The 48,217-nt window shown below is 70.4% G+C and carries 45 protein-coding genes and 1 tRNA gene; 35 read left to right on the plus strand and 11 right to left on the minus strand.

Annotated elements, in window-relative coordinates; translation table 11 throughout:
* Nucleotides 1-190: 190 nt before the first annotated feature.
* From ABDW61_RS23235 to hutU, 3 genes are read right to left on the minus strand one after another with little or no spacing between them, the layout of a single operon-like run.
* Nucleotides 191-1,576 (minus strand): alpha/beta hydrolase-fold protein, encoded by a 1,386-nt coding sequence (locus tag ABDW61_RS23235; RefSeq protein ID WP_343642159.1) that lies wholly within the window; start codon nucleotides 1,574-1,576, stop codon nucleotides 191-193.
* A gap of 49 nt (nucleotides 1,577-1,625) precedes the next feature.
* Nucleotides 1,626-3,185 carry a histidine ammonia-lyase gene (hutH, locus tag ABDW61_RS23240; protein ID WP_343642161.1) on the minus strand — a complete coding sequence of 520 codons (1,560 nt, stop codon included), beginning with the start codon at nucleotides 3,183-3,185 and terminating at the stop codon, nucleotides 1,626-1,628.
* Between the two features lie 56 nt (nucleotides 3,186-3,241).
* Nucleotides 3,242-4,927, minus strand: a complete 1,686-nt coding sequence (gene hutU, locus ABDW61_RS23245) for a urocanate hydratase (RefSeq protein ID WP_343642163.1) — start codon at nucleotides 4,925-4,927, stop codon at nucleotides 3,242-3,244.
* 80 nt (nucleotides 4,928-5,007) lie between these two features.
* On the opposite strand from hutU, the gene hutC reads away from it, so the two are divergent.
* The 7 genes from hutC to ABDW61_RS23280 all read left to right on the plus strand — a co-directional run bounded on the left by hutC (nucleotide 5,008) and on the right by ABDW61_RS23280 (nucleotide 12,372).
* Nucleotides 5,008-5,763: a histidine utilization repressor gene (gene hutC, locus ABDW61_RS23250; RefSeq protein ID WP_343642165.1), complete on the plus strand. Its 756-nt coding sequence runs from the start codon at nucleotides 5,008-5,010 to the stop codon at nucleotides 5,761-5,763.
* A gap of 88 nt (nucleotides 5,764-5,851) precedes the next feature.
* Entirely contained in the window at nucleotides 5,852-6,406 is a 555-nt protein-coding gene (locus ABDW61_RS23255) for a HutD family protein (protein ID WP_343642168.1), read from the plus strand.
* The gene (hutI, locus tag ABDW61_RS23260) at nucleotides 6,403-7,641 is read left to right on the plus strand and encodes an imidazolonepropionase (RefSeq protein WP_343642169.1); all 1,239 of its coding nucleotides are present in this window, start codon (nucleotides 6,403-6,405) and stop codon (nucleotides 7,639-7,641) included. The genes ABDW61_RS23255 and hutI overlap by 4 nt, the downstream gene beginning before the upstream one ends.
* Before the next feature lie 36 nt (nucleotides 7,642-7,677).
* Nucleotides 7,678-8,502 (plus strand): N-formylglutamate deformylase, encoded by an 825-nt coding sequence (gene hutG / locus ABDW61_RS23265; protein ID WP_343642170.1) that lies wholly within the window; start codon nucleotides 7,678-7,680, stop codon nucleotides 8,500-8,502.
* Complete coding sequence (hutF, locus tag ABDW61_RS23270; RefSeq protein WP_343642171.1) at nucleotides 8,499-9,863, plus strand: formimidoylglutamate deiminase; 1,365 nt, start codon at nucleotides 8,499-8,501, stop codon at nucleotides 9,861-9,863. Before hutG ends, hutF begins: the two co-directional genes overlap by 4 nt.
* Before the next feature lie 65 nt (nucleotides 9,864-9,928).
* Nucleotides 9,929-11,485: a methyl-accepting chemotaxis protein gene (locus tag ABDW61_RS23275; protein WP_343642172.1), complete on the plus strand. Its 1,557-nt coding sequence runs from the start codon at nucleotides 9,929-9,931 to the stop codon at nucleotides 11,483-11,485.
* 194 nt (nucleotides 11,486-11,679) lie between these two features.
* Nucleotides 11,680-12,372, plus strand: coding sequence for an SH3 domain-containing protein (locus ABDW61_RS23280; RefSeq protein WP_343642173.1), 693 nt, complete (start codon nucleotides 11,680-11,682; stop codon nucleotides 12,370-12,372).
* 22 nt (nucleotides 12,373-12,394) lie between these two features.
* Here the strand turns inward: ABDW61_RS23280 and ABDW61_RS23285 are convergent, their stop codons facing one another.
* On the minus strand, nucleotides 12,395-14,080 hold the full coding sequence (locus ABDW61_RS23285) for a diguanylate cyclase (RefSeq protein WP_343642174.1): 1,686 nt from the start codon (nucleotides 14,078-14,080) through the stop codon (nucleotides 12,395-12,397).
* A gap of 234 nt (nucleotides 14,081-14,314) precedes the next feature.
* Between ABDW61_RS23285 and ABDW61_RS23290 the strand changes: the two genes are divergently transcribed.
* The 17 genes from ABDW61_RS23290 to ABDW61_RS23370 all read left to right on the plus strand — a co-directional run bounded on the left by ABDW61_RS23290 (nucleotide 14,315) and on the right by ABDW61_RS23370 (nucleotide 31,289).
* Nucleotides 14,315-16,966, plus strand: coding sequence for a winged helix-turn-helix domain-containing protein (locus ABDW61_RS23290; protein ID WP_343642175.1), 2,652 nt, complete (start codon nucleotides 14,315-14,317; stop codon nucleotides 16,964-16,966).
* Nucleotides 16,967-17,190: 224 nt separating this feature from the next.
* Nucleotides 17,191-17,613, plus strand: a complete 423-nt coding sequence (gspG, locus tag ABDW61_RS23295; protein ID WP_343642177.1) for a type II secretion system major pseudopilin GspG — start codon at nucleotides 17,191-17,193, stop codon at nucleotides 17,611-17,613.
* A 71-nt stretch (nucleotides 17,614-17,684) separates the two neighbouring features.
* Complete coding sequence (locus ABDW61_RS23300; RefSeq protein ID WP_343642179.1) at nucleotides 17,685-18,266, plus strand: hypothetical protein; 582 nt, start codon at nucleotides 17,685-17,687, stop codon at nucleotides 18,264-18,266.
* Nucleotides 18,267-18,391: 125 nt separating this feature from the next.
* Nucleotides 18,392-19,048, plus strand: coding sequence for a hypothetical protein (locus tag ABDW61_RS23305; RefSeq protein WP_343642180.1), 657 nt, complete (start codon nucleotides 18,392-18,394; stop codon nucleotides 19,046-19,048).
* A gap of 28 nt (nucleotides 19,049-19,076) precedes the next feature.
* On the plus strand, nucleotides 19,077-19,673 hold the full coding sequence (locus ABDW61_RS23310) for a type II secretion system protein N (protein WP_343642182.1): 597 nt from the start codon (nucleotides 19,077-19,079) through the stop codon (nucleotides 19,671-19,673).
* Nucleotides 19,674-19,751: 78 nt separating this feature from the next.
* On the plus strand, nucleotides 19,752-21,836 hold the full coding sequence (gene gspD, locus ABDW61_RS23315) for a type II secretion system secretin GspD (RefSeq protein ID WP_343642183.1): 2,085 nt from the start codon (nucleotides 19,752-19,754) through the stop codon (nucleotides 21,834-21,836).
* Entirely contained in the window at nucleotides 21,833-23,359 is a 1,527-nt protein-coding gene (gene gspE / locus ABDW61_RS23320; protein ID WP_343642184.1) for a type II secretion system ATPase GspE, read from the plus strand. Before gspD ends, gspE begins: the two co-directional genes overlap by 4 nt.
* Complete coding sequence (gene gspF / locus ABDW61_RS23325; protein WP_343642186.1) at nucleotides 23,356-24,558, plus strand: type II secretion system inner membrane protein GspF; 1,203 nt, start codon at nucleotides 23,356-23,358, stop codon at nucleotides 24,556-24,558. Before gspE ends, gspF begins: the two co-directional genes overlap by 4 nt.
* Before the next feature lie 14 nt (nucleotides 24,559-24,572).
* On the plus strand, nucleotides 24,573-25,067 hold the full coding sequence (locus ABDW61_RS23330) for a prepilin-type N-terminal cleavage/methylation domain-containing protein (RefSeq protein ID WP_343642188.1): 495 nt from the start codon (nucleotides 24,573-24,575) through the stop codon (nucleotides 25,065-25,067).
* A complete protein-coding gene (gspI, locus tag ABDW61_RS23335; protein ID WP_343642189.1) occupies nucleotides 25,057-25,464 on the plus strand; it encodes a type II secretion system minor pseudopilin GspI in 408 nt (135 codons plus the stop codon). The genes ABDW61_RS23330 and gspI overlap by 11 nt, the downstream gene beginning before the upstream one ends.
* Nucleotides 25,461-26,006 (plus strand): type II secretion system protein GspJ, encoded by a 546-nt coding sequence (locus tag ABDW61_RS23340; RefSeq protein WP_343642191.1) that lies wholly within the window; start codon nucleotides 25,461-25,463, stop codon nucleotides 26,004-26,006. The genes gspI and ABDW61_RS23340 overlap by 4 nt, the downstream gene beginning before the upstream one ends.
* A gap of 32 nt (nucleotides 26,007-26,038) precedes the next feature.
* Nucleotides 26,039-26,881 carry a type II secretion system minor pseudopilin GspK gene (gspK, locus tag ABDW61_RS23345; protein ID WP_343642193.1) on the plus strand — a complete coding sequence of 281 codons (843 nt, stop codon included), beginning with the start codon at nucleotides 26,039-26,041 and terminating at the stop codon, nucleotides 26,879-26,881.
* Entirely contained in the window at nucleotides 26,878-28,050 is a 1,173-nt protein-coding gene (locus ABDW61_RS23350; protein ID WP_343642194.1) for a hypothetical protein, read from the plus strand. Before gspK ends, ABDW61_RS23350 begins: the two co-directional genes overlap by 4 nt.
* The gene (gene gspM, locus ABDW61_RS23355) at nucleotides 28,047-28,550 is read left to right on the plus strand and encodes a type II secretion system protein GspM (protein ID WP_343642196.1); all 504 of its coding nucleotides are present in this window, start codon (nucleotides 28,047-28,049) and stop codon (nucleotides 28,548-28,550) included. The genes ABDW61_RS23350 and gspM overlap by 4 nt, the downstream gene beginning before the upstream one ends.
* A complete protein-coding gene (gspN, locus tag ABDW61_RS23360; protein WP_343642198.1) occupies nucleotides 28,547-29,296 on the plus strand; it encodes a type II secretion system protein N in 750 nt (249 codons plus the stop codon). The genes gspM and gspN overlap by 4 nt, the downstream gene beginning before the upstream one ends.
* A 203-nt stretch (nucleotides 29,297-29,499) precedes the next feature.
* Complete coding sequence (locus ABDW61_RS23365) at nucleotides 29,500-30,324, plus strand: DUF429 domain-containing protein (RefSeq protein WP_343642200.1); 825 nt, start codon at nucleotides 29,500-29,502, stop codon at nucleotides 30,322-30,324.
* Between the two features lie 74 nt (nucleotides 30,325-30,398).
* Nucleotides 30,399-31,289: a 2-dehydropantoate 2-reductase gene (locus ABDW61_RS23370; protein ID WP_343642230.1), complete on the plus strand. Its 891-nt coding sequence runs from the start codon at nucleotides 30,399-30,401 to the stop codon at nucleotides 31,287-31,289.
* Between the two features lie 42 nt (nucleotides 31,290-31,331).
* Here the strand turns inward: ABDW61_RS23370 and rocF are convergent, their stop codons facing one another.
* The 4 genes from rocF to ABDW61_RS23390 form a co-directional block, all read right to left on the minus strand.
* Nucleotides 31,332-32,252: an arginase gene (rocF, locus tag ABDW61_RS23375; protein WP_343642201.1), complete on the minus strand. Its 921-nt coding sequence runs from the start codon at nucleotides 32,250-32,252 to the stop codon at nucleotides 31,332-31,334.
* A 46-nt stretch (nucleotides 32,253-32,298) separates the two neighbouring features.
* Nucleotides 32,299-33,201 carry an LOG family protein gene (locus tag ABDW61_RS23380; RefSeq protein WP_343642203.1) on the minus strand — a complete coding sequence of 301 codons (903 nt, stop codon included), beginning with the start codon at nucleotides 33,199-33,201 and terminating at the stop codon, nucleotides 32,299-32,301.
* 132 nt (nucleotides 33,202-33,333) lie between these two features.
* Entirely contained in the window at nucleotides 33,334-34,083 is a 750-nt protein-coding gene (locus tag ABDW61_RS23385; RefSeq protein WP_343642205.1) for a HesA/MoeB/ThiF family protein, read from the minus strand.
* 3 nt (nucleotides 34,084-34,086) lie between these two features.
* The gene (locus ABDW61_RS23390) at nucleotides 34,087-35,247 is read right to left on the minus strand and encodes a trypsin-like peptidase domain-containing protein (RefSeq protein ID WP_343642207.1); all 1,161 of its coding nucleotides are present in this window, start codon (nucleotides 35,245-35,247) and stop codon (nucleotides 34,087-34,089) included.
* 13 nt (nucleotides 35,248-35,260) lie between these two features.
* On the opposite strand from ABDW61_RS23390, the gene ABDW61_RS23395 reads away from it, so the two are divergent.
* The 3 genes from ABDW61_RS23395 to ABDW61_RS23405 are packed head-to-tail and all read left to right on the plus strand — an operon-like array spanning nucleotide 35,261 to nucleotide 37,758.
* On the plus strand, nucleotides 35,261-36,013 hold the full coding sequence (locus ABDW61_RS23395) for a Nif3-like dinuclear metal center hexameric protein (protein WP_343642209.1): 753 nt from the start codon (nucleotides 35,261-35,263) through the stop codon (nucleotides 36,011-36,013).
* Nucleotides 36,010-37,053 (plus strand): 4-hydroxythreonine-4-phosphate dehydrogenase PdxA, encoded by a 1,044-nt coding sequence (gene pdxA, locus ABDW61_RS23400; RefSeq protein ID WP_343642211.1) that lies wholly within the window; start codon nucleotides 36,010-36,012, stop codon nucleotides 37,051-37,053. Before ABDW61_RS23395 ends, pdxA begins: the two co-directional genes overlap by 4 nt.
* A 48-nt stretch (nucleotides 37,054-37,101) precedes the next feature.
* The gene (locus tag ABDW61_RS23405; protein WP_343642213.1) at nucleotides 37,102-37,758 is read left to right on the plus strand and encodes an energy transducer TonB; all 657 of its coding nucleotides are present in this window, start codon (nucleotides 37,102-37,104) and stop codon (nucleotides 37,756-37,758) included.
* 72 nt (nucleotides 37,759-37,830) lie between these two features.
* On the opposite strand, the gene ABDW61_RS23410 is transcribed toward ABDW61_RS23405, so the two are convergent.
* On the minus strand, nucleotides 37,831-40,254 hold the full coding sequence (locus tag ABDW61_RS23410; RefSeq protein ID WP_343642215.1) for a DUF1631 family protein: 2,424 nt from the start codon (nucleotides 40,252-40,254) through the stop codon (nucleotides 37,831-37,833).
* Between the two features lie 117 nt (nucleotides 40,255-40,371).
* Nucleotides 40,372-40,815, minus strand: coding sequence for a large conductance mechanosensitive channel protein MscL (gene mscL, locus ABDW61_RS23415; RefSeq protein WP_343642216.1), 444 nt, complete (start codon nucleotides 40,813-40,815; stop codon nucleotides 40,372-40,374).
* Nucleotides 40,816-41,036: 221 nt separating this feature from the next.
* On the opposite strand from mscL, the gene petA reads away from it, so the two are divergent.
* The 7 genes from petA (at nucleotide 41,037) to ABDW61_RS23450 (ending at nucleotide 46,377) form a co-directional block, all read left to right on the plus strand.
* On the plus strand, nucleotides 41,037-41,633 hold the full coding sequence (gene petA / locus ABDW61_RS23420; RefSeq protein WP_343642217.1) for a ubiquinol-cytochrome c reductase iron-sulfur subunit: 597 nt from the start codon (nucleotides 41,037-41,039) through the stop codon (nucleotides 41,631-41,633).
* A gap of 20 nt (nucleotides 41,634-41,653) precedes the next feature.
* The gene (locus ABDW61_RS23425; protein WP_343642219.1) at nucleotides 41,654-43,054 is read left to right on the plus strand and encodes a cytochrome bc complex cytochrome b subunit; all 1,401 of its coding nucleotides are present in this window, start codon (nucleotides 41,654-41,656) and stop codon (nucleotides 43,052-43,054) included.
* A gap of 26 nt (nucleotides 43,055-43,080) precedes the next feature.
* Nucleotides 43,081-43,863, plus strand: a complete 783-nt coding sequence (locus ABDW61_RS23430; RefSeq protein ID WP_343642221.1) for a cytochrome c1 — start codon at nucleotides 43,081-43,083, stop codon at nucleotides 43,861-43,863.
* A 166-nt stretch (nucleotides 43,864-44,029) separates the two neighbouring features.
* Nucleotides 44,030-44,647, plus strand: a complete 618-nt coding sequence (locus ABDW61_RS23435) for a glutathione S-transferase N-terminal domain-containing protein (RefSeq protein ID WP_343642223.1) — start codon at nucleotides 44,030-44,032, stop codon at nucleotides 44,645-44,647.
* 14 nt (nucleotides 44,648-44,661) lie between these two features.
* Nucleotides 44,662-45,219 carry a ClpXP protease specificity-enhancing factor gene (locus ABDW61_RS23440; RefSeq protein ID WP_343642225.1) on the plus strand — a complete coding sequence of 186 codons (558 nt, stop codon included), beginning with the start codon at nucleotides 44,662-44,664 and terminating at the stop codon, nucleotides 45,217-45,219.
* 119 nt (nucleotides 45,220-45,338) lie between these two features.
* Nucleotides 45,339-45,414, plus strand: a tRNA-Thr gene (locus ABDW61_RS23445).
* Nucleotides 45,415-45,696: 282 nt separating this feature from the next.
* The gene (locus tag ABDW61_RS23450) at nucleotides 45,697-46,377 is read left to right on the plus strand and encodes a DVUA0089 family protein (protein WP_343642226.1); all 681 of its coding nucleotides are present in this window, start codon (nucleotides 45,697-45,699) and stop codon (nucleotides 46,375-46,377) included.
* Nucleotides 46,378-46,495: 118 nt separating this feature from the next.
* Here ABDW61_RS23450 and ABDW61_RS23455 read toward each other — a convergent pair whose 3' ends face one another.
* A complete protein-coding gene (locus ABDW61_RS23455; protein ID WP_343642227.1) occupies nucleotides 46,496-46,831 on the minus strand; it encodes a hypothetical protein in 336 nt (111 codons plus the stop codon).
* Nucleotides 46,832-47,082: 251 nt separating this feature from the next.
* On the opposite strand from ABDW61_RS23455, the gene ABDW61_RS23460 reads away from it, so the two are divergent.
* Nucleotides 47,083-48,217: DEAD/DEAH box helicase (locus ABDW61_RS23460; protein ID WP_343642229.1), on the plus strand; the 1,135-nt coding region annotated here is incomplete at its 3' end.

A 48,217-nucleotide genomic window follows, 5' to 3' on the forward strand; every position in this document is an offset into this window, starting at 1 on the left:
CGAATTCCTCTCGTTGGTCCTTCACGGTGACTGGGCTCCAGGGCAACTTCGTCCTCCCGCTGACTAGGCGGGAAAAGTGTTACCCATGTCCTGGCACACCTGTTACCTATGTCCTCGGTCCATACACTCCCCCGCCGGGGGCGAGGGGGAAATACCACGGGAGAGTGCGAGGGCCAGCGGCCTCACGCCGTCATTTGTCGTAGGTGCCCGGACCCGGAGGCATTGAAGGCCGCACCTCGCTCGGGAACGGATCCCGCTGTTGACGATTCCCGTCGCGCGGCTTGGCGTTGAACTGCCGGTCGACGAAACGCAGCATCGGCTCCACACGCGCCGCCCAACTCGCTTCATCGTGCGTCGCGCCCTCCGCCTCGAGGTAGGCGATGTCTCCGCTGGCCCATCCGCGCGCGTACAGCACGCCACGCAACTTGCGCAATTGCCGGATCGCCTCGGCCCCTTCGCCGGTCCCCATGTCCAGCCACAGCTTCGGACGCGGCACCGACATCGGCAGCGGCGTCTTCTGCGCATCGCGGATCGGGAATTCGTTGTCCCACCACAGCGACGGCGACACCACCAGCGCGGTGCCGAACACGTCGCCGTGATGCACCGCCAGCCACAGGCTCATGATCCCGCCCAGCGATGACCCGCCCACCGCCGTGTGCGCCACGTCCGGCAGCGTGCGATAGCGCGCATCGATCGCCGGCTTGAGCTGCTCGATCAGATAGCGCGCATACGCCGCGCCCTGGCCGCCCTGCGTGTGGCCGTCGCGGCTCATCGCCGTCGCGGTGTACTCGTCGACGCGGCGCGCGGTGTTGTTCACCGCCACGATGATCAGCGGCTGGATCTGCCCATCGACGACCAGGCGCTGCGCCGTTTCGTCGACCTGCCACTCCGCGCCGGCCGCCGCCGCGTCGAAGACGTTCTGCCCGTCATGCAGATACAGCACCGGATAGCGCCGCTGCGTGTCGCGTTCATAGTTCGGCGGCAGCCAGACCTGCACCGGGCGTTCACCGACCCAGGTGCCGGGCAGCGGGTCCAGCCGCTCGATGGTGCCGGCGCGGCTCAGCGATACCGGCGCGCCCGGCGCATTGAACGCGCGCGTCACGCGCACCTCGTCGGCGACGAGCTCGATGGCGCGGTTGCCGCCGGCCTCCCAGCCCTCGTCGCCCTCGCCCTGTCCCGGACGCTCGATGCGGAACTTGTAGGGCACGGTGCCGCCAGGCGGAATGCGCTCGAACAGCGCGGTGGCGCGATACCAGCCCTCCTTGCCGAGCCCCGCGGCCGGCGCGATCAGCGAGCGCGTCCAGCTCAGCGGCGCCGCGCCGCCGCGCACGCCGACCATGTCCCTGGCCGGATCGAAGCGGCCGGCGGCGATCTCCTCGCGCAGGTCGATGTCGAACACCACCCGCGTCGCCGCGAACGCGCGCGGCGCGACGGCCATCGCCGCGATCAGCAGCAACAGCGCCGCCATGAAGCGGACAAACAGGGGCGAGGAGCGTTCCGGCGCGCCGCGGACCGAGGCGCTGATGGATGCGAAAACGGCGCGCTCCGGGCGCGCCGTCGAGGCGGAAGAGGTCATGCGGGACTCGCGGCGAGGGGGCGGGCCGCGCCCGCCGAGGTCCCGGATATTAGTCCAGCACGGCCATCTCGGTGCACCGGCGCAGCAGCGCCGCGGGGCCGTGCGGGCCGTCGTCGTTGACCATCGCGAAGGCACGCTCGATGTCCGGCGCCAGGTAGTGGTCGCTGGGCATGGCCGGGCAGCGCGCGCGCAGCAGCGCATGCATGTCCTCCAGCGGCGCCGAGCTGCGCAGCGGCCGCAGGAACTCGATGCCCTGTCCCGCGGCCAGCAGCTCGATGGCGACGATGTGGGCGGTGTTGTCCAGCATCGCGCCCAGGCGGCGCGCGCCGAAGGTGGCCATCGAGACGTGGTCCTCCTGGTTGGCCGAGGTCGGCAGGCTGTCGACGCTGGCCGGATGCGCGAGCGACTTGTTCTCGCTGGCCAGCGCCGCGGCGGTGACGTGCGCGATCATGAAGCCGGAGTTGAGTCCCGCGTTCTCGGTGAGGAAGGGTGGCAGCCGCGAGACGCCGGTGTCGATCAGCATGGCGATGCGGCGCTCGGCGATGGCGCCGACCTCCGCGATCGAGCAGGCCAGCGCATCGGCCGCCAGCGCGACCGGCTCGGCGTGGAAGTTGCCGCCCGAGATCATCGCGGCCGGGCCCTGCTCCGGCGCGAAGACCAGCGGGTTGTCGGTGACCGCGTTGGCCTCGCGCAGCAGCACGTCGCGGACGTAGCGCGACTGATCCAGGCAGGCGCCCATCACCTGCGGCTGGCAGCGCAGGCAGTAGGGGTCCTGGACGCGATCGTCGCCATCGCGATGCGACTGGCGGATCGCGCTGCCCGCGAGCAGCGCGCGATACGCGGCCGCCGCCTCGATCTGGCCGGGCTGACCGCGCACCTCATGGATGCGCGGATCGAAGGGGCCGTCGCTGCCGCGCGCGGCGTCCAGGCTCAGCGCGCCGCTGACGACGGCCGCCGCGTAGACGGTCTCGAAGCGCAGCAGCGCGTCCAGCGCCAGCGCGGTCGAGGTCTGCGTGCCGTTGATCAGCGCCAGGCCTTCCTTGGCCTCGAGCACCAGCGGCTTGAGGCCCGCTTTCTCTAGCTCGGCGAGCGCCGGCCGGCGCTGGCCGTCGACCAGCATCTCGCCTTCGCCCATCAGCGCCAGCGTCATGTGGGAGAGCGGCGCCAGGTCGCCCGAGGCGCCGACCGAGCCCTGCGCCGGCACGTAAGGGACGAGGCCGGCGTTGAACGCATCGAGGATGCTCTGCACGACGGACTCGCGCACGCCCGAGAAGCCGCGCGCCAGCGAGGCCGCCTTGGTCGCCAGCATCAGCCGCACGACCGGGGGTGCCAGCGGCGCGCCGACGCCGACGCAATGCGAGCGGATCAGGTTGCGCTGCAGCGCGGCCAGCTCGTCCTTGCCGATGCGCTTGGAGGCCAGCTTGCCGAAGCCGGTGTTGACGCCGTAGACCGGGTCGTCGCCAGCCGCCGCGGCCTGCACGACGGCGGCGCCGCGTCGGATCGCCGGCCACGCGCCGGCATGCAGCGCCAGCGTCACGCCGCCGGCGCGGATGCGGCGCAGCTGGTCCAGCGTCAGGCCGCCAGGGGTGAGTTCGAGGGAAGTCGTCATGGGAGCTCGTGTCGGAATCAGGGTCGAGGTCGGGATCGAATGCGCAGCCAGGGCGCTCAGCGGCCCAGCATCGGCATCTTCAGGCCGCGTTCCTGCGCGGTCTTGCGCGCGATGTCGTAGCCCGCGTCGGCGTGGCGCATGACGCCGGTGCCGGGGTCGTTCCACAGCACGCGCGACAGGCGCTTGTCCGCCGCCTCGCTGCCATCGCACACGATGACGACGCCGCTGTGCTGCGAATAGCCCATGCCCACGCCGCCGCCGTGGTGCAGCGAGACCCAGGTCGCGCCGCCCGCCGTGTTGAGCATCGCGTTGAGCAGCGGCCAGTCGGAGACGGCATCGGAGCCGTCCATCATCGATTCGGTCTCGCGGTTCGGGCTCGCCACCGAGCCGGAGTCGAGGTGGTCGCGGCCGATGACGATGGGCGCCTTCAGCTCGCCGGTGCGGACCATCTCGTTGAAGGCCAGGCCGGCCTGGTGGCGCTCGCCCAGGCCCAGCCAGCAGATGCGCGCCGGCAGGCCCTGGAAGGCGATGCGCTCGCGCGCCATGTCCAGCCAGCGGTGCACGCCGGCGTGGTGGGGGAAGAGCGCCTTGATCTTGGCGTCGGTCTTGTAGATGTCCTCCGGATCGCCGGACAGCGCGACCCAGCGGAACGGGCCGCGGCCTTCGCAGAACTGCGGGCGCACGTAGGCCGGGACGAAGCCGGGGAAGTCGAAGGCGTTCTTCACGCCCTGGTCGAACGCGACCTGGCGGATGTTGTTGCCGTAGTCGACGGTGGGGATGCCCATCGCCTGGAAGTCCAGCATCGCCTGCACATGCACCGCGCAGCCGCGCGCGGCGGCGGCCTTCAGGTCGGCGTGCCTGGAGGCGTCGCCCGCGGCCGCCTTCCACTGCTCGACGGTCCAGCCCACCGGCAGGTAGCCGTTGATCAGGTCATGCGCCGAGGTCTGGTCCGTGACCAGGTCCGGCTTGATCGCGCTGCCGGCCTTCACGCGCGCGACCAGCGCCGGCAGCACCTCCGCCGCGTTGCCCAGCAGCGCGATGGAGACGGCCTTCTTCTCGGCCGTGTACCTGGCGATGCGCGCCAGCGCGTCATCCAGGTCGGCGGCCTGCTCGTCGACGTAGCGGGTCTTGAGGCGGAAGTCGATGCGCGACTGCTGGCACTCGATGGTCAGCGAGCAGGCGCCGGCGAAGGTCGCCGCCAGCGGCTGCGCGCCGCCCATGCCGCCCAGGCCCGCGGTCAACACCCAGCGGCCCGCCATGTCGCCGCCGAAGTGCTGGCGGCCGGCCTCGGCGAAGGTCTCGTAGGTGCCCTGCACGATGCCCTGCGAGCCGATGTAGATCCACGAGCCGGCCGTCATCTGGCCGTACATCATCAGGCCCTTGCGGTCGAGCTCGTTGAAGTGCTCCCAGTTGGCCCAGGCCGGCACCAGGTTGGAGTTGGCCAGCAGCACGCGCGGCGCGTCGACATGCGAGGGGAAGACGCCCACCGGCTTGCCCGATTGGATCAGCAGGGTCTCGTCCTCGTTGAGGTTCTTCAGCGACGTCAGGATCTGCTCGAAGCAGTCCCAGTTGCGCGCCGCCTTGCCGATGCCGCCGTAGACCACGAGCGCATCGGGGTTCTCGGCCACTGCGGGGTCCAGGTTGTTCTGGATCATCCGGTAGGCGGCCTCGATCAGCCAGTTCTTGCAGCTGAGCTGCGTGCCGACGGGGGCGCGGACGGGACGGGGTTGGGCATGGCTCATGACGGCTCCTGATGTGGGGTGGCGCGATGCTGGCGGACTCTAGTTGTCTATACAAGTACAGTCAAGTAGGATGCGACCCCATGGCGACGAAGACCCCGAGCATCCTTTCGGCCACCGCTGCTGGCGCCGCGGGCGGGCCCGCGCCGCAATACCTCAAGGTGAAGAACCACCTGCGCGAAGGCATCGCGAGCGGCCGCTGGCGGCCGGGCGAGCGGCTGCCGTCGGAGTCCGAGTTGACCGAGACCTTCGGCGTGAGCCGCATGACGGTCAATCGCGCGCTGCGCGAGCTGCATCAGGAGGGCATGGTCGACCGGGTGCAGGGCGTGGGCAGCTTCGTCGCGCAACTGCACCGGATCGCGTCGACGCTGACGGTGCGTGACGTGCATGAGGAGATCGCCGCGCGCGGCCATCGCCACGAGGCCAGGGTGCATGTGCTGGAGACGCTCAAGGCCAGCGCCGAACAGGCCGCGCTGCTGGGCGTGCGCACCGGCGCGACGCTGTTCCACAGCGTCATCGTGCATCGCGAGAACGGCGTGGCGATCCAGTGCGAGGACCGGCTCGTGAATCCGGCCTGCGCGCCGGCCTACATGGAGCAGGACTTCGCGCGCGTCACGCCCACCCATTACCTGCTGGAAGTGGCGCCGCTGTCGGAAGCGCGCTACACCATCGAGGCCGCCATGCCCGGCCCGCTCGAGGCCCGATTGCTGGGCATGCCGCGCGGCGAACCCTGCCTGGTCGTGAAACGTGTCACATCCAGTCAGGGCCGCGCGGTGACGTCGGTGCGATTGGTGCATCCGGCGAGCCGCTACCTGCTGGAGGGGAGCTTCCAGGCGTGACCCCCGGGTTGACGTTTGGTGACGTGTCCACATGAGTGACTCTTCGAGAATCCCGCCCTTCAGCAATAGCCCTGTGCAGTTGGACGACATGAGCTGGATGAGGATCACCGCCGACGAGGTTTCCCCGACCCCGTGGCGCAATGGGGGAGGCCGGACGCGCGAGCTGCTCGCGTGGCCGCACGTTTCGGACTGGAAGGTGCGCGTCAGCGTCGCGGACATCGACCGCGACGGGCCGTTCTCGGCCTATCCCGGCGTCGACCGCTGGTTCGGCGTGCTGTCGGGGGAGGGTGTGATCATGCGCGGCCGCGCGCTCAAGCCCAACGAGGGCCTCGTGCGCTTCCCCGGCGAGGACGCGCCCGACTGCGCGCTGATCGACGGACCGACCCAGGACTTCAACGTGATGCACCGGCGCGATGCCGGCGTGTTCCGGCTGCAGCCGGCGGACCGGCCGCTGATCCCGCATGGCGCGCGCTGGCTGGGCCTGTTCACGCAGGAGGGCGGGTTGCTGATCCACGGCCACCGCTCGGTGCCGCTGGCGCCTCACACGCTGGCCTGGTGCGAATCGCCGGCCGCGCACAGCTGCGTCTTCGACGATGGCGATCAACATGGGCCGGCCTGGTGGCTGGTCTGGAGCGACACATGACGATGACCTCGACCGGCGCGCCGCGCCGCATCCTATGGACCAACGCGACGCTGGCGACCTTCGCCGGGGAGCGCGACTGGGGACTGGTGAACGATGGCGCGCTGCTGGTCGAGGGAGAACAACTGCGCTGGGTCGGCCCCGCGGCCGAGCTGCCAGCCGGGCTGCGCGAAGGCGTGGTCGAGATGCGCGACCTCGGCGGCATGCTGGTCACGCCCGGCCTGATCGATGCCCACACGCATCTGGTCTATGGCGGCGAGCGCTCGGCCGAATTCGAGCTGCGCCTGCAGGGCGCGACCTACGAGGAGATCGCCCGCGCCGGCGGTGGCATCCGCTCGACGGTGAACGCGACGCGGATGGCCACGGAGCACGAGCTGCACGTGCTCGCCGTGCAACGGGCGCGCGCGCTGATGGCGGAGGGGTTGACGACGATCGAGGTGAAGTCGGGCTATGGCCTGTCGCTCGCGGCGGAGACCAAATGCCTGCGCGTCGCGCGCAAGCTGGCCGAGCTGGGCCTGACCGTGCGCACGACCTATCTGGGCGCGCACGCGCTGCCGCCCGAATTCGACGGCCGCCAGGACGAGTACGTCGACGCCGTCTGCGCCTGGCTGCCCGAACTCAAGCGCCAGGGCCTGGTGGACGCGGTCGACGCGTTCTGCGAGCGCATCGCCTTCACGCCGGCGCAGACCCGCCGGGTGTTCGAGGCGGCCAAGGCGCTGGGGCTGCCGGTGAAGCTGCATGCCGAGCAGCTCAGCGACCAGGGCGGCGCGGCGCTGGCGGCGGAGTTCAACGCGCTGTCCTGCGACCACCTGGAGTGGCTGAGCGGGGACGGCATCGCGGCGATGGCGCGCGCGGGCACCGTCGCGATGCTGCTGCCCGGCGCGTTCTACTTCCTGCGCGAGACGAAGCTGCCGCCGGTCCAGGCGCTGCGCGACGCCGGCGTGCCCATCGCGCTGGCGACCGATCACAACCCGGGCAGCTCGCCGGGGCTGTCGCTGCTGCTGATGCTGAACATGGCCTGCACCTTCTTCCGCATGACGCCGGAAGAGGCGCTGCGCGGGCTGACGGTGAACGCAGCGCGGGCGCTCGGCTTGCCCGATCGCGGACGGCTGGCCGCGGGCCTGCGCGCCGACTTCTGCATCTGGGATGCCGCGCATCCGCGCGAGCTGGCCTATTGGTTCGGGCGCAATCCGCTGCGGCAGACCGTGGTGGCCGGCCGGCCGCGGCGCGACGACTGACCCCCGGCGCGCGAGTGGAGACAAAAGGAATCAGCGATGAAGCACGACGTCTTTGAACTGCGGCGCGGCCGCACCCCGCTGCTGATCAGCATGCCGCACGTGGGCCGGGAGATTCCGGCCGACCAGCATCATCGCTACGTCGAACGCGCGCTCGGCAGCGAGGACACCGACTGGCACCTGGAGCCGCTGTACGCGCCGATCGCCGAGCAGTTGGGCGCGGGGATGCTGGTGCCGCGCTTCTCGCGCTACCTGATCGACCTGAACCGCCCGCCCGAGGACACGCCGATGTACCCCGGCGCCTCCAACACCGAGCTGTGCCCGACGCGCTTCTTCACCGGCGAGCCGCTCTACCAGGACGGCCAGGCGCCCGACGCCGCCGAGAAGCAGCGCCGCATCGAGCAGTACTGGGCGCCGTACCACCAGGCGCTGCAGGGCGAGCTGCAGCGCCTGCGCCAGGAACACGGCTTCGCGTTGCTGTTCGAGGCCCACAGCATCCGCTCGGAGCTGCCCTGGCTCTTCGAGGGGCAACTGCCCGACCTCAACATCGGCACCGTCGAAGGGCGGTCCTGCAAGCAGGTCACGCGCGACGCGATGGAGATCGTGCTGAAGGCGCAGGACCAGTTCTCGTGGGTGGTCGACGGCCGCTTCAAGGGCGGCTACATCACGCGCCAGTACGGCCGTCCGGAACTGGGCCAGCAGGCGGTGCAGCTGGAGATGTGCTACCGCTGCTACATGCTGGAGAGCGAGATGGGCTTCACCGGCTACGAGCTCGATGCCGGCTGCGTCGAGCGCATCCGGCCGGTGCTGTCGATGCTGCTGCAGGCCTACCTGATGGCCAATCCGGCGCGGGGCGCGGCATGAGCGCGGCGCACGGGACGAGCTTCCACGCGCCGCTGGCCTGGCTCGAGGGACGCTGGCAGCAGGACGTGCTGATGCAGGCGGGGGCCGATGGACACTGGACCTCGCTGACTGCGGGCCAGACGCCGCCGCCGCGGGCGGTGAGGCTGGACGGTCCGGTGCTGCCCACGCTGGTCGATGCGCACAGCCACGCGTTCCAGCGCGCCTTCGCCGGGCTGGCCGAGCAGCGCGACAGCGACAGCGACGACTTCTGGTCCTGGCGCGACCGCATGTACGGCGTGGCGCTGCGCGTGACGCCGGCGCAGCTGAAGGCGATCGCGGCGCAGCTCTACACCGAGCTGCTGGCCGGCGGCTACACGCAGGTCTGCGAGTTCCACTACCTGCACCACCGCGAAGACGGTACGCCGTATGACGACGAGCACGCGATGGCGATGGCGCTGGCCGAGGCGGCGCAGGAAGCGGGCATCGGGCTGACGCTGCTGCCGGTGTTGTACGCGCACGCCGGCTTCGCGCACCGGGGGCTGCGCGAGACGCAGCGCCGTTTCCGCACCGATGCGGCCTGGGTGTGGCGCGCCTGCGAGCGCATCAACGCGGCGAAGCTGCCGCTGGTGCGGGCCGGCGTGGCGGTGCATTCGCTGCGCGCGGCGCATCCGGACGACGTGCGGGCGCTGCAGGCGCTGATCGGCGACTCGGACATTCCCATTCATGTGCATGTCGCCGAGCAGATGCAGGAGGTCCATGACTGCCTCGCGGCGACCGGCAAGCGGCCGATCGACTTCCTGGCCGACCACGGTCTGGATCCGCGCTGGCAGCTGGTGCATGCAACCCACAGCACGCGCGAGGAGATCGCGCGCATCGCCGCCAGCGGCGCGGCGGTGGTGATCTGCCCGGGCACCGAGGCCAATCTCGGCGACGGGCAGGCGGACCTGCAGGGCTGGCTGTCGGCCGGCGTGGCGATGACGGTGGGCTCGGACAGCCAGGCGACGCGGGGCTGGGTGGAGGAGCTGCGCTGGCTCGAATATGGCCAGCGCCTGGGCCTGCAGCGGCGCAACGTCGCCGCGCAGCCGGGCCGGCAGCCGTCGACGGCGGCGCGCCTGTTCGATGCCTGCGTGGCCGGCAGCGCCCGCGCCGCCGGACTGCCCGCCTGGGGCCTTCGCGCCGGCGCCCGTGCCGACTTCCTGGTGCTGGACACCACCGCGAGCGGCCTGGCCGGACTGCCGGACGCTTCGCTGCTGGACGGACTGGTCTTCGCCAGCCAGGGCCAGGCCTGGCGCGAGGTCTATGTCGCCGGCCAGCGCCGCGCCCTCGACGACGCGGGCCGGCGCGACCGATTTGTCACGGCGATGTCGGCGCTGTGGCGCTGAGACGCTAGCCGGAGCGCCGCCCCGGCTGCTAGGCTCCCCGCTTCGACCTCCCCCGTTGAAGCACCATGCAGTCCTTGCGCAATTTCACGATCCGGGCCCGTTTGCTGGGCCTCGGATTCCTGTCCGTCTTCGCCTTGCTGCTGATTGGCGCCGCCGGCCTCTGGGCCATGGGCGGCACCCGCTCGGACTTCGAGCAGTACGTGGGCCAGGACGTGGGCTCGCTGGCCCAACTGTCCGAGGTGCGCGCCGGCATCGGCAACCTGCGCCGCTATGAGAAGGACATGCTCATCAACATCGGGGACGACGGCACCGTCAAACAGGCGCAGGCCGACTGGCGCAAGACCTACGCCAGCGTGATCAGCAGCCTCGACGCGATGGCGGCCCTCGAGGCGCGCGAGGACATCCGGGCGATGCCACCGCGGCTCAAGCAGTCGCTCGAGGCCTACAAGGCCGGCGTGGACGACATCGCCAAGCGCATCCTGAACGCGGACTTCGTGGATGCGGCCGAGGCCAACCGCTCGACCGAAGCGATCAAGGCGCCGGTGGTGGCGATGGATCGCGGCGTGGCCGAGATGACGCAGGCCATCACGCAGCACGGTCAGGACGAGGTGCAGCGCCTGGGCGGCCGCGAATCGCGTGTGCGGGCCGCGCTGGTCGGCGTGATGGTGATCGGCGCGGCATTGATCGCCGTGCTGACGGTGCTGATCATCCGCTCGCTGCTGGCGCCGCTGACGCAGGCGGTGGCCACGACCGAACGCATCGCGCGCAAGGACCTGAGCCAGCCCATCGAAGCCGAAGGCCGCGACGAAACGGCCGCAATGGTGCGCGGCGTGCAAGGCATGCAGGCGTCGCTCCGCGAGGTCGTCAGCGGCGTGCGCAGCGCCACCGACAGCATCGCGACGGCCTCGCGCGAGGTCGCGGCCGGCGCCCACGACCTGAGCGTGCGCACCGAACAGGCCGCGTCCAACCTGCAGGCGACAGCCTCGGCGATGGACCACCTGACGGGAAGCGTGCAGCACAACGCGGAGTCGGCGCGCCAGGCCAACCAGCTCGCCGAAGAAGCCGCCGGCGCCGCCGGCCGCGGCGTGCACGTGGTCGGCGAAGTCGTCGAGACCATGGGCCGCATCAGCGCCTCCTCGGCCCGCATCGGCGACATCATCGGCACCATCGATGGCATCGCGTTCCAGACCAACATCCTGGCCCTCAACGCCGCCGTGGAAGCGGCGCGCGCCGGCGAGCAAGGCCGCGGGTTCGCCGTGGTCGCCGGGGAAGTCCGCACCCTCGCGCAACGCAGCGCGGAAGCCGCCAAGGAAATCAAGCGGCTCATCACCACCAGCGGCGAAAGCGTCGCGAGCGGCGCGGCACTCGTGGAACGCGCCGGGCAAACCATGAACGAAATCTCGGATTCGATCTCGCGCGTGTCACGCATCGTGGCCGAGATCAGCCACGCCACCAGCGAACAGAGCGGCGGCATCAACCAGATCGGATCCGCCATCTCGCAGCTCGATCAGATGACACAGCAGAATGCAGCGCTGGTCGAAGAATCAGCGGCGGCGGCGCAGAGCCTCCAGCACCAGGCCGACGCGCTGTCGCAGTCGGTGGCGGTGTTCAAGCTCAGTTGAGGGTTTGGGGCATTGCCCCTGATACGACCTTCATTGCGTCGAGTTCGCCGTTCTGAGGCGCGTGATCGTTTCTTGCAGTACTGCGCCAGTTGTCAACACCTGGTCCGCCGGCTGCCAGACGATCCCCAAGAGCCATTACGGCAGTTTCCTTTCGGCTGTCGGCCGCAACCCTTCCTTCTTCTACGTGCTGATCGATGCTGAATGAGCGGACCCTGTCGTTGCTGCCGGCCCGAGTGCTGGTGCTGGTGATCGGCGCTGGAATCGGCGGAGCGGCCGTCGCCTCCAGCGGCCCGCCGGAACCTGCCAGCTGCAACTTCGTCGCTTTCGTCGAGGAAACCGATCCTGCCGGGCTCAACGTACGTGATGCACCCTCAGCCACTGCGCCGGTGCTGGGCACACTTCCACCCATTTGGACCGATGACTCCGGCATGCGTGCACGCGTGTCGGTGAGGGTCACTGCCGCCGCCAATGGCTGGTTCCGTATTCGCGAGGCCTTCGAGGACGAAGCCCTCACCGGTCAGCCCGCACGGCCGGTCTACCAAGGCGAGGGCTGGGTCAGTGGACGCAAGCTCATCGTGAAGTCGCAGACCGATACGGGACGCATCCGCCCCGATCGCAAGGCCCCTGTGGCCGTCAGGCTCAAGGACGGGCTGGCCTTCGACGGAAGCAGCACGATGGCGGCCGGTCGCCTCGTCGATTGCCGAGGCGGCTGGGTGCAGGTGGAGTACGACGAATCCCGCTTCTCTGTCGAGATCCGGCCTTACCTGCAGATATCGGCCGTCGCGCGCGTGGGGCAGGCCAAGGGTCGCTTCCGCGCCTGGGTGGATCAGATCTGCGGCATTCAGGAGACGGCCTGCGACGGGCCGTCGTCGCTCGACACGAAGTGATGGTGCGGCCGCGATGGCGTGACTACTCGGCCGCCTTGAACTGGATGCGGTTGCGGCCGTCGTTCTTGGCGGCGTAGAGCGCTTGGTCGGCGGGCTCGACGAGCAGGGACGGCTTGGACGGCGGCTCGCCGGCGCACAGGCCGATGGACACGGTGACGCGCAAACCCCGCATCACCTCGCCCCAGCTGTGATTGGCAATGGCGGCACGCAGCCGCTCGCAGATGTCCTGCGCACGCGCCGGCTCGACACCGACGAAAACCAGCATGAACTCCTCGCCGCCCACGCGCGCGAGCAGGTCCGCGCTGCGCAGTTGCCGTCTCAGGATCTGCGCCACCTTCTGCAGCACCTGATCCCCGATGCCATGGCCGAAGGCATCGTTGACCTGCTTGAAGTGATCGATGTCGAGCAGACCCAGCGCGATCGGCCTGCGCTCCTGACGTGAGCGCTCCAGCAGCAGCGGGAGCGCGAACTCGGCGTGACGGCGGTTGTTCAGACCCGTCAACGCATCCTCATGCGCCATGCGGCCGAGCTCCGCGGCCTCCCGCCGCAAGCGCTGCTGCTCCTGTTCCGCGAGATCGGCGCGCTCGCGCTCGCGCTGCGCATCCTGCAGCGCATGCGCCGCACGCGCCTGTGCCTGCTCGAACTCCTGCCGGATCAGCATCGCTTCGGTCTGCAGCGCCATGGCATTGCGCGCGGACTGGCGCTCGAGCGCCGACAGCTGTTCATGCGCCTCCAGCGCCTTGGCCGGATCGCCGCGCAGCTTGTAGCCGCGATAGATCGCCAGCGTGAGCTGACGTCGCAGGCGCACCGGCAACTGGTGCGGCGCCTGCTGCCGGGTCAGGGTCTGCAGCGTCTCCAGCGCGTGCAGCGCGCCCTGCGCGCCGGCGGCGTCATCGCGCTTGAGCTGCAGCAGGCCGCGCTGCGCCCGCGCCTGCAGCACCATGCCGGCGTAGCCGTGGCGATGCGCCAGGCGCTCGTACTCCTCGGCGATGACCAGCGCGTCGTCGATGGCGCCGGTCCCCAGCTGCCATTCGACGAGGTTGGACAGCGAGACCACGATCAGGAAGGGATTGCCTTCCTCCCGCACCAGCTCGGCCGCCCGCACCGCGTAGGGCTCGGCCTGCGCGAGGGCTTCGGCGGCGGCGGCGCGGTCCTCGTCGCGGATGGCCTCGGCATGGGCCTGCAGCCAGAAGTGGGCCAGGTTGTTGAGGCAGGACAGCACCAGCTCGCGCTCGCCGGCCGCCTGCTCCTGCGCGATCTCGAGCGCCTGCAGCGTGTGCTGGCAGGCCTGCTCGACCTGGTCGGAGACGGAGAAGGAGACGGCGAGCCGGTTCAGCGCCCAGGCCTCGCGCGCGGGATCGGCCGCGCGCCGCGCCGCGCGGAGCGCCTGCAGCCCCGCCTGCGCGGCGTCGCGCCCCATCTGGAACTGCGCGTAGATGTAGCAGAGCTCGGTGAGCGCGTCCGCGGTCCAGGCGTCCTGGTCGGGGCCGTCGATGAGGCGCACCAGCGCCGCCGCCTCGCTGGCGCGCCGCAGCGCCGCCTGGAGGTCACCCTGCCGCGGCAGGTTGTGGGCGATGAGGATGAGCGCCCGCGCGCGATCCCGCACCGTGTCGGCCGCGACGAGCGAGAGTTCGAGCGCGTCGGTGGCGTCGCGATAGGCGCCGCGGCGGCTCAGGTGCAGGGCTCGGGCCAGTTCGCGCTGGAACAAGGCGGGCTCTCCTGTGTCGATGGGGTCGAGCTCGAATGCACAGCATTGGCCGGCCGCCCCCACACGTCAATCGCGGCTGGCCCCAATACCACACGAGGTCTGTGGCTCGGCGTGCCAAAAGTCTCGAAGGGCGCGCCGCGTGCCGTCCAGCGCCCGCCAGCGGGTCCGCCGCCCGATACGCTTGCGGGCTCAGGGAGTCAATCGCCTGCCTTTGCGCAGGCGCTGGACGATGTCATGACGAAGTCTTTCGAGTACCACTTCGCCAATTGCCGCCTCAACGTCGCCACGCGCGAGCTGTGGCTGCACCGCTGCCGGCAGCAGGTCGAGCCGCGCGTGCTGGATTTCCTGATCTGCCTGATCGAGCGCCGCGGCCGCGTGGTGCGCAAGGATGAACTGATCGCCCAGGTCTGGGGCGGCGAAATCCTCACCGACAGCGTGCTGGGCCGCGCCGCGAGCAAGGCCCGGCGAGCCATCGGCGACCTGGCGGATGCCCCGTTCCTGGTCCGGACGGTGCATGGCATCGGCTACCAATTCATCGGCGAGGTGGAGGCCATCGAGACCTCGCGCAAGCCGCGGGCCGCGGCCGGCAAGGACCTGCCGGCGGCCAAGCCCGGTTCGTTGGCGCCGGGATCGCTTCCGCCGGGACCGCTGACCGCGCCGCCGGCGTGGCCGGAGGCGGCGAGCGCTGGCGTGCGCGGCGCCATGGCCGTCTGGCCGCGTGACGTGAGGCCGCTCGAGTTTTTCGCGCTGGATGAGGAAGTCGCCGCCTGGATGGCTGCGCTGCCCGCCGCGCGCGGCGCGGCGCGGCTGGACACGCTGATCGCGCTGGCCTGGCATCTGCGCCAGCGCGACACCCCGCGGGCGCTGGCGCTGGCCGAGGAGGCGCGCCTGCTGCTGCTCGCCGGCCCGCGCGGCGCGGCGGTCATGAGCGCGGACGCCCGGCTGATGCTGGTGCGCGGCGAAGCCCGGTGGCTGGCCGGCCAGTTGCACACGGCCCACGATCTGGCCGTGCAGGCGTCAGCGGCCTTCGACGCCTGCGGCGACCTCGCCGGCCTGTGCGATGCCGCGTTGCTGCGCGCCGCGATCGCCGCCGACCGCGAGGATGACGAGGGCCTGGAGGCCTGCGTGCGGCCGATGCTGGAACGGCCCGGCATGCAGGGCGACCGGGAGCGCCACGCGCTGCTGCAACTGCAGCTCGCCCTCGCGCAGTCGCAGCGGCGTCCGGGCGAAGCCTTCGCCCGGTGGTCGGCCGCCGTCGACGGCTGGCGGGCCGTCTGCGGTCCGGGCGTGCGCGCGGTCTGCCACTACGTCCAGTCGAACTGGGCCCGCGCCGGCGGCGAGCGGGGCCACCGGCTGCGGCATGCGATGGCCGCGCGCGAGCTGTATGCGGCCGTGGGCCAGCGCCGGGACGTCGTGCGGGAGACCGGCAACATCGGCGCGCTCTTCGGCAACCTCTTCGACAAGGAGAGCGCCCTGCGCCATCTGAATGCCGCCTTGACCGAGGCCCGCGCCGCCGGCTGGCCGCTGACGCTGGCGGCCAGCCTGGCGCAGTCCGCGTCCGTCATCGGCACGATGTCCGGCCGCCAGTCCGACGCGATTCCGCTGCTCGAGGAGGCGAGCGAGCTGCTGGTCGCCTTCCCCGGACACCGCGTGTCCTTGATGACGCTGCGCTACCGCGGCGACCTGGAACTGGCGCTGGGGCGGCACGCGACGGCGCTGGCGGCCTTCGAGCAGTCGGCCGCGCAGGCGCGCCGCCGCGGCCTGGCGGTCTTCGAGATCGACGCGCTGATCGGCCAGGCCAAGGCGCTGTCCGGCCTGGGGCAGGCGATGCGGGCCCGCGAGTCGGCGCTGCAGGCGCTGGACCTGGCCGAGGCGAGCGACAAGGACTACTGCCGCTTCCTGGTGTTCGAGACCCTGGCCGGCCTGTGGCGCGACCACCCCGCGCTGCCGCACGACCCGGTCCCCGAGGCCAGCGTCGTGCTGCACTACCTGCTGCGCGCGCTGGACAAGCAGGGCACGGACAACCGCGGCACCCCGCCGCCAGCGCTGCTCGAGGCGCTGGCCGCGGAGTACGCCCGGCTCGGCGACCACGCCAATGCCTATGCCCACGAGGTCCGCGGCCGCGCCGCCCGGGCGCAGGCGCAATCGGCCGAGGCCGACGGCCGTGCCATCGCGATGAAGATCCGCCACGACACCGAGAAGGCCCAGGCCGACAGCGAGCATCACCGCGCGCTCGCCGCCGCCCACGCGGAGCGGGCCGAGGCACTGGCCCAGACCAACGCCATCCTGGCGCGCCTGGGAACCATCGGCCAGGAGATCACGCGCCACCTCGATGCGCCGGCGATCTTCGACGCGCTCGAGCGCCATGTGCACGGCCTGCTCGACGCCTCGTCGCTGGCGGTGTTCCTGCTGGACGCTGGCGGCACGGCGCTCGAACTGGCCTTCGGCGCCGAGGCCGGCAGCCCCTTGCCCGACTGCCGTGTGGCGCTGGACGACCCCGGCGCCAACGCCGCGCGTTGTGCCCGCGAGCGCAGGGAGATCCACGTGCGATGGTCCGAGGACGGCGGGCTCGCCATCCCCGGGACGCTGCCATCGCGCAGCGCGCTGTTCGCGCCCCTGAGCGTCGGTGACCGGCTGCTGGGGGTGCTGACCGTCCAGTCGCCGCGCGCCGACGCCTATGGCGAGCGCGAGCACCTGGTGTTGCGCACCCTGAGCGCCTACAGCGCGGTGGCGCTGGGCAATGCGGCGGTGTATCGGCAGCTCGAGTCGGCGCGGGATGCGCTGGCGCTGACCCATGCCGAGCTGCTCGAGCGCGAAGGCCAGTTGCGCCGCGCCCTCGGCGACGCCGGGTCCATCACCGCACCGGCCCCGCTGCTGCACGGGTAAACCCCGAAGAAAACCCGGAGAAGACCCGGAGGAAACCCGGAGAAAACCCGAGGCGGGGGATTCGTCCCGCTTCGGTGATACCTCGGTTGAATCTCCGTCGCGGAACCGTCCTGATTCCATCATGACGGGCGGATATCGCTCCGCCTACAGTCCCTCACATTCCTTCACCGGAGCTTGATCCGGCAGGAATGGATTATCACGGAATCAAGACAGGAAGTCGTCTCATGACGAGAAGCCGCAGGTTTTCCAGGGGATTTACCCTGATCGAGATCATGGTCGTGCTGGTGATCCTCGGCGTGCTCGCCGCACTGATCGCGCCGAAGATCCTCGACCGCCCCGAGCAGGCGCGCGTGCTGGCGGCGAAACAGGATATCGCGACCCTGTCCCAAGCGCTGAAGATGTACAAGCTGGATAACCAGCGATACCCCAGCACGGCGCAGGGACTCAACGCCCTGGTGCAGAAACCGACGGCCGCGCCGATGCCCGTCAACTGGCGCGATGGTGGTTATCTGGAGCGCCTCCCCAATGATCCTTGGGGGAATCCCTACAAATATTCCTCGCCCGGCCTGCACGGAGATTTCGACGTCACCAGCCTGGGCAGCGCTGGCGAAGGAAATTCCACGGTCATCGGTTCCTGGATGCAGTGAGCCGGCAAATCCCGGCAACCCGCCGGCGATCGTTTCGAATCCCCCACTCCCTTTGACTGCAGAGATATTCCATGCGGCCTCAACTGATTTTTCTGTCGATCATCGCGGCGGCCCTGCTGGCCGCGTGCAGCGGCAAGAGCGGCGGCGCGCCGGAAATCCAGGCGAAACAGGCCGAGGAGAAGGCGCCGGAGATTTCCCAGGAAGAGCGCAGATACCCCTCGGTGCGCGCGGTGGCCGACCTGTCGGCCGGGACGCCCGGCTTCGTCATGAAGCAACTGGCCGGGTTGCGCAATGACAAGGGCGAAGCCGTGAACATGGCCGCCACGCCGGCCGAAGCGGAAGTCATGGTCTTCAACGCCACGACGACGCTGACCGACGAGACGATCCGCCAGGCCAACGAATTCCTGAAGGACCACAAGCGGCTGATCGTGGATTCGGACGGTACGCCGGAAGGGCGCCTCGCGGTCAAGGCGGCGCTGACCCGGATCCTCGGCGGCAATGCGGTCGACAGCGATGCCGCGCTGGTGGCTTACGTCAACCGCACCGATTACACGATCACGCCGCTCGCCAATCCGCCCGACCCCTTGGCGAAAAACCCCGACGGCACTTACGTCAATGGGAATGTCGCGGCCAACGTGCTCAGCCTGCAATAACTGGAAGGAGTCGCCCGGGGTCTGTCCACCCCTCGGGAGATGTTGGGAGCCGGCGCGGTTCGGCGCGGATCCGATCCCGCCGGCAGGTGGAATATCAACGTGGTTGATTCTCTGGAGAAATGAAGATGATCAATTCGAAACTTGCAGTCCGCACGGCCTTGCTGGGCGCGGCTCTGGCTTCGTCGCCGGCCTGGGCCAGCGGTTATTGGACCGATGTCGACCAAGGCAGTCCGCATGCCGCCGGTGACGCCGGAACGGTGCACGTGGTCGACCAGCAGGAAAAGCGCGGCGGCTGGGATGACTGGTTCTGGAAGGGCCATACCGAAGGCATGTCGTTCCGGTGCAATACCCAGGATAAATCTCGCAGCTGCTCCTATACCGTGCAGCGCAGCACCACCAAATCCACCACCATCGGGTTTGGCGGCGGTGTGGAAGGCGGCGCCGGCACTGGCGACTGGTTCAAGAAGGTGAAGGGCAGCCTGGAAGCCTCCTTCAATTTCAGCTACCAGAAAACGCGCTCCAACTCCATTTCCTCGACCGAAGGCACTTCGGTCGCGCAAGGGCAGTGGGTGGAACCCGTCATGATCCAGCACCGCGTCTGGCAGCGCGGTCATTTCATGAATGGCTGGGTGATGGACGAGCATAGCCACCGTGACCGTTGCGGCACCGGCTGCTATTACCACTATGCCTGGACCGGCAACGTGACCTACGGCGCCTGGACGACGAATACGGCTGTGAAGTCCCCGTATCACACCTTCCATTTCAGCTCGCGTCCGCTCTGATCGGGCTTGACCGTTCGCCGGGGTCCGCATGTTCGTTCGACGCCTCATGACGGGCCGCGGCGCGGCCGCGCTCACCACGCTGGCCTGCGGTCTCGCGGCGGCCGGTCTCCTCTGGACGCTGGCGGCCCTGGGCTGGCGGATCGCGGATCTTCCGGCCGTGACCGCGCCGTTGCCCGCGGATGCCACGCTGTCGCAGCAGCTCACGCAGATCAATGGCCAGCACCCGTTCGGCAGCGGCGGGGCGGGGAAGGACGGCGCCGAGGCGGCGTCCGCCCCGTCGCCTGCTGGCGGTTGGCGATTGCTGGCGACGATGGCCGCGGCCGACGGCGGCGGCACCGCGCTGCTGGACCGCGACGGCAGCGAGGTGACGCTGGTGCGGCCCGGCGACGTGTTGGCAGGTGGCGAACGGGTGACCCGCATCCTGGTGGATGGCATCGACCTCGCCAGCGCGGGCGGCACCCGGCGTGTCCCGCTGGCGCCGGCCCTGACGCAGGAGGAGCCGCCACGACCGGGCCGCGGAGACGTGAGCCCGCCCGGCGCTGCCGCTGCTGCCGCCGCCGCGCGCGAGGGCGCGCCGCCGCAGGCCTCCGACATCGAGAACGTCCGGCCCGCCAACGGCCATTGACCGTCCACGCGCCGTGCATCACGCCCTTTCGCACCGCTCCCCGCGCCTGTCGCCGACCCTGTCTCCCTGGATGTCCTCATGAAACTTCGTCCCTGGCTGGCCGCGGCCCTGCTGTGCTCCGTGTCCCCGCTGTGGGCCGCCGACGAGCCGGTGGCCCTGAACTTCTCGAATGTCGAGGTGGCGACGATCCTGAAGCTGGCATCGCAACTGACGGGCCGGCAGTTCGTCATCGACCCGCGCGTGCATGGCACCGTCAACATCGTGTCGGCCGAGCCGCTGCCCAAGGAACTGGTCTATCCGACGCTGGTGGCCGCGCTGCGGCTGCAGGGCATCGCCGCCGTCGATGACGGCCGGACGGTGCGCATCGTGCCCGAGGCCGACGCGCGCGGGCAGGGCGCGCCGGTGGTGAGCAAGCCGCCGGCCGGCGACAGCCTGGCCTCGCAGGTCTTCAACCTGCGCTACGAATCGGCGGTGGCGCTGAGCCTGGCGATCAAGCCGCTGCTCAACGCCAACGCGACCGCGGTCGGCTACCCCGGCAACAACACGCTGGTGGTGACCGATTTCTCCGACAACCTGCGCCGCATCGGCAAGGTGCTGCAGGCGATCGACGTGCCCAGCGTGGACGAGCCGCAGATCGTGCCGCTGCGCCACGCCTCGGCCAGCGAGCTCGCCGGCCTGGTGCAGAGCCTGGTGTCCGAAGGCGCCAACGGCAGCTCCGGCGCGGCTACCGGCGAGCGCTTCACCGTGCTGGCCGAGCCGCGCAGCAACAGCCTGCTGATGAAGAGCAACAGCCCCGGCAAGCTCCAGCGCGCGCGGCAACTGGTCCAGCAGCTGGACCAGCCCGAGGCCGGCGGCAACATCGAAGTCATCTACCTGCGCAACGCCGTGGCCATCGAGGTCGCGCAGACGCTGCGCGCGCTGCTGTCCGCCGATGGCGCGGCCGCGGGCGGCGCTGGCGCGCAAGGCGGCTCCACGCCGACCAGCGGCCTCAGCACGCCGCCCGGCAACGGCCTGGGCACCGGACTGAACGCGGGCTCGAGGCCCGCCGCCGGGGGGAACTCCGCCGCACCGGCCGGCGGCTCCTTCGCCGCGGCGCAGCCGGGCGCGGGCCTCGCGCAAGGCAGCTACATCCAGGCCGATGCCGCCAACAACGCGCTGATCATCAGCGCCCCGCCCATCATCAGCCAGCGCCTGAAGAAGGTTGTGGCCAAGCTCGACCTGCGGCGCACGCAGATCTACGTCGAGGCCCTCATCGCCGAGGTCAACAGCGACACCGCCGCGCAGTTCGGCATCCAGTGGCAGTCGCTGGGCGGCGCGGCCGCCGGCGCGACCGGCACGCACGTGGTGGGCAGCGCCAGCTTCAACGCGCCGGCATCGGGCTTCAACATCGCCGGCACGGCCCAGAACCCGCTGACCATGGGCAACGGGCTCAACGTCGGCATCAGCCGCGGCACCATCACGCTGCCCAACGGCACGGTGATCAACAACCTGCTCGCGCTGGCCAGCTTCCTGGAGAGCAACAACAACGCCAACATCCTCTCCACGCCCACGCTGATGACCCTGGACAACCAGGAGGCGCAGATCCAGATCGGCCAGGACATCCCCGTCATCACCGGCAGCTACTCGCAGACCAGCGGCTCGGCCACGCCGTTCCAGACCTACGACCGCCGCAAGGTGGGCCTGGGGCTGCGCATCCTGCCGCAGGTGGCCGAGGGCGGCACGGTGCGGATGAAGATCATGCAGGAGGCCTCCACCGTGGTGCCGGGCACGCTGGCCAACCCCTCCGGCCCGACCATCAACACCCGCACCATCGAGACCGCCGTGCAGGTCGAGGACGGCGGCCTGCTGGTGCTGGGCGGCCTGATCCAGGACACCTCGTCCGACGGCGTCAGCAAGGTGCCGGTGATCGGCGACCTGCCGCTGGTGGGCAACCTGTTCCGCTACACCACGCGGCAACGCAGCAAGACCAACCTGCTGGTGTTCCTGCGCCCGCGCACGCTGCGCTCCGCCGAGGCCGACCAGCAGCTGTCCTCCGAGCGCTACGACTACATCGCCGGCGCGCAGCGCCGCATGAACGGCCCGTCCGGCGACGCCGCCGCGCCGGTGCTGCCGCCGCTGACGCTCCAGGCCGCGCCGCCCGCGGGAGGGAGTCCCGCCCCATGAGCGCCGACACGAGCGCCAACCCGGGCGCCGACATGAGCGCCAACCCGGGCGCCGGCGCCTCGCTGCCGCGGCTGCCTTACGCGTTCGCCCGGGGCCAGGGCGTGCTGGTGCACGGCGGTGGCGCCGGCCCGGCCGTGCTGTGGGTGCGCCGCGGTGCGCGCGCCGACGCGGCGGCCGAGGCCCGGCGCATCGCCGGCGCGCGGCTGCCGGTGGAGCTGGTCGACGCCGAGCGCTTCGACCAGGCGCTGACCCGTCTCTACGCGGACGGCGGCGACAGCGCCGCGTCCATCGTCGACGGCGCCGGCCAGGACGTGGACCTGGACCAGTTGCTGAACGACCTGCCGCCGATCGAGGACCTGCTCGACAGCCAGGGCGACGCGCCGGTGATCCGCCTCATCAACGCGCTGCTGACCGAGGCCGTGCGCGAAGGCGCCTCCGACATCCACATCGAGCCCGAGGAGGCCCGCACCGTCGTGCGCCTGCGCCGCGACGGGGAGCTGCGCGAAGTGCTGTCTCCGCCGCGCGCGCTGCATGCCGCGATGGCCTCGCGCATCAAGATCCTGGCCCAGCTCGACATCGCCGAGAAGCGCCTGCCGCAGGACGGCCGCATCGCCATCCGCCTGGCGGGCCGCGCCGTCGACATCCGCGTCTCCACGGTGCCCACCGGCCATGGCGAGCGCGTCGTGATGCGGCTGCTCGACAAGGATCCGTCGCGGCTGGACCTGGGCGCGCTGGGCATGGCGGCCGACACGCTGGCGTCCATGGACCGCGCGCTGCGGGCGCCGCACGGCATCGTGCTGGTCACGGGGCCGACCGGCTCGGGCAAGACCACCACGCTGTATGGCGCCCTGACGCGCCTGAACGCGCGCGAGCGCAACATCATGACGGTCGAGGATCCGGTCGAGTACGACCTGGCCGGCATCGGCCAGGTGCAGGTCAATCCGCGCATCGACATGAGCTTCGCGCGCGCGCTGCGCGCCTTGCTGCGGCAGGACCCGGACGTGGTCATGATCGGCGAGATCCGCGACCTGGAGACCGCGCAGATCGCGATCCAGGCCAGCCTGACCGGCCACCTGGTGCTGGCCACCATCCACACCAACGATTCGGTCAGCGCCATCACGCGCCTGGTCGACATGGGCGTGGAGCCCTTCCTGCTGGCGTCGAGCCTGACCGGCGTGCTGGCGCAGCGGCTGGTGCGCTGCCTGTGCCCTGCCTGCCGCCAGCCCGATCCGCTGCCGCCGCGCACCGAGGGCGGCGAACCCGGCGACGGCCCCGCGTGGCGCGCCATCGGCTGCGAGCGCTGCGGCCACAGCGGCTATCGCGGCCGCCTTGGCGTCTTCGAGTGGCTCGAGGTCGACGACCCGCTGCGCCGCCTGGTCCACGAAGGGGCCGGCGAGCACCGCATCCGCGACGCGGCGCGCGAGCGCGGCGGCCTGCGGCTGCTGCGCGAGGACGGTTGGCGCTGGGTGCGCGAGGGCATGACCTCGCGCGATGAACTGCTGCGCGTGACAGGCGATCGATGAGCACTTTCCGTTATCGCGCCGCGGACGCGGCCGGCATCGTCAGCACCGGGCTGCAGGAGGCCGATTCCGCGCGCCATCTGCGCGGTCTGCTGCGCGAGCGCGGTCTGCTGCCGCTGGCGGTGGAGGAGGTGAGCGGCGCGGGCGCGGCCCGCCGCCATCGCGGCCGGCTCAACGCGCGGGCGCTGTACCTGCTCACGCAGCAGTGGTCCTCGTTGCTCAAGGCGGGCCTGAACGTCGATGCCGCGCTGGTGGCGCTGGCCAACCAGGCGGAGACGCCGGCGCAGCGCGACGTCCTGTCGGAGGTGCGCGCCGAGGTCCGCGCCGGCCGCACGCTGGCGGCGGCGCTGGCGCAGCATCCGCGCAGCTTCCCGCCGCTGTACGTGGCGCTGGTGCGGGCCGGCGAGGCGGCGGGCGAGCTCGCCGAGGTGCTGTCCCGCCTGGCCGACTACCTGGCCGACAGCGACGCGCTGCGGCGCAAGACCATGGAGGCGCTGATCTATCCGGCCATGATGATCACCGTGGCCATCGCGGTCGTGGCGGCCCTGCTCGTCTACGTCGTGCCGCAGGTGGTGGGCGTGTTCGAGCATCAGCGCCAGGCCTTGCCGCTGATGACGCGCGCGCTGATCGGGCTCAGTCATGGCGTCAAGGTCGCGGGGCTGCCGCTGCTGGCGCTGCTCGCGCTCGCTGTCGCCTGGTGGCGCCGGGCCTGGCGCGGCGACGCCTTCCGGCGCCGCGTCGAGGTGCGCCTGCTGGCGCTGCCGGTGATCGGCAAGCTGCTGTGCTCGGCCGACACCGCGCGCTTCGCCAGCACGCTGGCCATCCTGGTGCGCAGCGGCGTGCCGCTGCTGGTCGCGCTGGAGGCGGGCAAGGCGCTGGTCCAGCGCCTGCCGCTGAAGGACATCGTGGACCACGCGCTGCGCGAGGTCAGCGCGGGCAAGGCGCTGAGCCGCTCGCTCAAGCGCGACAAGGGCTTCCCGCCGCTGCTGGTGCAACTGATCGCCAGCGGCGAGCAGAGCGGCCAACTGCCCGAGATGCTGGCCCAGGCGGCGCGCCTGGAGCAGATGACGCTGGCGCACGACGTGGCGGTGCTGACCCGGCTGCTGGAGCCCGCGATGATCCTGTTGATGGGCGGCATGGTGCTGGCGATCGTGCTGGCCATCCTGCAGCCGGTGTTCGACATCAACCAGCTGCTGCATTGAGGCGGCCGATGCGAATGCCTTCCCCTACGCGCCGCGCCGGCGGCTTCACGCTGCTGGAGATCCTGCTGGTGCTGGTGATCCTGGGCATCGCCGCGATGGCGGCGGCGCCGTCGCTGGGCTGGGTCGGCCAGGCGCGGCGCGATGACGCGGTCGAGGCGCTGCGGCTGGCGCTCGAGCAGGCCGTCTTCGAAAGCCTGCTGGGCGGCCAGCAACTGGTCTTCGTCTCCAGCGGCGATGCCTACCATTTCGAGCGCCGCGGCGACGAGGGCGTGTGGTCGCTGACCGAGGCCGACGGCCCGCTGCGCGCGCGGACGCTGCCCGACGCGGTGCGGATCGAGGCCGCCTGGCAGGACAACCAGCCGCAGCGCGGTCAGCCGCGGCTGTCCTTCGCGGGCAGCGCGCCGCCGCTGTTCCGGCTCCGGCTGCGGGTCGGCGGCCGGCCAGTGCAGTTGCAGTCCACGCCCTCCGGCGCGGTGACGCAGTACACGCTCGACGGCCATGACTCCTGACGCGCGCGGCATGACCCTGATCGAAGTGCTGGTGGCGCTGCTGGTGCTGAGCATCGCGCTGATGGCGGCGGTGCGCGCCACCGGCGTGACCGTCGACAACGCCGCCGCGCTGCGGGCCCGGCTGTGCGCCGAATGGGTCGCGCAGGACCGGCTCGAATGGCATCGGGCGCGCGCCGACTGGATCGACGCCGGCCGGCAACCCGCGGAGCCGGTGCGGCAGGGCGGGCTGGACTTCGTCGTCGTCGAGGAGGTGAGCGCCACGCCCAGCCCGCTCGCGCGCCGTGTCGACGTGCATGTGCGGCTGGCCGCCGCGCCGGGGCACGACGTGGCCCTGGTCAGCGGCTACCTGATGAACCGGGGCCGCCCGGACGCGCCGCGCGCGGGAGCGCCCTCATGAGCCCGCGCCGCGCCGCCTCGGGCTTGAGCCTGATCGAGGTCATGATCGCGATGGTGCTGATGGCGCTGGTGGGACTGATGGCCGAGCGCGGCCTGTCGCAGATGCTGCGCGCGCGCGACCAGGTGGCCGCGGAGCAGCAGCGCTGGCGCGACATCGCCTTTGCCTTCGGCCGGCTGTCGGAGGACGTGGCCTTCGCGGCGCAGGGTCTGCCCGGCGACGCTGACGCAACGGCCTGGCGCGGCACCGGCGAGCGTCTGCGCTGGGTGCGCTGGGGTCAGGACGGCCGCCTGCTGCGCCTGGACTACGAGCTGCAGGACGGCCAGCTGCGGCGGGCCGCCGCCGCGATCGAGGGCGGGACGCCGGAGCCGGCGGTGCTGCTCGAGGGGGTCGCCGGCCTGCGCATCCAGCTGCTGGACAGCGCCGGCGGACGTCACGCCGGCTGGCCCGCCGAAGGCGTGAAGGACAGCCGCCCGCTGGCCCTCATCGTCGCCCTGACGCTGCGCGAGGGCACGCAGCTGCAACGGACCTTCGCCTTGCCATGAGCAGCGCGCGGCGACTCCGGCCCGATCGCGGCGTGGCCCTGCTGCTGGCCCTGCTCGTCACGGCCCTGTGCGCGATCCTGGCCAGCGCGGTGCTGTGGCGCGTCGACCTGTGGCTGACGCAGGTCGAGGTGCTGCACGACGCGCGCCAGGCGCAGCGTCTGGCGCTGGGCGGCGTGGACTGGGGGCGCGCGGTGCTGTGGGAGCGCGATCGCAACCAGGTGTCGGTGGACTATCTCGGCGAGCCGTGGGCGACGCGGGTGCCGCAGATCCCGGTGGCCGGCGGCGAAGTCGGCGGGCAGATGTTCGACGAGCAGGCCCGCTTCAATCTGGCCTCGCTTCCGCGCGCCGGCGCGGACGACGATGCGGCGTGGCAAGCCTATGGGCGGCTGCTCGAAGCGCTGGGCTTGCCGCCCGCGTTGGCGGCGGCCTTGCGGGCGCGGCTGTCGCCGTCGGCGACGCCGCGGCTGATCCTCTCGGGGACGGGCAGCCTGGACGGGGTGCCGGGCTACTCGGCGCCGGTCCTCGAGCGGCTGCGCGCCTTCGTCACGGTGCTGCCGGAGACCGGCACCGCGGTGAACGTCAACACCGCGTCCGCCGAGGTGCTCGCCGCGATGGTGCCGGGACTGACGCCGGGCGACGCGCGCGCCGTGATCGCCCGTCGCGCCGTCGAGCCCTTCATCAACGTCGGCGCTTTCATCACCCGGCTGCCCGAGGCCGCGCAAGGCCGGGTGAGGCCTGACGCGCTGGCGGTGCGCAGCCGCTATTTCCGTGTCGACACCTTCGCGAAATTCGGCCGCGGTCGCGCTGCCTTGTCGGCGCTGCTGCAGCGCCAGGCGGGCGCGTGGCCGTCGATCGTCTGGATGAGAACCCCATGAGCGCCACACTCTTCGTCTATCTCGATGCGGACTGGCCGCGGCAGGGCGCGGTCTGCGCCTGGCGGCTGACGGATGGCCGGACCGTCCATGACGGAACCGGCGCGCCCGGCGACTGGCCGCCGGCGGACCGCCATGTCGCCATCCTGTCGATGGATCAGGTCCGCCACGCGCTGGCCGCGCTGCCGCCCGGCGTGCGCTGGAACGATGCCGGTCCGCTGGCCATGGCGATCGAGGAGCAGCTCGCGGCGCCGCTGGAGCAGCAGACGGTGGTGCCGCTGCGGCAGGAGGGCGGCGCCACGTGGTGCGCGGTCGTGCAGACGGAGCGACTGAAGACGCTGATCGCCTGCTTCGGCGAACTGAAGCGGCCGCTGGCGCGCGTCGAATGCGAGGCCGACAAGCTGCCGCCGCCCGAAGGGGGCTGGCAGGTGCATCGCGCGCCGCATGGCGCCTGGCTGCACGATGGACGGCGCGGGCTGGCGCTCGACGAGGCGGAGGGCGGCGAGCCGCCGCTGCTGTTGCGGCTGGCGCTGGCGGAAGGGCCGGCGCCGGCCGTGCTGCGGGTGTCCGGCGCCACGCTGGAACTGGCCGCGGCGTGGAGCGAGGCACTGGCGCTGCCGGTGGAGCCGGCGCCCCCCGACGACTGGCGGCCGCATTGCGCCAAGCCCGGCGTGAACCTGCTGACGGGCGAGCTGGCGCCGCGCCGCGACTGGGCGTCGTCACCGCGCGCGCGTCTGACGGTGGGGCTGCTCGCGTTCGCGCTGCTGGGGCAACTGGGCCTGGACGCGGCCGGCTGGGCGGCGGCGAGCTGGCGCATCGGCCAGTTGCGTGAACAGCAGCTGGCCGTGCTCCGCGGCGTGTCGGACGCGCCAGCGTCGCGGCGGCCTGGGCAGGACCTGCGCGCGGTCTGGGCGGCGGCGCGGGCGCGCGTCGGCGAACCGGGCGCAGACGAGTTCCTGCCGATGCTCTCGGCGCTGGCGCGCACGCTGCCGACCCGGCCCTGGCGCAAGGTCGAGTTCGCGGAGGACCGGCTCAGCGTGGACTGGCAGGGCAATGAGGAGGAGGCTGCGCGGGCCGAGGCGCGTCTGGCGGCCTCGGGATACGAGAGCGTGAGCCGGCCCTTGGCGCAGGGGCAGGTCTCCACGGCGCTTCGATTTGGAGGAGAGCCATGAACCATTGGCGGATGCAGGCGCGCGGCTGGTGGCTGGCCCGCTTGCCGCGGGAACGCGCGCTGCTGGCGGCCGGGGCCGCCCTGTGCGGCGCGGCATGCGTGTACTGGGGGCTGGGCGCGATGGCCGCGGCGCATGAACGCGCCGAGCGCACGCGCGATCAGGAGCAGCGCGTGCTGTGGCGCATGCAGACGCGCAGCGAGGAGCTGCTGCGCCTGAAGGCGCAGCCGCCGCGGCCGCGCCTGAGCGGCAGCGCGCTGCAAGGCGCGGCGGCCAATCTGCTGCAGCGGCAGGGCCTGCCGGCCGCGCTGCTGCAGCCGCAGGCCGACGGACGCGGCGTGCGCCTGAGCGGGCAGTTGCCGTTCGAGCGCGCGACCGCCTGGCTGGCCGCCGCGCAACTGGAGCTGGGCCTGGTGGTGCGGCATGCGCTGATCGAGGCGGGCGAGGCCCCCGGCATGGTCAAGCTCGATGTCGACCTGGTGCCGCGCGAGGGCACGCCATGAAGAGGCGGATCGCGATCGTGCTGGCGGTGCTGTGCGGCGCGCTGGCGGCGGTCCTTTGCCAGGCGCCGGCGGCGCTGCTGGACCTGGGCGTGCGCCAGGCCAGTGAGGGACGGGTGCGCATCGCCGACGCGCGCGGCAGCGCCTGGAATGGCGAAGGCGTGATCCTGGCCGATGCCGCGGCCGGGCATGGCGCGCTGCCGCTGGGCCAACTGGGCTGGCGGCTCGCCGGCTTCCGGGACGGGGCGCTGGAGATCGCGCTGGCCTTCGACGGCCGCCCGCTGGGACGATTGCGCCTGGACGTGACCGGCATTGGCACCACCGTGGCCGACTGGCGCCTGCCGGCCGCCGAGACCCTGGCCCTGCTGCCCGGCGCGCTGGGACGCGGCCAGTGGGAAGGGCAACTGGCGCTCACGGGCGCCGACGGGCGCTGCGACTGGCTGGGGCGTTGCACCGGGCACGCGCAGCTCGCGTGGTCGGGCGCGGCGACGCGGCGCATCGAGAACGGCGCGCTGGGCGACTACCAGCTCGCCCTCGATGGCAACGACGGCCGCGTGGACTTCGAGCTCAGCAGCGGCGAAGGGCCCATCGCGCTGACGGGCAAGGGCCGATGGCAACAGGGGCAGTTGCGCTTCGATGGCCTCGCGCGCGGCAACGATGCGGTGCTGTCGCAGTTCCCCGGTTTCCTCGGCAAGGTGTTCGAGGCCACCGGCCGTCCCGGCGAATACCGGATCACCGTCGAGCGCTGACACGAGTCCACGCGCGGGCGGTCCTCGGCGGGGGCGGCAAGTGGCCAGCGGCTAGCCGCAGCCGCAGCCGCAAGCCGCGGGTGGATACAGTGGCGGCCATGTCGAAAGTCCCGAGAGCCTCCTCCGCTTCTGCTGTCTCCGCGCGCTCCGTTGAAACCGCGCGGCCTGTTGAGTCGGTGCCCTCCGTGGAGTCCCCGCCCTCCGTGGAGTCCGCCGACACTGATCGGCTGCTGGTCGGCGTGGACTTCACCAGCGCGCCGACGGCCCGCAAGCCGATCCGGCTGGCCTTCGGCCTTCGCCGCGGCGCGGTGGTGAAGCTGGAGCGGCAGGAGGCGCTGCTGTCGCTGGACGCCTTCGCGGCCTGGCTGGCCGCGCCGGGATCATGGCTCGGCGGCTTCGACCTGCCGTTCGGGCTGCCGCGCGAATTGGTCCAGACGCTGGGCTGGCCCACCGAGTGGGCGCCGCTGATCGCGCACTACGCGAGCCTGTCACGCGCGCAGATCCGCGACACCTTCGCTGCGTTCTGCGATGCGCGGCCCGCGGGACGCAAATTCGCGCACCGCGCCTGCGATGGCCCGGCCGGCTCGTCGCCGAGCATGAAGTGGGTCAATCCGCCGGTGGCCTACATGCTGCACGCGGGCGTGCCCCGGCTGGTGGCCGCCGGCGTGCATCTGCCGGGGCTGCGGGCGGGCGATCCGTCGCGGGTGGCGCTCGAGGCCTATCCCGGCCTGCTGGCGCGCGAGCTGATCGGTCAGCGCAGCTACAAGAGCGACGACCGCGCCAAGCAGACGCCCGAACGCCTGATCGCGCGCAAGGACCTGATCGAGGCGCTGGAGCAGGGCCGCACGCGGCTGGGCCTGCGGCTCAAGCTCAGCCACGCGCAGCGCGACGAGCTCGCCGACGACGGCAGCGGCGACAAACTCGACGCGGTGCTGTGCCTGATGCAGGCGGCCTGGGCCGACACGCGGGCGGACTACGGCCAGCCCGCCGGCATGGACCCGCTCGAAGGCTGGATCGTCTGTGCTTGAATGGCGATCCCTCGCCCCTCGATGAGAAGGAAGACGCCATGAGCGCACTCGATGTCTCCTGGACCCCGACACCGCTGCAGGTCGCCGTGATGGGCGCGGGCGCGGTGGGCTGCTTCTTCGGCGGCATGCTGGCGCGCGCCGGCCATGACGTGACGCTGATCGGGCGTCCGCTGCATGTCGAGGCGATCCGCGATCACGGCCTGCGCATGGAGACGCGCATGTTCGATGAGCAGGTCCGCCTGCGCGCCGACACCGAGCCCTCCGCCGCCCGCGGCGCGCAGCTGGTGCTGTTCTGCGTGAAGTCGACCGACACCGTCTCCGCGGCGCAGGCGCTGTCGCCGCACCTCGGCGCGGACACGCTGCTGCTGTCGATGCAGAACGGCGTCGACAACGCCGAGCGGCTGCGCGAGACGGTGCCACAGCCGGTGTCGGCGGCGGTGGTCTACGTCGCCACCGAGATGGCCGGACCGGGCCATGTGAAGCATCACGGCCGCGGCGAGCTGGTCATCGAGCCCGCGTCCGGCGCCGAGCGCGCCGCGCAGGCGCTGATCGCGGCCGGCGTGCCGACCGAGCTCTCGGACAACGTGCGCGGCGCGCTGTGGTCCAAGCTGCTGATCAACTGCGCCTACAACGCGCTGTCCGCGCTCACGCAGCAGCCCTATGGGGAGCTGGTGAAGGGCGAGGGCGTGTGGACCGTGATGGACCAGCTCGTCGACGAGGGCCTCGCGGTGGCGGCGGCCGACGGTGTGTCGGTGGTGGGGGACGTGCGTCAGGCCGTGCGCCGGATCGCGGAGACGATGCCGGGACAGCTTTCGTCCACCGCGCAAGACCTGAGCCGCGGCAAACGCACCGAGATCGACCATCTGAACGGCCATCTGGTCCGCCGCGGCGAGGCGCTCGGGATTCCCACGCCCGCCAACCGCGTGCTGCAGACGCTGGTGAAGCTGGCGGAACTCAGCCGCTGAGGCGCGCCGGGCCGCCAACGAGCGGCCCCGTCCGCGCGCGTCTCACTTGCGCATCAGCGTGCTCTTGCCGAAGAGCGACTCGATCAGATCGACGGCCACCAGCGCCGTCTTGTTGCGGACGTCCAGCGCCGGATTCAGCTCCATCACGTCCAGCGAGGCCAGCCGGCCGGTGTCTGCGATCATCTCCATGCACAGCTGCGCCTCGCGGTAGGTCGGGCCGCCCGGGATGGTCGTGCCGACGCCCGGCGCCACGTCCGGATCGAGGAAGTCGACGTCGAAGCTCACATGCAGGTGGGTGTTGGCGTCCATCGTCGCCAGCGCCAGCTCCATCGTGTGGCGCATGCCCATCTCGTCGATGTAGCGCATGTCGAAGACTTCCAGCCCGACCTCATGGACGAAGCGCTTCTCGCCGGCGTCGACGCTGCGGATGCCGATCTGGCGGATCCACTTCGGATCGATCGCGGGGACATGGCCGCCGATCTCGATCAGCTCCCGCGGGCCGTACCCGCACAGGCAGGCGACCGGCATGCCATGGATGTTGCCGCTGGGCGTGAGCTTGCTGGTGTTGAAGTCCGCATGCGCGTCCAGCCACAGCACGCGCAGCTTCTTGCCGGTGTCGCGGCAGTGGTGCGCGACCGCCGCGATCGAGCCCAGGCCCAGGCAGTGGTCGCCACCGAGCAGGATGGGCATGCGCCCGGCCCCGAGTTCGGCATGGACCGCGTCATGCACCGCGCGGTTCCAGGCCGTGACCTCCTCCAGATGCCGGTAGCCGTCGGCCGGCGGCAGCCAGGGGTTGGAGGGGCCGGCGAGGTTGCCGCAATCCTTGACCTCGACGCCGTGCGCCCGCAGCGCCTCGGCCAGGCCCGCGACGCGCAGGGCCTCCGGTCCCATGCTGGCGCCCCGGGCGCCGGCCCCCACGTCGGTGGGGGCGCCAATCAGGCTCACGTGTCGTGCTGCGGTCATGTCCAACCTCTCTCTCGCTTGCTCGATGCCCCGGCCGGGGCGGGTCTCAGGGGACGTCGGCCGAGGCGCCGTTCGTGGCCGAGCCGATGTCGTATTCCTTCATCAGCAGGGCCCAGGCCTCGTCGGCGGTCTCCACGTAATGGAACAGCTGCTCGTCGCCCGGACTGATCATGCCGGTGTCGATCAGCAGCTCGAAGTCGATCAGGCGCGACCAGAAGTCGCGTCCGAACAGCAGGATCGGACGCCGCCGGCACTTGCCGGTCTGGATCAGCGTCAGCGTCTCGAAGAGCTCGTCCAGCGTGCCGTAGCCGCCCGGGAACGCCGCCAGCGCCACCGACCGGATCAGGAAGTGCATCTTGCGCAGCCCGAAGTAGTGGAAGCGGAAGCAGAGCTCCGGCGTGATGTACTGGTTCGGGCGCTGCTCGTGCGGCAGCACGATGTTCAGCCCGATGCTGCGGCCGCCCGCCTCGTGCGCGCCGCGGTTGCCCGCTTCCATGATCCCCGGGCCGCCGCCGGTGACGACGTACAGCGGATGCGGAAAGTCCTTGGTGTGCTCGGTCACCAGGCGCGCGAAGCGGCGGGCTTCCTCGTAGTAGTTGCTCATCACCAGGCGCCGCTCGGCGCGCTGCAGCGCCGCCGCGTCGTTCGCCGCGCGCGCCGCGTCGACCGCCGCCTGCGCGGACTCGCGGTCCGCGATGCGCGCGCTGCCGAAGATCACCACCGTCGACTGGATGTCCAGCTCCTGCTGGATCAGCTCCGGTTTCAGCAGCTCGAGCTGCATGCGCACCGGGCGCAGCTCGGGGCGTAGCAGGAAATCGGTGTCGGTGAACGCCAGTTGGTAGGCGCTGGGGGGGTTGGCGTCGAACGCGGCGTCGAAGGCCGCTTGTTGCGCGGCCTCCTCCTGCGCGGAGGGGAAATTGCGGGCGGTGAGTTTGTCGCTTCTGATCATGATTCGATGGCCCGGCAGCTTACGGGCGATGGCACTTAATTTCTGTTCGTCCCGAGCGGCGCGCAGCCGCTGGCGACGTCGGTTTGTTGCGTGGATCCGTCCCGGGCAGGGAGCATGTTCCGGACCCGCCGCTCAGTGGCCGCCGCAGCAAGGGCAGCGCGGGTCGCGAGCCACCTGCAGGTCGGTCCATTCCATCCGCCGCGCGTCGAGCATCAGCAGCCGGCCCGGCAGGTGCGAGCCGATGCCGCTGAGCAGCTTCAGCGCCTCGGCCGCCTGCATGCTGCCGATGATCCCGACCAGCGGCGCGAACACGCCCATCACCGCGCAGCGCTGCTCCTCGGGCGGCTGGTCGGCCGGGAACAGGCAGGCGTAGCAGGGGAAGCGGCGGCCGCGGCTGTCGTAGACGCTCAGCTGCGCGTCGAAGCCCAGCGCCGCGCCCGAGACCAGCGGCTTGCCATGCTTCACGCAGGCCGCGTTGACGAGGTGGCGCGTCGCGAAGTTGTCGGTGCAGTCCAGCACGACATCGGCCGCTGGCACGAGTTCGTCCAGCAGCGCCGCGTCGGCGCGCGCGGTCAGCGGGCGCACCTTCGGCTCGGGATTGATCGCGGCGATGCCGGCCGCCGCCGACACCGCCTTGGGCTGGTCCACGCGGTCCAGGCTGTGCGCGATCTGGCGCTGCAGGTTGGTCACGTCGACGCGGTCGTGGTCCACCAGCGTGATGCGGCCGACCCCCGCCGTGCCCAGGAACAGCGCGGCCGGCGAGCCCAATCCGCCCGCGCCGATGACCAGCGCATGCGCGTCCAGCAGCCGCTGCTGGCCGTCGATGCCGATGTCGTCCAGCAGGATGTGGCGCGAGTAGCGCAGCAACTGATCGTCATCCATGGCTCATTCCGGCTGGGCTTCGTCGGTGGTCTGAGGCTGGCGCAGGCCGACCTGCAGCGGCAGCTTCAGCGGCGACTTGCCGCGCTGCACCGCGATCACCGTCTGGCTCTCCGGCTTGAGCGCCGCCACGACATTGACGAGTTCGCGCGGCGTGCGCACCGTCTGGCCGGCGACCTCGGTCACGACGTCGCCCGCCTCCAGCCCGGCCTTCGCGGCGGGGCTGGCCTTGAACACCTCCTTGACCAGCACGCCGTGATCGACCGAGAGCTTGAGCGTGTCCACGACCTCCGGGTTGATGTCGCCGGTGATGACGCCCAGCCAGCCTCTGGAGACCTTGCCGTCCTTGACCAGCGCCTCCAGCACCTGGTACGCGGAGTCCACCGGGATCGCGAAGCCGATGCCCAGGCTGCCGCCGCCGGTGCGCGAGTAGATCGCCGTGTTGATGCCCACCAGCCGGCCCTGCACGTCTACCAGCGCGCCGCCCGAATTGCCGGGATTGATGGCGGCATCGGTCTGGATGAAGTTCTCGAAGGTGCTCAGGCCGAGCTGCGTGCGGCCCAGCGCGCTGATGATCCCGGAGGTCACCGTCTGCCCGACGTTGAAGGGATTGCCGATCGCCAGCACCACGTCGCCGACCTGCAGCTCACCCGCCTTGCCCGGATGGATCACCGGCAGCGGCGGCGGCAGCGTGATGCGCAGCACCGCCAGGTCGGTCTCCGGATCGGTGCCCACCAGCCGCGCCGCGGTGTCGCGGCCGTCGGCCAACTGCACGCGGATCTCCGTGGCGCCGGAGACCACATGGTTGTTGGTCAGCACGTAGCCGTCGGGCGAAACGATCACGCCTGAGCCCAGGCCCGTCTGCGGCCGCTGCTGCGGCGGCCGCTTGCCGAAGTGGAAGCGCAGCCAGGGATCGGCATCGATCTCGCGCTGGCTGGGCGCCGGCTTGTTGGCCAGCACTGCGACCACCGCCGGCGAGGCCGCCTGTGCCGCCGCCGCGAAGCTGAACTGGACCGCCGCCCTCGGTGGAGCGCCGGCCGCGGCCGGCAGCGTGGGCAGGACCCGGGGCGCCTCGTGCAGCCATTCGGGCTTGAGCGTCGACACGACGAAATAGCCGGCCAGCGCCACGGTGGTGGCCTGGGAGAAAATCAGCCAGGTTTGACGCAAGAGAGATCCTGTCATGGCACATCGCACGGAGCTGGAGCGGCTGCTCGCCGCCACGCTGGAGCCCACGCGGTTCAAGGATTATGGGCCGAACGGTCTGCAGGTCGAGGGCCGCGATTCGATCCGGCAACTGGTGTGCGGGGTCACCGCCAGCCAGGCGCTGATCGACGCCGCGATCGCGTCCGGCGCCGACGCGATCCTGGTTCACCACGGCCTGTTCTGGCGCGGCCAGGACGGCCGCGTCACCGGCTGGATGAAGCAGCGGCTGGCGCGGCTGCTGACGCATGAGATCAATCTGTTCGCCTACCACTTGCCGCTGGACGCGCATCCCGAACTCGGCAACAACGCGCAACTGGCGAAACATCTGGGCTGGGCCGCCGACGGCCGTTTCGGCGAGCAGGATCTGGGCTTCATCGGCGCGCTGCCGGCGGCGCTGGAGTCGCTCGATGCGCTGAGCGCCCACGTCGAGGAGCGGCTGGGCCGCGCCACGGTGCGCGCCGCGGGCGATGGCCGGCCGCTGCGGCGCGTGGCCTGGTGCACCGGCGGCGCGCAGGGCTACTTCGAGGCCGCCATCGCCGCCGGCGCCGACGTCTTCATCACCGGCGAGATCTCCGAGCCCCAGGCCCATTACGCCGCGGAGACCGGCGTGGCCTTCCTCGCGGCCGGCCATCACGCGACCGAGCGCTACGGCGTCCAGGCGCTGGGCCGGCAGGTGGGCGAGCAACTCGGCCTGCGCGTCGAGTTCATCGACATCCCGAATCCCGCATGAACACGGATCTCCAAGCCCCTTCATCCCGAGGCGCCGGGCCGGTGCTGCTGACGATGGGCGATGCCTGCGGCATCGGCCCGGAGATCGCCGTCGCCGCCTGGGCGCGCGATCGCGGCGCGGACCTGCGCCTGGTCGGCGACGTGGCGGTCCTGCGACGCGCGCTGGGATTCATGGGGCTCTCGCTGCCGGTGGCGGTGCTCGAGCGGGCGGACGACGCCGCGCCGCCGGACTGCCTGCCGGTGTGGCAGCCGCCCGGCCTGCCGACGAACCTGGCCGCGCAGCCGCTCGGACAGGTGAGCGCCGAGGCGGGCGCCGCGGCGGCGCACTGCATCGTCGCGGCGGTGCGCGAACAGCAGGCCGGACGTTCGCGCGCGCTGGTGACGGCGCCGATCCACAAGGAGGCGCTGCACGCCGGCGGCATCGATCATCCCGGCCACACCGAGCTGCTGCAGGCGCTGTGCGCGGACGCGCAGGGCCAGCTCCCGCCGGTGCGCATGATGCTGGCCAACGAGGAACTGCGCGTGGTGCTGGTGACCATCCATGTCGCGCTGCGGCAGGCGGTCGATCAGATCACGACCGGACGGGTGCTGCAGACGATCCGCATCGCCGATGCCGCGCTCAAGCGCGCCGGCATCGCGGCGCCGCGGATCGCCGTCGCCGGACTGAATCCGCATGCGGGCGAGGGCGGCCTGTTCGGCAGCGAAGAGATCGAGCACATCGCGCCCGCCGTCGCGCAGGCGCGCTCGCTCGGCATCGCCGCGAGCGGCCCCTTCGCGCCGGACACCGTGTTCATGCGCGCGCGCCATGCGCCGCCCCGGCATCCGGGCGAGTTCGACGTGGTGGTCGCGATGACGCACGACCAGGGCCTGATCCCGGTGAAGTACCTGGGCGTGGAGGAGGGCGTCAACGTGACGCTGGGCCTGCCGCTGGTGCGCACCAGCCCCGATCACGGCACCGCGTTCGACATCGCGGGGACCGGCCGGGCGGATCCGTCGAGCATGGCCGCGGCGATCCGGATGGCGCGGGCAATGAGCGCCTGAAAGCGCCTGAACCACCATAATCGTCGCCGTTCATTCAGGGAGAACGACATGGACGGAAAGAAGATCGCGCGCCGCAGACCGCTGGCGCTGCTGGCCCTGGCGGGCGCACTGCAGCTGGGCGCCGTCGGCGGGGCCAAGGCCCACCAGGTCAAGGAGGACATGAACGTCTGGTTCGACGTGCTGTTCGACGAGAACGGCCAGGCCAAGGAGGTTGCGCCCATCGACGAGGCCTCGCAGAGCCCCGGCTTCTGGAAGCAGATGACCGCGCGGCTGCAGAAGGCCAGGATCCCGCCGCATCAGGTGGATGGCCGGCCGGCGACCTTCCGCACCGGCGTGCGCCTGTACCTGGCCGTGGACAAGGAGAAGTCGACGGTCGGCATCCGATCGATGGCAATGATGCCGGTGCCGATCAAGCTCTACTACGCGGCCTATCCCGACGACGCTGCCGCATTGGCGGGATGGGAAGGCGAGATCAGGATGGTCTGCCGCGTCGGGGTCGACGGCACCTGCGTGGAGTCGAACGTCGAGATGCCCGCCGGCATGCCGCAGTCGCTCAAGCGCTACGGCCGGACCTCGATGGCGCAGTGGCGCTTCAAGCCGCAGGAAGTCGATGGCAAGCCGGTCGAGGGCGAGTACATCGCGCCGCTGCGATTCCGCACGGACGACGATATGCCGGTCGACTTCCGCGAGCCGCGCAAGCTCTGAGTCACGGGCGTGCCAGGCGAGGCGCCTCGGGCCGCGTGTTCAGGACGAATTCAGGACGAATCCAGGTTGCTTTCAGGACGCCTTGCCCAGCGCCGCGAGCTGCTGCCGCGCGCGGGCGGTGGCGCGCTCCAGCAGGTGCGCGTGCTCATAGGCCCGCAGCCGCCCGCCCTCGCAGAGCTTGCGCAGCATCCGCACCGTCATCGTCAGCGTCTCCTGATGCTTGGTGCCGTGCGTGAAGATGAAGAAGCTGCGCGTGGCGCTGATGTGGGCCAGCCGCACTTTCACCCAGTCGCCATCGCGGTGCATCCGGTAGGCGGTGCCGATGTGCAGGTGATCGACCAGCAGCTCGCCGGCGGTCGGTGACGGCGCTTCCTCGGCGGCCGGCAGGCCGTCGATGCTGATGTCCACCGCCTGCAGCGGCCGCTGCTCCTCGGCGCTGAGGTCGATGTCGACCTGACCATCCCAGTCGACGTGTTCGTCCTCGATCAGACCGAGCTGCTGCGCCTCCTCGTCGGACAGCTTCTCGCTCAGATCCAGGTCCAGCGGCGCGCTGCCAGGCGCGGGTAGATCCTGCTCGCGCGGCGGCGCCATGCCGAAGACCGACTCCAGCTGCTTGGCCAGCAGGTTGTATTCGAGCGGGCTCAGCGCCTGGCCCTTGAGCGAGTCGGCGTGCGCCGGCAGCAGCTCGGCGAAGAACTTCTTGCGCTCGGTCTCCGGCCAGCGGATCAGGTCCAGACCTTCGTTGAGCGTGCGCATCAGCACTGGGAGCGTGGCCAGGAAGGCCTGGCGCTGCTGCGGCGTGGTCTTGGGCTGCACCGACAGCACCAGGTCGCGGCCCAGCTGGCGCAGCCGCTCGACCAGGGCCGCGTCCAGGTCGGGGTGCCGCGACGTGTGGACCAGCACCTCGCTCCAGGTCTGCGTCAGGAAGTCGCGCAGGAAGTCCCGCATGTCGACGCTGGCCATTGCCTGCTGCAGCTGCTGCATGTAGCGCTGCTGCAGGCGCAGCTCGGTCTCCTTGCGCTCGAGCAGCGAGGCGGCATCGCCTTGATCCTTCAGCGACTGGGCGGTCTGCTCCTCGATGAAGTGCTCGAGCTGGCCCAGCTTGGACTCGTACAGGTCCATGCGGTCGAAGTCGCCGCTGACCACGTCCTGGACCAGGTCCCGCACCAGCGCGAGGAAGGACTTGCCCGGGTCCTCGGTGAAGTCGTCGTAGGCGGCCGCCAGCGTCGCGATGCGGTTCACCAGCCGCCGCACCGGATGCCGGCGCGACGAGAAGAAGGTGCGGTCGCCCAGCGCCGCGCGCAGCACCGGCAACTGGAGCCGCGCGATCTGTTGCGCCATCAGCGGCGGCAGCTTGGCATCGGACAGGATCTGGTCGAACAGGCCGGCGACGACGTCGATCACCATGTGGTCGAGCGAGCCGCTGGCGGCCTGCCGCAGTTCGTCGCGGTGCTGGTGGATCAGGTTGGGCGGCAGCACGATGGGCCCGCCCTCGACATAGGGGCCGGGCTCGGCGTCCCAGCCTTGCCACTGGCTGTTGGGGGGCAGTCCGCCCGCCGTGGTCGGCCCCCCGCCGAATCCGACGATCGGCGTCTGCGCCAGCCGGCGCAGCAGCTCCATCAGTTGCGGATCGATGTGCCCGCCGCCCAGGCCTCCGCCCGTGGCCACGTAGCCGCCATGACCGCTCCCCTGGAACGCGCCCGCCATGCTGTGCAGCATGCCCGGCCGGCCGCCGTGGATGCTGTGCAGCGCGCCAGGCATCGTCGCGTAGCGGCTGTCGTGCAGCGGCACGCCCGAGGTCGATACGTCGTGCGAGGACGGGCCCCGCGAGGCGCCTGCGGCCCCCGCGGTCCCGCCGGTGCCGCGCACGCGCATGTCGTGGGGCCTCAGACCGCGGCTGCGGAACAGGCCCGCGATGTCCGCATAGCAGGCGCGCATCTCCAGCGACAGCGCGCGGGTGAGTTCGTCGGTCAGCACCTGGCGGGTGTCCGCGTCGTCCGTGACGGCATTGACGCCCTCGATCAGCGCCTGCGCGATCGCCTGGGTGCGCAGCGGATGACGGTCCTCGGGGACGCCGGGGATGTCGCTCATGTAGGAATTGACCTCGCGCAGCTCCCATTCGCTCTGATGGCCCAGGGCCAGACCGATCCGGTCGGTCGCGACCAGGGTGTTGACCTGGTCGTCGTCCATCAGCGAGAGCTCGTCCCACTGCGTGGGTTTGGCCGCGGGCCGGGCGCCGGCAACCGGCGTTCCCGCCGCGGGCGATGCAGGGGTCTGCGCGGCCTGCTGCCGCATCGACTGGTCGAAGCGCTGCGAGAACAGCGCCTGGTGCTTGCGGAAGATGAATTGCGCGGACAGCAGCGCATCCCGCCGCTTGGCCTGTCCAGAGGACAGCGCGGCGAGACCAAGACCTTCGGCGCCGCGCTCGGCGGCTTGTTCCGCCGCCAGGCGCACGCGCTGGAGCGCAGCGTCGACGTGGGGGTTCAGACGGTTCATCGAGGCATCAGGCACGTTGTGGTGACCGCACCACATGACAAGTATCGGCGATGGCCATCCCTCGTCCGGGTGGGATCGACCCGGCGTGTGCGCAAAAGGTGACGATTGAAAAAAGCTTTACGCTTTGTCACGTCTCAGTGCGTCGCGAATTTCGCGAAGCAGCTGGATGTCCTCTGGGGTGGCTGGGGGCTCGGCCGGCGCGGCGGGGGCTTGGCGCTTGAGGCGATTCACCTGCTTGACCATGATGAAGATGATCAAGGCCAGGATGATGAAGTTCAGCAGCACCGTCAGGAAGCTGCCATAGGCGAAGAGCGGCACGCCGGCCTTGGTCAGCGCCTCATAGGTCATCGGGCCGGTGTAGTTCTTCGGCGGCTCGGAGAGCAGGATGAAGTAGTTGCTGAAGTCCAGCCCGCCGACCGCCTTGCCCACCAGCGGCATGATCAGGTCCTTGACCACCGAGTCGACGATCTTGCCGAAGGCGCCGCCGATGATCACGCCCACGGCGAGGTCCATCACGTTGCCCTTGACGGCGAACTCACGGAATTCGGTCAAAAAACCCATCGCTTGCTCCTTGTGCTCGACGTGTGCGAAGGCGCCCACTACCAAGCGCTTTCCCGGGGTCGCCCTCCGCCTCCGGGCAAGCATCCTAACGGCGTTTGCGCCACGACAAATGTCAACGTGGCGGATCGATGCACATCGGTAGAGCGCCTAGGGGCGGCCCAGGATTTTCTTACCTAGAATCGTTGGTTGCCCCTGATCAGAAGTTCCCTGTAAGGACCCTCATGAGTGACCCACAAGTGGACCAAGGCAAGCGCACCTGGCTCATCGCCACCGGTTGCGCGGGAGCAGTAGGCGGCGTGGCCACCGCCGTCCCGTTCGTCAGCACCTTCGCTCCCAGCGAGCGCGCCAAGGCGGCCGGCGCCGCCGTCGAAGTGGACATCGGCGGACTCGCCCCCGGTCAGAAGCTGACCGTCGAGTGGCGCGGCAAGCCGGTGTGGATCGTCCACCGGACCAAGGAGCAGCTCGACGCGCTCAAGAGCAACGATCCGGAACTCGCCGATCCGCAGTCCGATCGCAAGGCCTACCCGATCCCCGAATACGCCAAGAACGAATGGCGCTCGCTCAAGCCCGAGTACCTCGTCGTCGTGGGCATCTGCTCGCACCTGGGGTGCTCGCCCAGCGACAAGTTCCAGGCCGGCCCCCAGCCCTCGCTGCCGGACAACTGGCACGGCGGCTTCCTGTGCCCCTGCCACGGCTCGACCTTCGACATGGCGGGCCGGGTCTTCAAGAACAAGCCCGCCCCCGACAACCTCGAGGTGCCCCCGTACACATTCCTGTCGGACACCAAGCTGTTGATCGGTGAGGACAAGAAGGCTTAACCCGGAGCGAGATCCACGACATGGCTGAATTCAAGGAAGCACCTGCCGGCGCTCCGATGGGCGTCCGGCTGATGACCTGGGTGGACAACCGGTTCCCCGCGTCCCAGCTCTACAAGGAGCACATGTCGGAGTACTACGCTCCGAAGAACTTCAACTGGTGGTACATCTTCGGCTCGCTGGCGCTGCTGGTGCTGGTGATCCAGATCGTCACCGGGATCTTCCTGGTGATGCACTACAAGCCCGACTCGGCGCTGGCGTTCGCGTCGGTCGAGTACATCATGCGGGACGTCCCGTGGGGCTGGCTGATCCGCTACATGCACTCGACGGGCGCCTCGGCGTTCTTCGTCGTGGTCTACCTGCACATGTTCCGCGGGCTGCTGTACGGCTCGTACAGAAAGCCGCGCGAGCTGGTGTGGATCTTCGGCTGCGCGATCTTCCTGTGCCTGATGGCGGAGGCCTTCATGGGCTACCTGCTCCCCTGGGGGCAGATGTCGTACTGGGGCGCGCAGGTGATCGTGAACCTGTTCGCCGCCGTGCCCTTCGTCGGCCAGGACCTGGCGCTGCTGATCCGCGGCGACTACGTCGTCGGCGACGCGACGCTGAACCGCTTCTTCAGCTTCCACGTGATCGCGGTGCCGCTGGTGCTGCTCGGCCTGGTCGTGGCGCACATCATCGCGCTGCACGAGGTGGGCTCGAACAACCCGGACGGCGTCGAGATCAAGGCGAAGAAGGACGCGCAGGGCCGGCCGCTGGACGGCATCCCGTTCCATCCGTACTACACGGTGCACGACATCTTCGGCGTGGGCCTGTTCCTGATGGTCTTTTCCGCGATCATCTTCTTCGCGCCGGAACTGGGCGGCTACTTCCTGGAGTACAACAACTTCATCCCGGCCGACCCGCTGAAGACGCCGCCGCACATCGCGCCGGTCTGGTACTTCACGCCCTTCTATTCGATGCTGCGCGCCACCACGGACGTGATGGTCCAGGTGCTGTGCGGCGTGATCGCGCTGTCGGCCATCGTCACGCTGCTGCGCGGCGGGCTGTCGGCGCTGGGCAAGGGCATCGTGCTCGTGGGCGCGGTGGTGGGGATCGCGCTGTTGCTGACCTTCGACGCGAAGTTCTGGGGCGTGGTGGTGATGGGTGGCGCGGTCATCATCCTGTTCTTCCTGCCCTGGCTGGATCACAGCCCGGTCAAGTCGATCCGCTACCGGCCCGACTGGCACCTGTACCTCTACGGCATCTTCGTGCTGCTCTTCCTCGTGCTCGGCTACCTGGGCGTCAAGCCGCCGTCGGATGCGGGAACGATCGTGTCGCAGATCGGCACGCTGTACTACTTCGGCTTCTTCCTGCTGATGCCGTGGTGGAGCAAGGCCGGCCAGTTCAAGCCGGTGCCCGATCGCGTCACGTTTCACCCGCACTGAACCGCCAACGTCACGGAGTCGAACGAATGAAGAAAATCATCGCCACGCTGCTGACGTCGCTGTGCCTGGGCGCGGGACTGACGTCGACGGCGCTCGCGTCGGAGGGCGGCATCGAGTGGGACCGTTTCCCGGTCCAGAAGATGAATGACCTGGCCTCGCTGCAGAACGGCGCCAAGCTCTTCGTCAATTACTGCCTGAACTGCCACAGCGCGAGTTTCATGCGCTACAACCGGCTGAAGGACATCGGCCTGACCGACGAGCAGATCAAGAACAACCTGCTGTTCGCCGGCGAGAAGGTGGGCGAGACGATGAAGGTCTCGCTGGACCCGAAGCAGGCCAAGGACTGGTTCGGCGCGACCCCGCCGGATCTGACCGTGATCGCCCGGTCGCGAGCCGACGGCGCCAAGGGAACCGGGGCGGATTACCTCTACACCTACCTCAGAAAATACTACCGCGACGAAACCAAGGCCACGGGATGGAATAATCTCGCCTTCCCCAGCGTGGCGATGCCGCACGTGCTGTGGGAACTCCAGGGCGTCCGCACCGCCAGGTTCGAGGAAGAAAAGGACCCGCATGACCCGAACCGGGTCACGCATGTCTTCAAGGGCTTCGAACAGGTCACGCCCGGGACGATGACGACGCAGCAGTATGACGAGGCCGTGGGCGACCTGGTCGCCTATCTCCAGTGGATGGGCGAGCCGGCGCAGGGCCTGCGTTTCCGGCTGGGGATCATCGTGGTGCTGTTCCTGCTGGGGTTCACCGTGTTCGCCTGGCGCTTGAACGCCTCCTATTGGAAGGACATCAAGTAAGAACCGATGGCTCGGCCGAAGGCCGGGCCCTCAAGCGCAGTGGGGCGCCGCAAGGCTCCCACTGCGTTGTCGTTTGTTTGTTTGGTCTTTGACCGCGCCGGCCTCGGGCTGGTGTTGTTGTTAGAAAACGAGGACGCCGAGAGGCGTCGATCAGGAGTCCACTGCCATGATGGTGCTTTATTCCGGAACCACTTGCCCCTACTCGCACCGTTGCCGGTTCGTGCTGTTCGAGAAGGGCATGGACTTCGAGATCCGCGATGTCGACCTGTTCGCCAAGCCCGAGGACATCGCGCTGATGAACCCGTACAACGAGGTGCCCATCCTCGTCGAGCGCGATCTGATCCTGTACGAGTCGCACATCATCAACGAGTACATCGACGAGCGTTTCCCGCATCCGCAGCTGATGCCGGGTGACCCGGTGGCCCGTGCGCGCGTGCGTCTGTTCCTGTTCAACTTCGAGAAAGAGCTGTTCGCCCACGTCAACGTGCTGGAGAACCGCGGCCAGCCGGTCAAGCCGACCGAGAAGCAGCTGGAGAAGGCCCGTTCGCAGATCCGCGACCGGCTGACGCAGCTGGCGCCGATCTTCCTGAAGAACAAGTACATGCTGGGCGACGACTTCTCGATGCTGGACGTCGCGATCGCGCCGCTGCTGTGGCGTCTGGATTACTACGGCATCGACATGTCGAAGAACGCCGTGCCGCTGCTGAAGTACGCCGAGCGGATCTTCTCGCGTCCGGCCTACATCGAGGCACTGACGCCGTCCGAGAAGGTGATGCGCAAGTAATACACTGCGTCGTTATGGATGACAGCAAGGACGGCGGCGGCAACGCTGCCAGCTCGACGCGGCCGTATCTGATCCGCGCCCTGCACGAGTGGTGCACCGACAACGGTTTCACGCCCTACATCGCGGTTCACGTGGACCGACTGGTGCAGGTGCCGCTGGAGTACGTGAGCAACAACGAGATCGTGCTCAACGTCGGTTTCGACGCCACGAGCCACCTGGACCTGGGCAATGAGCTGATTCAGTTCAAGGCCCGGTTCGGCGGCGTGGCGCGCGAGATCATCGTGCCGGTGGATCACGTGGTCGCGATCTACGCGCGGGAGAACGGGCAGGGCATGGCCTTCCCGCCTCCGGGTCCGGAAGAGGCGGCGGCCCCCCGCGGCCCCGCGACGCCGGGGCCGAGAGGCTTGCGTCTGGCGTCCGAGGGCAGCGGCGGCAATGGCGGCGCCCCCGCCGAATCCCGGCCGGAGCCTGTGCTGGCGCCAGCGCCGGCGGCGACGCCGTCCACGCCGGACGACGACGATCCCGGCGCGGGCCCGTCGGGCGGCCGCCCGGCGCTCAAGCGGATCAAGTGAGCGTCTGACGCTCGCTCAAGCGCGGGGGGGCAGGGGTGTCTTTTCGCTCCGGCCACCGCTTCGCTGCGTCTAGAATGCAGCCCGCGCCGCGATTTCCGCGGCGCCCCAGTTTTCCGTGTGCCGGCTTAGCTCAGTTGGTAGAGCAACCGCCTTGTAAGCGGTAGGTCATCAGTTCGAATCCGATAGCCGGCACCATCGAACGCTTCGAAGCCCCGATTCGTCCCAGGACGGATCGGGGCTTCGGCCTTTCTGGGCGGGCGCCCTGTGAGCGCTGTCGGTCCGCACGTCCGCGTATCCGTCCATCGCCCGGAAGTCACTGTCGGCCGCTTTGACACCTGTGTGCAGCCCATCACCTCGCATGCCCTAGATCGTTGATCCTGAAGAGGATTTCAATCTGGCACAGGGTTTGCTAAAGCCGCCCCCGTGTTCAACGCGCCGGCCATACCTCCAAGACGCCGGCACCCACAGGGAGTGTTCATGCAGAGCTTGTTCCGTCGCGGCGCCGCCGCCCTGGCCACCGTCGCAGCGCTGGGTTGCGCCGCGGTCGCGCAGGCCGCCCCCACGAACTTCTCGTTCACCGGCGGCTTCACCCAGGCCAACGACGTCCAGACCTTCACGTTCACCGCGAACGGCGCCTCGGCGGTCCGTCTGATCACGTACAGCTATGCCGGCGGCACGCAGTCCAATGGCAACGCCGTCGCGGCGGGGGGCTTCGACCCGATCCTGGCGTTGTTCAATGCCGCCGGCGTGCTGGTGGGCCAGAACGACGACGCCACCAGCAACACCACCGGCGCCTGCGGCGGCGCCGCAGTGAATCCCGATCCAGTCGGTGGCGCGCGTTGGGATACCTGTCTCAACCTCACCCTGACTGCCGGTGTCTATACCGTCGCGATCATGCAGTTCGACAACTTCGCACGCGGTCCGAATCTGTCGAACGGCTTCACCTACGACGGCAACCCGAACTTCCTGGCCGGCCGATGCGCCAACGGCGTGTTCTGCGATGCCAACGGCCGTGCACGCGACGCGCATTGGGCGTTCGACATCCTGAACGTCGAGGGCGCCAACCAGAACGACGTGCCGGAACCCGCGTCGCTGGCGCTGGCGGCCATCGCGCTGGCGGGCCTGGGCGGCGTTCGCCGCCTGCGCCGGAAGGACTGAGGCCAGCGCCTCACGACGCCGTTGGACAGCCGCAGCCGGCTGCCCGACGGCATGCCATCCAGCGCCCGGCCAGGGGCCGGGTCTTGTCAGGAATGGCTCGATGACGATCCGCGGCCGCTCAGCCCTGCCGGACCCGGATGCGCAACTCGCCCTGAAGCAGCAGCCCTTCCTCGCGCAGCAGCTGCAGCAGCGTCGGCTGCAGGTGGCGGAGCTTGGCGGCGATGGCGGCGTTGTCGGCGACCAGGGTCCAGCCGTGCTCGTCGAGCGTGCCGGCCTGCACGAAGCGCTTCATGGCGCCGGGCAGGGCCACGCTGACCGCCGCCAGGTGGCGCTGCGACAGCGCCAGTTGCTGTCCCAGCCGCGCCAGCACGCCGTGGCGAGACATGGCCCGGCCGAAGTCCAGCGGATCGGGCGTGTCGGACTTGACGCGGGGGGGCAGGTAGCGCGGGGCCATGGGGCGGCAGTGTAGTCCGGACACTGGAAAACCCGGGGACGGGCGGTGGCTCCCGTCGGCCCTGCGGGCCGGGGACGCTCAAGGGGCGGGTGCTAAACTCCGCCGGTTTTTTTCCGCGCTGGCGCTTGCAATCCGAGGCTGATGGCCTCAGGTGCACCGGTCACGCGGCGCTGCCCTCGCGGCCGCCCCGAGGCGGCGCCCGGGCGTCCGAGCCCGGCCGACCGGGCCTACCCAAGAACTTCCAAAGCTGCATGTTGCCCAAGCTTTTGACCCAGATTTTCGGCAGTCGCAATGAGCGCCTGCTCAAGACCTATCGCAAGGTCGTCCAGCAGATCAATGCGCTGGAACCGCAGTTCGAGGGGCTGAGCGACGAGCAGCTGCGCGCCAAGACCGAGGAGTTCAAGCAGCGCATCGCGCAGGGCGAGTCCGTCGACGACATCCTGCCCGAGGCCTTCGCCGTGTGCCGCGAAGGCAGCAAGCGGGTGCTGAAGATGCGCCACTTCGACGTGCAGCTGATCGGCGGCATGGTCCTGAACGCCGGCAAGATCGCTGAAATGCGCACCGGCGAGGGCAAGACCCTGATGGCGACGCTGCCGGTGTATCTCAATGCGCTGACCGGCAAGGGCGTCCACGTCGTGACGGTCAACGACTACCTGGCGCGCCGCGACGCCGAGTGGATGGGCCGGCTGTACCGCTTCCTCGGCCTGACGGTGGGCATCAACTACGCCGGCCTCGCCCGCGAGGAGAAGCAGGCCGCCTACGCGGCCGACGTCACCTACGGCACCAACAACGAATACGGCTTCGACCATCTGCGCGACAACATGGTCTACGAGGTCCGCGACCGCGTGCAGCGCGGGCTGGCCTACGCGATCGTCGACGAGGTGGACTCGATCCTGATCGACGAGGCGCGCACCCCGCTGATCATCTCGGGCCAGGCCGAGGACCACACCCAGCTCTACGTCGCGATCAACGCGGTCGCGCCGTTGCTCAAGCGCCAGATCGGCGAGCTGGATCCGCGCACCGGCGAGGGCGTGATCGAGCCGGGCGACTTCACCGTCGACGAGAAGTCGCACCAGATCTATCTCACGGAAGACGGTCACGAGAACGCCGAGCGGCTGCTGTCGCAGGCCGGGCTGCTGGCCGAGGGCGCGTCGCTGTACGACGCCGCCAACATCACGCTGATGCACCACCTGTACGCCTCGCTGCGGGCGCACCACGTGTATCACCGCGACACGCACTACGTCGTGCAGAACGGCGAAGTCGTGATCGTCGACGAGTTCACCGGCCGCCTGATGACGGGCCGCCGCTGGAGCGATGGCCTGCACCAGGCCGTCGAGGCCAAGGAAGGCGTGCAGATCCAGGCCGAGAACCAGACGCTGGCCTCGG

Source organism: Roseateles sp., from assembly GCF_039595595.1.
Lineage (GTDB): Bacteria > Pseudomonadota > Gammaproteobacteria > Burkholderiales > Burkholderiaceae_C > Roseateles.

Coding starts and splice junctions, on each gene's coding strand:
- ABDW61_RS23235 (WP_343642159.1), bottom strand. CDS start 1,576: ATGACCTCTTCCGCCTCGACGGCGCGCCCGGAGCGCGCCGTTTTCGCA.
- hutH (WP_343642161.1), bottom strand. CDS start 3,185: ATGACGACTTCCCTCGAACTCACCCCTGGCGGCCTGACGCTGGACCAG.
- hutU (WP_343642163.1), bottom strand. CDS start 4,927: ATGAGCCATGCCCAACCCCGTCCCGTCCGCGCCCCCGTCGGCACGCAG.
- hutC (WP_343642165.1), top strand. CDS start 5,008: ATGGCGACGAAGACCCCGAGCATCCTTTCGGCCACCGCTGCTGGCGCC.
- ABDW61_RS23255 (WP_343642168.1), top strand. CDS start 5,852: ATGAGCTGGATGAGGATCACCGCCGACGAGGTTTCCCCGACCCCGTGG.
- hutI (WP_343642169.1), top strand. CDS start 6,403: ATGACGATGACCTCGACCGGCGCGCCGCGCCGCATCCTATGGACCAAC.
- hutG (WP_343642170.1), top strand. CDS start 7,678: ATGAAGCACGACGTCTTTGAACTGCGGCGCGGCCGCACCCCGCTGCTG.
- hutF (WP_343642171.1), top strand. CDS start 8,499: ATGAGCGCGGCGCACGGGACGAGCTTCCACGCGCCGCTGGCCTGGCTC.
- ABDW61_RS23275 (WP_343642172.1), top strand. CDS start 9,929: ATGCAGTCCTTGCGCAATTTCACGATCCGGGCCCGTTTGCTGGGCCTC.
- ABDW61_RS23280 (WP_343642173.1), top strand. CDS start 11,680: ATGCTGAATGAGCGGACCCTGTCGTTGCTGCCGGCCCGAGTGCTGGTG.
- ABDW61_RS23290 (WP_343642175.1), top strand. CDS start 14,315: ATGACGAAGTCTTTCGAGTACCACTTCGCCAATTGCCGCCTCAACGTC.
- gspG (WP_343642177.1), top strand. CDS start 17,191: ATGACGAGAAGCCGCAGGTTTTCCAGGGGATTTACCCTGATCGAGATC.
- ABDW61_RS23300 (WP_343642179.1), top strand. CDS start 17,685: ATGCGGCCTCAACTGATTTTTCTGTCGATCATCGCGGCGGCCCTGCTG.
- ABDW61_RS23305 (WP_343642180.1), top strand. CDS start 18,392: ATGATCAATTCGAAACTTGCAGTCCGCACGGCCTTGCTGGGCGCGGCT.
- ABDW61_RS23310 (WP_343642182.1), top strand. CDS start 19,077: ATGTTCGTTCGACGCCTCATGACGGGCCGCGGCGCGGCCGCGCTCACC.
- gspD (WP_343642183.1), top strand. CDS start 19,752: ATGAAACTTCGTCCCTGGCTGGCCGCGGCCCTGCTGTGCTCCGTGTCC.
- gspE (WP_343642184.1), top strand. CDS start 21,833: ATGAGCGCCGACACGAGCGCCAACCCGGGCGCCGACATGAGCGCCAAC.
- gspF (WP_343642186.1), top strand. CDS start 23,356: ATGAGCACTTTCCGTTATCGCGCCGCGGACGCGGCCGGCATCGTCAGC.
- ABDW61_RS23330 (WP_343642188.1), top strand. CDS start 24,573: ATGCCTTCCCCTACGCGCCGCGCCGGCGGCTTCACGCTGCTGGAGATC.
- gspI (WP_343642189.1), top strand. CDS start 25,057: ATGACTCCTGACGCGCGCGGCATGACCCTGATCGAAGTGCTGGTGGCG.
- ABDW61_RS23340 (WP_343642191.1), top strand. CDS start 25,461: ATGAGCCCGCGCCGCGCCGCCTCGGGCTTGAGCCTGATCGAGGTCATG.
- ABDW61_RS23350 (WP_343642194.1), top strand. CDS start 26,878: ATGAGCGCCACACTCTTCGTCTATCTCGATGCGGACTGGCCGCGGCAG.
- gspM (WP_343642196.1), top strand. CDS start 28,047: ATGAACCATTGGCGGATGCAGGCGCGCGGCTGGTGGCTGGCCCGCTTG.
- gspN (WP_343642198.1), top strand. CDS start 28,547: ATGAAGAGGCGGATCGCGATCGTGCTGGCGGTGCTGTGCGGCGCGCTG.
- rocF (WP_343642201.1), bottom strand. CDS start 32,252: ATGACCGCAGCACGACACGTGAGCCTGATTGGCGCCCCCACCGACGTG.
- ABDW61_RS23380 (WP_343642203.1), bottom strand. CDS start 33,201: ATGATCAGAAGCGACAAACTCACCGCCCGCAATTTCCCCTCCGCGCAG.
- ABDW61_RS23385 (WP_343642205.1), bottom strand. CDS start 34,083: ATGGATGACGATCAGTTGCTGCGCTACTCGCGCCACATCCTGCTGGAC.
- ABDW61_RS23395 (WP_343642209.1), top strand. CDS start 35,261: ATGGCACATCGCACGGAGCTGGAGCGGCTGCTCGCCGCCACGCTGGAG.
- pdxA (WP_343642211.1), top strand. CDS start 36,010: ATGAACACGGATCTCCAAGCCCCTTCATCCCGAGGCGCCGGGCCGGTG.
- ABDW61_RS23405 (WP_343642213.1), top strand. CDS start 37,102: ATGGACGGAAAGAAGATCGCGCGCCGCAGACCGCTGGCGCTGCTGGCC.
- ABDW61_RS23410 (WP_343642215.1), bottom strand. CDS start 40,254: ATGAACCGTCTGAACCCCCACGTCGACGCTGCGCTCCAGCGCGTGCGC.
- mscL (WP_343642216.1), bottom strand. CDS start 40,815: ATGGGTTTTTTGACCGAATTCCGTGAGTTCGCCGTCAAGGGCAACGTG.
- petA (WP_343642217.1), top strand. CDS start 41,037: ATGAGTGACCCACAAGTGGACCAAGGCAAGCGCACCTGGCTCATCGCC.
- ABDW61_RS23425 (WP_343642219.1), top strand. CDS start 41,654: ATGGCTGAATTCAAGGAAGCACCTGCCGGCGCTCCGATGGGCGTCCGG.
- ABDW61_RS23430 (WP_343642221.1), top strand. CDS start 43,081: ATGAAGAAAATCATCGCCACGCTGCTGACGTCGCTGTGCCTGGGCGCG.
- ABDW61_RS23435 (WP_343642223.1), top strand. CDS start 44,030: ATGATGGTGCTTTATTCCGGAACCACTTGCCCCTACTCGCACCGTTGC.
- ABDW61_RS23440 (WP_343642225.1), top strand. CDS start 44,662: ATGGATGACAGCAAGGACGGCGGCGGCAACGCTGCCAGCTCGACGCGG.
- ABDW61_RS23450 (WP_343642226.1), top strand. CDS start 45,697: ATGCAGAGCTTGTTCCGTCGCGGCGCCGCCGCCCTGGCCACCGTCGCA.
- ABDW61_RS23455 (WP_343642227.1), bottom strand. CDS start 46,831: ATGGCCCCGCGCTACCTGCCCCCCCGCGTCAAGTCCGACACGCCCGAT.